Origin of the sequence: Streptococcus infantis (assembly GCF_001579645.1) — a bacterium.
Classification (GTDB): Bacteria; Bacillota; Bacilli; order Lactobacillales; family Streptococcaceae; genus Streptococcus; species Streptococcus infantis_E.
In genome coordinates this window covers 57,481-106,549 of sequence record NZ_KQ970822.1, presented here as the reverse complement: position 1 = coordinate 106,549, position 49,069 = coordinate 57,481, and the positions used below count along the sequence as shown (strand labels likewise).

Below are 49,069 nucleotides of genomic sequence, written 5' to 3'. Positions count from 1 at the left end.
CCACAAGTATCTCAGACTTTTAATAATTAGTGGTCACGATCACAAGAGATAAATTTGATTTTGTAGAAATCAGAACGTTTGTAAGTTTCGATGTATTCCAAAACTTGACCAGTTGCTTCAAGCTGAGTTGTCTTAGTTTGGAAAACAGTTGGAAATTGAGTGTCGATTCCTAAAATAGAAGCGGCATGTTTTGGAGTCGGAAATACAATTTCGTTAATTTCTTCAAAATGCTCGTCATTCATGTGAATGTGGTAGTCCAATTTGAAACGAGTATAGATAGAACTATAGTATTCAAGATTTGGATAGTTAGCATTGATGTATTGTTCAGGAATGTATGAACTGTGATAGATATAGGTAACGCCGTTTGTTTCACGAACACGTTCAATCTTATAATAGAATTGATCGCCGCGTAGGCCGAGTTTTTCTAAGTATTTAAGATCGTTCCCGCGTTCGATAGAAAGAACAGTTACCTTATCGTCTTTGGTCTCGAAGCTTTCTACATCAGAAAATTCAACGAGTTTATGCTTGCGAGCACGAGCTACGAATGTTCCTTTACCTTGTTGACGAACAATGTATCCGTCTTTAGCAAGGTCATTCAAGGCACGAACCACTGTGATTGAACTAACATCATACATGGAAATCAATTCTGCTTCAGTGTAGAATTTATCTCCACTAGCAAATTGACCAGAAATGATCTTATTTTTCAATTCATCTTTAATGTATTGATACTTTGGAATTGCCATATTTTCACCTCATTTTTTCCTTCTCCATAATAATTTTAACATAAAAGTAGAAAGATTAGTAGAAATTATTATTAAAAATAAAATAATAGGCTAAGATATTAAGTTATATCAAAGTAATTTGTAGTTTGACAAAGTAAATTTGTATGCTCAAGAAATCCCCAATTTTAAAGGTTTTGAGAAGATTTTTGGAAAATATTCAGTAAAAAAATAGAAAAAAATTGAAGAAAATTTCAAAAAGTATTGACAATATCTCCCTATTAGGTTATAGTTGATATAACAATAAATGAAAGCGCAAACTTTTGCTCTTACAGGAGGAAGAATGACAAGATTTGAAATTGAAGATCATTTCTATCTAGATGGGAAACCATTTAAGATTTTGTCAGGTGCGATTCATTATTTTAGAGTTCCTGCGGAAGATTGGTATCACTCATTGTACAATCTTAAGGCATTAGGTTTCAATACAGTTGAAACTTACGTACCTTGGAACATGCATGAACCTGCTGAAGGAGAATTTAACTTTGAAGGGGATCTTGACTTAGAAAGATTTCTTCAAACTGCACAGGACTTAGGCTTATATGCTATTGTACGCCCTTCTCCATTTATCTGTGCAGAATGGGAATTTGGTGGTTTACCTGCATGGCTCCTAACAAAGGAGATGAGAATCCGTTCTTCTGATCCAGCTTACCTTGAGATGGTTGGTCGATACTATGATCACTTGCTTCCGCGTCTTGTTCCAAGATTGTTGGAAAATGGTGGAAACATCCTCATGATGCAAGTTGAAAATGAGTATGGATCCTATGGTGAAGACAAAACCTACTTGCGTGAGATTCGACGTTTAATGGAAGAACGCGCAGTCAGCTGTCCGCTCTTTACATCTGACGGCCCATGGAGAGCAACCTTGAAGGCTGGAACCTTAATTGAGGATGACCTCTTGGTGACAGGGAACTTTGGCTCGAAAGCCGATTTCAATTTCTCGCAGATGCAAGAATTCTTTGATGAACATGGCAAAAAATGGCCACTCATGTGTATGGAATTCTGGGATGGATGGTTCAATCGTTGGAAAGAGCCAGTTATCAAACGCGATGCAGAAGAATTGGCAGAAGCCGTTCATGAGGTTTTGGAGCAAGGCTCTATCAACCTTTACATGTTCCATGGTGGAACAAACTTCGGTTTTATGAATGGTTGCTCAGCTCGAGGAACCATTGATTTACCACAAGTAACATCTTATGATTATGACGCTCTGCTAGATGAGGCGGGAAATCCTACTGCCAAATATCATGCAGTGAAGAAAATGATGGCAACCTACTATCCAGAGTATCCACAGTTGGAGCCACTCTACAAGGAAAGCATGGAAATGGAATCCATTCCACTAGTCGAAAAGGTTTCCCTATTTGCAACCTTGGATAGTCTTGCAAGTCCAACTGAAAGCCTCTATCCTAAGAAAATGGAGGAATTAGGACAAAGTTATGGTTACCTACTCTATCGTACAGAAGCTAGTTGGGATGCAGAAGAAGAAAAACTTCGCATTATTGACGGCCGTGATAGAGCTCAACTCTTTATTGATGGCAAATGGACTGCGACCCAATATCAGACTGAGATTGGTGAGGACATCTTCTATCAAGGAGAAAAGAAAGCGCTCTCTCGATTTGATGTCTTGGTAGAAAATATGGGGCGTGTCAATTACGGGCATAAGTTCCTAGCAGATACACAACGAAAAGGGATTCGTACAGGTGTCTGCAAAGACCTACACTTCATGCTGAACTGGGAACACTATCCGCTTCCACTAGATAATCCTGAAAAGATTGATTTCTCAAAAGGATGGACAGAAGGACAACCTGCCTTTTACGCCTATGACTTTGAAGTTGAGGCTCCGAAGGACACCTACTTAGAACTATCTGAGTTTGGTAAAGGGATTGCCTATGTCAATGGCCATCATCTCGGACGTTTCTGGAATGTTGGTCCAACCTTATCGCTTTATATTCCGCACAGCTATCTCAAGGAAGGTGCTAACCGCATCATTATCTTTGAAACTGAAGGGGAATATAAAGATCACATACACTTAACTCGTAAACCTACACTAAAACATATAAAGGGGGAAAATTTATGACAATTGTAGGATGCCGTATTGATGGACGTTTGATCCACGGACAAGTAGCAAACCTTTGGTCTGCTAAACTGAATGTTTCACGTATCATGGTCGTTGACAATGAAGTTGTTAACAACGATGTTGAAAAGAGCGGATTGAAACTTGCAACACCACCAGGTGTAAAACTTAGTATTTTGCCAGTTGAAAAAGCTGCAGCCAATATCCTTGCTGGAAAATATGATAGCCAACGTTTGTTTATCGTTGCTCGTAAACCAGACCGCTTCCTTGGATTAGTGGAAGCAGGGGTACCGCTTGAAGCAGTCAATGTTGGTAATATGTCTCAAACACCAGAAACACGTTCTATTACACGTTCAATCAACGTTGTAGATAAAGACGTAGAAGATTTCCACAAATTGGCGGAAAAAGGTGTTAAACTTACTGCTCAAATGGTTCCAAATGATCCAGTTTCAGACTTTTTGAGCTTATTAAAATAGGAAAAAATTTTTAGGAGGTCATTGTTATGATACAATGGTGGCAAATTTTACTTCTCACTCTGTACTCAGCTTATCAAATCTGTGATGAGTTGACGATCGTTTCTTCTGCAGGTTCCCCTGTATTCGCTGGTTTCATTACTGGTTTGATCATGGGAGATTTGACAACTGGTTTGTTTATCGGTGGTAGCTTGCAGTTGTTTGTCCTTGGGGTAGGTACCTTCGGTGGTGCTTCTCGTATCGACGCAACTTCTGGTGCGGTTCTTGCGACAGCTTTCTCAGTTTCACAAGGTATCGAAACAGATCTTGCGATCACTACAATCGCTGTACCAGTAGCGGCACTTTTGACTTACTTCGACGTACTTGGTCGTATGACTACTACATTCTTCGCACACCGTATTGATGCTGCGATCGAACGCTTTGACTACAAAGGAATCGAACGTAACTACCTTCTTGGTGCGCTTCCTTGGGCTCTTTCTCGTGCCCTTCCAGTATTCTTCGCCCTTGCTTTCGGTGGAGAATTCGTACAAGGTGTTGTAAACCTTGTTATAAAATACCAATGGGTTGCAGACGGTTTGACTCTTGCAGGTCGTATGCTTCCAGGTCTTGGATTCGCTATCTTGCTTCGTTACCTTCCAGTTAAACGTAACCTTCACTACCTTGCTATGGGATTCGGTTTGACAGCTATGTTGACTGTACTTTACTCATACGTAACAGGTCTTGGTGGAGCAGTTGCTGGTATCATTGGCACTCTTCCTGCTGACGTTGCTGAAAAAATTGGCTTTGCTAACAACTTCAAAGGATTGTCTATGATCGGTATCTCTATCGTAGGTATCTTCCTTGCAGTTGTTCACTTCAAGAACAGCCAAAAAGTTGCTGTAGCAGCACCTTCTACACCATCAGAAAGTGGGGAAATTGAAGATGACGAATTCTAATTACAAATTAACAAAAGAAGATTTTAATCAAATTAACAAACGTAGCTTGTTCACTTTCCAATTGGGATGGAACTACGAACGTATGCAAGCATCAGGTTACCTTTACATGATCTTGCCACAATTGCGTAAAATGTATGGAGATGGAACTCCTGAGTTGAAAGAAATGATGAAAGTTCATACTCAATTCTTCAACACTTCACCATTCTTCCACACAATCATCGCTGGTTTTGACCTTGCCATGGAAGAAAAAGATGGGATTGTTTCAAAAGATGCGGTTAACGGTATCAAGACAGGTTTGATGGGACCATTCGCTCCTCTTGGAGATACTATCTTTGGTTCACTTGTACCTGCTATCATGGGATCTATCGCTGCAACAATGGCTATCGCTGGTCAACCTTGGGGTATCTTCCTTTGGATCGCAGTTGCAGTAGCGTATGACATCTTCCGTTGGAAACAGTTGGAATTTGCCTACAAAGAAGGGGTTAACCTTATCAACAACATGCAAAGCACTTTGACAGCTTTGATTGAAGCTGCATCTGTACTTGGTGTGTTCATGATGGGTGCTCTTGTAGCAACAATGATCAACTTTGAAATTTCATACAAATTGCCAATCGGTGAAAAGATGATTGACTTCCAAGACATCTTGAACTCAATCTTCCCACGCTTGCTTCCAGCAATCTTCACTGCCTTTATCTTCTGGTTGCTTGGTAAGAAAGGTATGAACTCTACAAAAGCTATCGGTATCATTATCGTGCTTGCCTTGGCTCTTTCTGCCTTTGGTAAATTTGCACTTGGAATGGGCGCATAATTTATGACTAAATCATTAATTTTAGTGAGTCATGGACGTTTTTGTGAAGAACTTAAAGGTAGCACAGAAATGATTATGGGTCCACAGGAAAATATTCATGCAGTTGCTCTTCTTCCAGAAGATGGACCAGAAGATTTCACTGCGAAATTTGAAGCCGCTGTCGAAGGTTTGGATGATTTCCTAGTCTTTGCTGACCTCCTTGGTGGAACACCATGTAATGTGGTGAGCCGTCTGATTATGGAAGGTCGTGACATTGAACTTTATGCAGGAATGAATCTTCCAATGGTTATCGAATTTATCAATGCGAGTCTAACTGGCGCTGATGCAGATTATAAGAGTCGTGCTTCAGAAAGCATTGTCAAAGTTAATGATTTATTGGCTGGCTTCGACGATGACGATGACGATGAAGATGAATAAGGTGTAATAACAGAAATACTGTTAGAACATATTTCATAGAATATAAATGGGAATGGGGCTTACTCCCATTCCCATATTTTAAATAAAAAACAATATAATAATAGATTAGAGGGACTCAATGCTAGATTATACAAAAGAAGAATTGCTTGAGTTGGGGGCAGAAATCACAACTCGCGAAATTTACCAACAACCAGACGTTTGGAAAGAAGCTTTTGAAGCTTATCAAGCACGACGTGATGAAATTGCAGCCTTCTTGCAAGGAATTGCTGACAAACATGACTACATCAAGGTTATCCTGACTGGTGCTGGAACTTCTGCTTATGTAGGTGATACGCTCGTTCCTTACTTCAAGGAAGTTTATGATGAACGTAAATGGAATTTTAATGCTATTGCGACAACTGATATCGTAGCAAACCCACAAACTTATTTGAAAAAAGATGTGGCGACTGTTTTGGTATCATTCGCGCGTAGCGGGAACTCACCTGAAAGTGTGGCAACAGTTGACTTGGCTAAGGCCTTGGTTGATGAACTTTATCAAGTAACTATCACATGTGCGGCTGAAGGAAAATTGGCTCTCCAAGCTCATGGTGATGACCGCAACCTTTTGCTCTTGCAACCAGCTGCTTCTAACGATGCTGGATTTGCGATGACTTCAAGCTTCACTTCAATGATGTTGACTGCACTGTTGGTTTTTGATCCGACAGACTTTGCTGTTAAAGCTGAACGTTTCGACGTGCTATCTAGTTTAGCTCGCAAAGTTCTTGACAATGTGGCAGATGTCAAAGAGTTGGTTGACCTAGACTTTAACCGAGTGATTTATCTAGGTGCAGGTCCATTCTTTGGTCTGTCTCATGAAGCACAGCTTAAAATTTTGGAATTGACTGCAGGTCAAGTAGCGACTATGTATGAAAGTCCAGTTGGCTTCCGTCACGGTCCAAAATCTCTTATCAATGAAGATACTGTAGTTTTGGTCTTCGGTACTACAACAGACTATACTCGTAAGTACGACCTAGACTTGGTTCGTGAAGTTGCAGGTGACCAAATTGCTCGACGTGTTGTTCTCTTGAGTGATCAAGCCTTTGGACTTGAAAATGTCAAAGAAGTAGCACTTGGATGCGGTGGTGTTTTGAATGATGTTTATCGTGTCTTCCCTTACATCATTTACGCCCAATTATTTGCCCTCTTAACTTCGCTTAAAGTTGGTAATAGACCAGATACGCCATCACCTACTGGTACTGTAAACCGTGTAGTTCAAGGTGTTATCATCCATGAGTTTAAATAAAGAGGATAAAGTTATGAGTAAATTAACATTAAGCCCAAATAAACTTGCTTGCATGCAAAAACTCTCTGATGAGAATGGTATCATCTCAGCTCTTGCTTTTGACCAACGTGGTGCTTTGAAACGCCTCATGGCTCAATACCAAACAGAAGAGCCAACAGTAGCTCAAATGGAAGAACTTAAAGTCTTGGTAGCGGATGAATTGACAAAATACGCTTCATCTATGCTTCTTGACCCTGAGTATGGACTTCCAGCGACTAAAGCTCTTGATGAAAAAGCAGGTCTTCTCCTTGCTTATGAAAAAACAGGTTACGACACAACAAGTACAAAACGTTTGCCAGACTGCTTGGATGTTTGGTCTGCAAAACGTATCAAAGAACAAGGTGCAGATGCTGTTAAGTTCTTGCTTTACTATGACGTAGATAGCTCTGACGAACTTAACCAACAAAAACAAGCCTACATTGAACGTATTGGTTCTGAGTGTGTAGCTGAAGATATTCCATTCTTCCTTGAAATTCTTGCCTATGATGAAAAAATTGCTGACGCAGGTTCTGCTGAATACGCTAAAGTAAAACCACACAAGGTTATCGGCGCTATGAAAGTCTTCTCAGATCCACGTTTCAACATCGATGTCTTGAAAGTTGAAGTTCCAGTTAACGTTAAATATGTTGAAGGTTTTGGTGATGGCGAAATCGTTCATACACGTGAAGAAGCAGCTGCTTTCTTCAAAGCACAAGATGAAGCGACTAACCTTCCATACATCTACTTGAGTGCAGGTGTATCCGCTAAACTCTTCCAAGAGACACTTGTCTTTGCCCACGAATCAGGTGCAAACTTCAATGGTGTTCTTTGTGGACGTGCAACATGGGCTGGATCTGTTGAAGCTTACATCAAAGATGGAGAAGCAGCAGCTCGCGAATGGCTTCGTACAACTGGATTTGAAAACATTGATGAACTCAATAAAGTACTTCAAACAACAGCTACTTCATGGACTGAACGTGTAGAAGCATAGATCAGAAATAGAAGAAACGACTTTTGTTAATAAAATATCTATGGTTTCTTGACAAAGGTGTTTGTAAATCATACAATAAAACCATAGAGAGCGAATGCGCTTTCTATGGTTTGTTTGCTTAATTGAATTAGAAAAAGGAGAGAAGGATGAAAGCATACACAGAACGTGTATTTGGGAAAGTTGATGGCAAGGATGTCCTCGCTTACCGTTTTGAAACGGAGGCAGGATACCAACTGGAAATCATGACTTATGGAGCAACAATTTTACGCTATGTAACTCCAGATAAGGCTGGCAATTTTGCCAATGTTATCCTAGGTTTTGACGATTTTGAAAGCTATGTGGGCAATAGCCCTAAACATGGAGCAAGTGTAGGTCCAGTTGCAGGTCGTATTGCAGGAGCAACATTTGAACTCAATGGGAAGACCTATGATCTTGAAGTCAACAATGCTAGCAACTGTAACCACAGTGGCTCAACTGGTTGGGATTCTAGCTTGTTTGAGCTAGTCGAAGTGAATGATAATGGTTTGACTCTTTACACAGAAAGAGCAGACGGGACAGGAGGTTTCCCTGGAAATCTTAAGATCTGGATTAGCTACAATTTGGAAGAAAGTGGTGCCTACGAAGTTAGCTATAAGGTGACAACAGACCAGGATACCTTGGTTAATCCAACCAACCATAGCTACTTTAACTTGTCTGGTGATTTCACTCAGACGATTGACCGTCATGTCTTCCAATTGAATACAGAGGGGATTTATCCAATTGCTTCTGACGGTGTCCCAGCTAAAACTCCAGATGCTAACCGTGATGTGGTCAAACATATCTATAATGGTGCCTTGTTGAAGGATATCTTTGCAGAAGAAGATGAGCAAATCCAACTCGTATCTGGTTTGGACCATCCATTTGCTCTTCCTGCAGGACATGACAATGCTGGATTCCTCTATGACCAAGGTTCAGGTCGCTTCTTGCTCTTCAAGACAGAGGCTCCTTGCTTTGTGGTTTACACAGCAAACTTTGTGGACGAGAGTGTCATCATCGCTGGTCAGCCAATGATTCAGCACAATGGAATTGCTCTAGAAGCGCAAGCTTTACCAGATGCTATTCATAGCGATCTTAAAGATCAAGTCATTCTCAAAGCAGGTGAAACTTTCACCAGCAAAACTCGTTACGAGCTTGTCGTGAAATAACAAAAATTCTCTGAAGTCATTCGATTTCAGAGAATTTTTTCTTATTCTTCATCTGGTGTGAGAATCATCGGAATGATGATTGGTTCACGTTCAGTATTTTCGTAAAGGAATGGTCGAATGGCGTTTACGATAGCGCCATTGACAGACTGGACGCTGGCATCTTTGTTTTTCAAAGCAATACGAATAGCATTGAAAAGGATGCGTTGGCTTTGACGGATCAAGTCACCAGATTCGCGCATGTAGACAAATCCACGGCTGAGAATATCTGGTCCAGATAGGATCATCTGAGACTTGAAGTCAACGGTTGCGACAGCAAGTACAACACCATCTTCAGATAGATCGCGACGATCTTTAAGCACAGCTGCACCGATTTCGCCGATACGATTTCCATCGACGTAGATATCCTGAGCATTGAAATGGCCTGCGATACGGGCAGAGTTTGCAGTGAGGGCAAGCACATCACCATTACTCATGATAAAGATATTGTCCTTCTCTACGCCAGTATCCACCGCTAGCCCAGCGTGAACTTTCTGCATGCGGTATTCACCGTGAACAGGCATGAAGTATTTTGGCTTGATGAGGCGGAGCATGAGTTTTTGCTCTTGCTGGCCACCGTGTCCAGATGTATGGATGTTGTTAATCTTACCATGGATAACTTCAACACCAGCTTCTGAAATGATGTTAATTAATTTGTTGACGCTAGTGGTGTTTCCTGGAATTGGGCTAGATGAGAAGATAACGGTATCACCAGGTTGGAGTTGCACTTGACGGTGAGTTCCGTTAGCGATACGAGAGAGGGCTGCCATAGGTTCACCCTGGCTACCTGTACAGAGGATCAGAATCTCACCCGCAGGATAGTCTTTGATTTCATTTGGTTCGATGAAGGTTCCCTTAGGTGCCTTGATGTAGCCAAGCTCAATTCCATTGACAATGGCTTTCTCCATAGAGCGCCCAAAGACAGCGATTTTACGACCAGTCTTAACAGCAGCTTCCGTTGCTTGTTGGAGACGGAAGATATTTGAGGCAAAGGATGCAAAGATGATACGTCCTTCGATACCTTGGATAATCTTCATGATCGACTGGCCGACAACCTTTTCAGAGTTTGTAAAGGTTGGCACTTCAGCATTGGTCGAGTCAGAGAGCAAACAAAGTACTCCATCTTCACCTAGAGCTGCCATGCGGTGCAAGTCTGCAGGTTCACCAACTGGTGTAAAGTCAAACTTGAAGTCTCCCGTACAGACGATTTTCCCTTGAGGTGTGTGGATGACAATTCCCAATGGCTCTGGAATCGAGTGGGTTGTTCTAAAGAAAGTTGCTTTAAGGTTTTTAAAGATCAATTCCGTGTTGTGGTTGATTTCGTGAAGTGTAGCATTGCGCAAAAGTCCATGCTCTTCGAGTTTTCCACGGATTAAGGCAAGGGCCAGTGGACCAGCATAGATAGGGATATTTGCTTGCTTGAGCAAGAAAGGAATCCCTCCGATATGGTCCTCGTGTCCGTGTGTAATCAAGAGAGCCTTGACGCGGTCGATATTTTCTACAATATAAGAGTAATCAGGGATAACGTAGTCGATACCAAGCAGGTCATCCTCAGGGAATTTAATTCCTGCATCAACGATGATAATTTCGTCTTGATATTCGATTCCGTATGTATTTTTACCGATTTCTCCTAGACCACCAATAGCAAAAACGCCAACTTCTTCTGGTTTAAGAGTGTAGGCCATATTAGAACTCCGTAATTTCGAATGCGCCAGTTTCTTTTTCGTAGTCTAGCAATTTGTCAGACAAGAGTTCGATATACTCGATATTATATTCTGGACGATTTTCTTCGACAAGTTGGCGAGCAGCGATACGTCCTTCAAGTTCTGAACTAGCATCGATGTCTAAGTATAGTGAGCGTGTTGTTTCACGACGTGGGCTGCGGTCTTTTGTTTCTTGATAAAAAACTTTGTAAATCATATGTTTCCTTTCTGCTTTCAGGTCAGCTATATTCAAAAATGCTCAGTTTGAAGCTGGTTTGATTCCAGTTCATTTTTTGTCTTTATTGACCTTGATTCGTTACAATTATCTCAATTATAACATAAAAAGGGGAATTAGTAAAAGCAGGAAACATGAAAGTAAGGAGCTTGAAATGGGTTTCATTTTGCCCTGTATAAGCATTTGAAACCTTAAGATGCAAGTGCTATAATAAAGTTATAAGAGACGTTTCTATATCAAGGAGGTTGAAAGATGAATGACTTATTTACTTTTGCTATCGGTATTCGTTTGGTAGCTTTTATGATTTTTGTTGCCTGTGTTTATGGTGGCAATCTACTGTTTGTTCGGCTGGAACATAGAAAAACAGCTGTACACTGGAAAATTCTCTTTGTAACACTGTATTCCATTTTTCTTCTTCTTGTAACCTATGTGGTCTGGTTTGTATTTTACTTTGGTTTGAATACTTAACTTCAGTTGTTTATTTATATCTGCTGATTGAACGAATATCTGGTATAAAAAGATAGCGAATTTAGTTACAAAAAAATCCACCCCAACTATTAAGATAGGGTGGATTTTTCAACTTTTTCTCAAATTCGGAGTCCAATTTTCCCTCAAACAGAGGTTATATTTTCAGGCCCTATCCTTATTTTTACAGTTATGATTGTTTTGTTCAAAAAAAGAGTTGAAGCATAAAAATAAAACAATACAAACAGATAAATCAATTGGCAATGGTATAGTCGTAATGCTTAAATCGTTGAGAATACTGATCAAACTGTAAGAGATGAAGAAAATAAAATTCATCCTTCTAAAAATGTGTCTTTTATCTAGCATGACTTATCCAAACTTTTTACGGAGATCTTTTCCAATGGTGTAAGCTGCCATAAATAAAGCTATACCCACACCTACACCAAAACCACCCTTGATTTCTTGCAATTCTTTATTAGAAATTTCATGATATTTGTCTAAATCTTTAATCATACTAACCTCCTAAAAAATAACCAGCTGCCAAGCCAGAGCCTACAAGTGCTGTTCCGCCAGCAACAGCTTTCCAAGAAACTGCTACACCAAAGATAACCAAGGGAGCGAGACCACCATCAATATCTGATAATTCATTTTCAGATAGCGATACAAATTGATTGTCAATATTTTCGAAATTTGTCATTGAACTTTCCTCCTTTTTTCTTGTTCACTTTTATATTCGGAAACGAAAAGGAAAAGTTGCGATTTTTTTGAAGATTTCTTTTCACTGTGATTTTTGTTTCAAGACAAAGAAAATTCCCATGTGCCTTCTTTTGTAGTATAATAGTAAGCAGACAAAAAGATAGGAATGTGTTATGAAAGTATTAGCTTTTGATACGTCCAGCAAGGCTCTTTCTCTAGCTATTTTAGAGGACAAGCAGCTTCTTGCCAAGACGACAATCAATATCAAGAAAAATCACAGTATTACCCTTATGCCTGCCATCGATTTTTTGATGGCAAGTTTGGATTTGACACCCAAGGATTTGGATCGAATCGTCGTGGCAGAAGGGCCAGGTAGTTACACAGGTTTGCGAATCGCAGTAGCAACTGCCAAGACCTTGGCTCATACCCTAAACATTGAGTTAGTTGGTATGTCTAGCCTCTTGGCACTGGTGCCATATCAGCAAGAAGAATTCTTCGTTTCCTTGATGGATGCGCGTCGTAACAATGTTTATGCAGGATTTTATGAAAATGCCCAGCCAGTCTTTCCAGAAGCGCACCTATCTTTTGAAGAGGTGTTAGAAAAAGTCAATGATGCTGAGCAGGTAACCTTTGTCGGTGAAGTTGGAGCCTTTGTGGATCAAATCCAAGAACAACTGCCACAGGCTAACTACCAAGAAACCTTGCCAAATGCAGCTAATCTTGCTCTTTGGGCTTGGGACAAGGAAGCAGACTCCTTGCACGACTTTGTGCCGAATTACCTTAAACGTGTCGAAGCTGAGGAAAATTGGCTCAAGAATCACACCGAGTCTGGCGAGTCCTACATTAAACGCCTATGATAGAGATTAAACGAATCCAACAGCAACCTGACTTGGCTCAATCCATCTATGCTATCATGGTAGCTGTTTATCCAGTCAGTCCTTGGACGCTGGAACAAATCCAAGCAGACCTGTCCCAAGACCAAACCTGGTATGCTTTAGCCTACGATGGGGCAGAAGTGATTGGTTTTTTAGCTGTTCAGGAAAATATCTTTGAAGCAGAAGTCCTGCAAATCGCCGTTAAGCAAGCTTATCAAGGTCAGGAGATAGCTTCAGCTTTGTTTGCTCAATTGCCAGCAGACAAGGAGATTTTTCTCGAAGTCAGGAAGTCTAATCAACGAGCGCAAGCATTTTACAAGAAAGAAAAGATGGCAGTCATCGCTGAGAGAAAGGCCTACTACCATAATCCAGTCGAGGACGCCATTATCATGAAGAGAGAAATAGATGAAGGATAGATATATTTTAGCATTCGAGACATCCTGTGATGAGACCAGTGTCGCTGTCTTAAAAAACGATGATGAGCTCTTGTCCAATGTCGTTGCTAGTCAAATTGAGAGTCACAAACGCTTTGGGGGCGTAGTACCAGAAGTAGCCAGTCGTCACCATGTCGAGGTCATTACAGCCTGTATCGAGGAGGCATTGGCAGAAGCAGGTATTACCGAAGAGGATGTGACAGCTGTTGCTGTTACTTACGGACCGGGCTTGGTCGGAGCCTTGCTAGTTGGTTTGTCAGCTGCCAAGGCTTTTGCCTGGGCACATGGACTACCTCTAATTCCCGTTAACCACATGGCTGGCCACCTTATGGCAGCTCAAAGTGTCGAGCCCTTGGAGTTCCCCTTGTTAGCCCTTTTAGTCAGTGGTGGACACACAGAGTTGGTCTATGTGTCTGAGGCTGGTGATTACAAGATCGTTGGGGAAACACGTGATGATGCAGTTGGTGAGGCCTATGATAAGGTCGGCCGTGTCATGGGCTTGACCTATCCAGCAGGTCGTGAGATTGATGAGTTGGCTCATCAAGGTCAGGATGTGTATGATTTTCCACGTGCCATGATCAAGGAGGACAATCTGGAGTTTTCATTCTCTGGATTGAAGTCTGCCTTTATCAATCTTCACCACAATGCCGAGCAAAAGGGAGAAAACTTGTCCACAGAGGACTTGTGTGCTTCCTTCCAAGCAGCAGTTATGGATATTCTCATGGCAAAAACCAAGAAGGCCTTGGAGAAATATCCTGTTAAAACTTTAGTTGTGGCTGGTGGTGTGGCAGCTAATAGAGGATTAAGAGAACGCTTGGCAGCTGAAATCACTGATGTTAAGGTCATCATTCCACCTCTGCGCCTCTGTGGAGACAATGCGGGTATGATTGCCTATGCCAGCGTTAGTGAGTGGAACAAAGAAAACTTTGCAGACTTGGAGCTAAACGCCAAACCAAGTCTCGCTTTTGAAACTATGGAATAAAAAGTCAGCTTGAAGCTGGCTTTTTTGCTAAAATATTTTATAATATGTTAAAAAAGTAAAAGTTTTTACGAATAGAATAGTAAAGGGAGTATTTAAAAGGGAGTTTGTCCATGATTGAAAAACAGGAATTAGGAGAATTTTACAAGGAATTGCGCCTGGCGAGAAAGCTCAAGCAGTCAGATGTGGCTTGTGCTGGACTAACAGCCTCTCAGCTATCCAAATTTGAACTAGGGCAGTCTATGCTATCTGCGGATAAGTTGATCCTAGCGATCCAAGGGATCAATGTGACCTTTGATGAGTTTGGTCACAAGCTCAACAACTACCAAGAATCTCCACATATGCGATTTGGTAGAAGGATTGTGGATCGCTTTGCCCATCAGGATATAGCTGGTTTAGAGCAACTGTTGGAGGAAGTCGAACAAGAACAGATGGCGCAGACCTATCGTCGTTTGAACTCTATTGTGATTAAAGATGCTATCCATTCACTAGATAAAAGCTATCCGCTAGCAGAGGAGGATAGCGAGTTTTTGACCGCCTATCTCTATGCTATCGAGTCTTGGACCTGGTTTGAACTCTATATCTTTTGCAATACCATGCCTTTTTTGAGCAATCAAGACTTGATATTTTTATCAACCTCCTTACTCGAAAAATCAAAGGAATTTAAAGAATTGGCACACAATAGACTATATATGAAAAGTGGCTTTCTAAATATCATCTCAGAGCTTATGGAGCGTAAACTTTTCTCTTACATCCCAATCTTTGAGTCCGAGTTGGAGAGTATGCTCCGTCCGTATGATGTTTTTGAGAAAGTATCATGGCAATTTTTAAAGAAATTGAGTGTTTTCATTCAAACCAAGGGAAGCAATCAAAAAGAGATTGAACACTTTATCCAATCTCTGCAAATATTAGAAAACCCACAATTATCAGCACTTTTTGAATTACGTTTCCAGCAGTATAAAATACTTATCGATGGGCTAGAAATGGAATGATAATAACCCACTCTGAAATGAGTAGAAGCATTAGTTGAATTTTTCTTTTCTTCATATCGTTTCCCTCCTTGTTAATAGCATCTTTATTATATCAGTGAAAAAGTCAAATCCATAAAAATCGCAAATGTGAAATTTCCATAAGAAAAAATATCAAATATGCGATTTTTTAAAATAGACTGATTTCCGTGCTATACTATTCTTGTAAAGTATTTGAAGCAAATCCTAGGTCGCAGAAGTGGTTTACAAATAAAATAATTGAAGGAGTGTAAATGATGTTGAATTTACAATTTGCAGAAACAATGGAATTGACAGAGGCAGAATTGCAAGAGGTTAGCGGAGGAGATCTTGTGTACAATGCCAATATCCCAGGTGGTGGAAATTGGGGAGGTATAGGATCGTTTTGGAGAAATTCTAACTTTGCTGATCACTTTTTTTACTTTATAAAAGGTTCTGATCCTGACCGCCGTCGTTATTATTAATATATAATGCCCTTGCCTTTTCTAGGCTACGGGCTTTCTTTATTTCATAGTATAGGAGAAAAAAGAATGAAAAAGATCATCTCACACTACTACTTTTTTGTAGCCATTCTACTTGTCATTGTTTACCAGGAGTTCAGTAGTCTAATTTTATACAGTGACTTTGCTGCTAGTCTATCTGGGTTTGCATTTTATCTGTCGGATATGATGCTGCATTTTCTTGTGGTTTTATTTGCTCTTCTTGCTATGATTTGGTCAGGAAGATGGCAACAAATCAACAGTAGAAAATTTAAAGGGTCCTATCTTTTCTATTCTTTTTTAGCTTTTCTTGCTTTATTTATTTGGAATTTCATTAAATTTTTCCTATTCCCACCTACTCAAAATGGACTTGCTTACCAACTCGCTGCTCCGACTTTTACAGGCGCTACGGCATTTTTGATGTATTTTTTCTATCCTGTGATTGCAGGTCCCATTTTTGAAGAGATGATTTATCGTGGATTGGTGATGACGGCCTTGGAAAAAGGGAAAAAATGGGGACTAGATGTACTTGGTTCGGCTGCATTATTTTCAATCTTACATATCAGTAATTATGGTTGGGTCTTGACAGACTTTTTCGTATATATGGGCGGCGGTATTATATTTGCGGTCTTGTTTAGAGTGACAAAGTCTATTTATTGGCCTATTGGACTGCATATAGTCTATAACGGTATTGGGCATCTACTTCCTTTGTTGTTTTAGAGGATTTTGAAGCATTGTAAATAACAAAAGAGAATACTAGTTGTGAAATTAAAAATTCCTGAGTCAGTTCTAATATAGTAAGTTTGTAGCATTGAGAGCTTGGAGCTTTATTTGTTTGTTATTGAACAAGTTCTGGGTTGCAGAAGTGATTTACAAATAAAATAATTGAAGGAGTGTAAATATGTTGAGTTTACAATTTGCAGAAACAATGAAGTTAACAGAGGAAGAATTACAAGTAGTTAGTGGAGGAGATCTTGTGTATACTGGCAATACACCAGGGAGCAGCATAGGAAAATCTTGGCCAATTACTAATTTCTGGAGACCGATTTTTGTCTATGATTCTCCGACTGTTAATCGCCGTTATTGATATTCAAAGCTCTTGCCTTTGTCTGGGCCGGGGCTTTCTTCATTCCATAGTATAGGAGAAAAAAGAATGAAAAAGATAATCTCACACTACTACTTTTTTATAGCCATGCTACTTGTTATTGTTTACCAGTACTTCAGTGGTCTGGTTTTAAACAATGATTTTACTGCTGGTCTATCTAAATTCGGCTATTATTTTTCGGATATGATGTTGAACTTTCTTGTGGTTCTGCTTGTTTTTATTTTTATGGTAGGGGCAGGAAAATGGCAACAAATCAACAGTAGAGAATTTAAATGGTCCTATCTTTTCTATTCTTTTTTAGCTTTTCTTGCTTTATTTATTTGGAATTTTGTTACATTTTTCCTATTCCCACCTACCCAAAATGGACTTGCTTACCAACTCGCTGTTCCGACTTTTACAGGCGCTACAGCATTTTTGATGTATTTTTTCTATCCTGTGATTGCAGGTCCCATTTTTGAAGAGATGATTTATCGTGGATTGGTGATGACCGCTTTGGAAAAAGGGAAAAAATGGGGACTGGATGTGCTTGGTTCGGCTACTTTATTTGGAATTCTGCATATTAGTGATTATGGTTGGGTCTTGACAGACTTTTTCGTATATATGGGTGGCGGTATCATATTTGCGGTCTTGTTTAGAGTAACAAAGTCTATTTATTGGCCTATTGGACTACATATAGTCTATAACGGTATCGGGCATATACTTCCTTTGTTATTTTAGAGGATTTTGAGAATCATAAATCAAGTGAAGAGTCCTCGTCGTGGTGCTTTTGCTTAGGCTGGAGAAATAGTAGGTGGATTGTTTAGCTGTCGTAGAAGATAGGATACTATAGGAGTTGATTCAATGAAGAAAATGAAAGAAATGAAATTTCACCTAGCAACTGGCTTGTTGCTTTTGACCTATTACCTCATTTTTAATGTTATACCAGACTTAGATTTTACTGTAGCTTTGTCTGATGAGATCTACTATGTGTTCCAGGTTTTATTAGTACTTATCCTGGGAACTGTAGCTACAATTATTTTTTTCAAAAGTGAACATTGGAAAGAGTATGGTCGTTTCCAGTTTCGTTGGTCTTACCTAGGTGTTTTCTTTCTTTCTTTTTTCTTATTATTTGTGTGGGCAAATCTAGCAACTCGTATCTTTCCTCGTACGCAAAATGGAAGTACGGTAGTGGAAGTAGCCACCAGTTTGACAGGAATTAGCTATTTTATTACGCGTGTACTTTACGGTAGCCTTATCGCACCTGTAGCAGAAGAAATCGTGTGTCGTGGTTTTTTGATGACAAGCTTGTCTAAATTTAAAAACTACTATATTGATGTTCTTGTTTCTGCTGCCATATTTGGCGCTATGCATGTTTTACAGCATGGTTGGATAACGACAGATTTCATACTCTACTTTGTAATGGGCTTGATATTTTGCATGATGTTTCGCTGTACACGCTCTATTTATTGGACCATAGCTTTACATGCTTCATGGAATACCTTCTTGCTTATTGTTAGTTTATTGGTGTTTGGATTTTAGAAGGGTGATATATGAAAAAGATAATCTCACGTTACTACTTGTTTGTAGCTATTCTACTTATCATTGCGGACCAGTTCTTCATCCGTCTGGTTTTACACAGCGACTTGACTGCTGGTCTATCTGATTTTGGCTATTATTTTTCGGATATGATGTTGAATTTTCTTGTGGTTTTGCTTGCTCTTGTTGCCATGATTTGGTCAGGAAAATGGCAACAAATCAATAGCAGAAAATTTAAAGTGTCCTATCTTTTCTATTCCTTTTTAGCTCTTCTAGCTTTTTTTGTTTGGAATTTCGTTACATTTTTTATTTTCCCGTCCACCCAAAATGAAATTTCTTATCAACTGGATGTTCCTACTTTTACAGGTCCTACTGCATTTTTGATGTATTTTTTCTATCCAGTGATTGCAGGTCCCATTTTTGAAGAGATGATCTATCGTGGATTGGTGATGACCGCTTTGGAAAAAGGGAAAAAATGGGGACTGGATGTGCTCGGTTCGGCTACTTTATTTGGAATTCTGCATATCAGTAGTCATGGTTGGGTCTTGACAGACTTTTTCGTATATATGGGTGGTGGTCTAATAATGGCAGTCTTTTTTAGAGTGACAAAGTCTATTTATTGGTCTATTGGACTGCATATAGTTGATAATGCCATTGGTCAAATTCTGCCCTTGTTATTTTAGTGGATTTTGAGAATTGTAAATAAAGGGATGAGTCCTAATCGTGGTGTTTCTGATTGGATAAAAGGGATTTGGGTAAGTTTAGCTGGAAGATGGTGTAACTAAAACTTAAAAGGATCAACGATGAAAAAGAAAGATAAGAAATTCTACTTGTCAACTGTTTTGATAATAGTCACCTATTACTTGATTTTTAATTTTGTAGCAAGGTTAGAATTTGTTAACCAATTATCAGATTTTGGATTTTATGGCTTACAAATTTTATTGATAGCTCTTGAGGGGATTGCTGCTACAGTGGTTCTTGTAAAGAGTCAAGGTTGGAAAGAATGCGGTCGCTTCCAGTTCCGTTGGGCTTATCTGGGTGTCTTCTTTCTTTTCTTTATACTGATGTTTGTGTGGGTAAATATAACGACTCTGATTTTTCCTAGCACGCAAAATGGGAGCGAAATGATGAAAGAAGCTGCTAATTTGACAGGAATTAGTTACTTTATTATGCGCATTCTCTATGGCAGTCTCATTGCTCCTATCGTTGAAGAGTTAGTTTTTCGTGGGCTTCTGATGACGGCATTGTCCAAATTTAAAAAGTATTATGTTGATGTCGTCGTTTCCTCCACACTCTTTAGTCTTATCCATGTTTTACAATATGGATGGATGTTAACAGACTTCATCGTTTATGCAGGAGCAGGTCTCTTGTTTTGTATGCTATTTCGTTATACTCGTTCAGTTTATTGGCCAATGGCCCTTCATATCTTGTGGAATACATTTTTAATCGTTGTTAGTTTATTGGTATTTGGGTATTAAATCTAAAATAGTTTATAAGTTGTATCATGAGACTGGCCTCCCAGTCTTTTTCTGTTCTTGTCAATCAGCAGACTTTTTTCTATTTTACGAATATGTTATAATAATGTTTGCTGTGACTGTTTGAAAAGCAGTCGCTGAAGGAATGATTAGTGAGGAAGTCAATGAAAGAAAAAGGATTTTGGGAGGGTGTGCAGGCTGCGGTGCCGACGGCTCTGGGCTATGTTAGCATCGGCCTTGCCTGTGGCATTATCGGTTCGCCCTATGTGACACCAGTAGAAATGGGTCTGATGAGTCTCTTTGTTTATGCTGGGAGCGCTCAGTTTGCCATGATAGCTTTGATTGCAGTTCAAGCTCCAGTAGCTGCTATTGCGATGACGGTCTTTTTGATTAATCTGCGTCTCTTCTTGCTCAGTTTGCATGCATCGACCTATTTTCGTCATACCAGTCTTTGGCACAATATCGGCATGTCCAGCCTCTTGACCGATGAGACCTATGGCGTTTTGATGGGCGAGTTGGTGCATACGGATAAGGTCAATCCTATGTGGATGCACGGGAACAACCTTAACAGCTATGTAGCTTGGTTTTTCGGAACTGTTGTCGGAACTGCTCTAGGTGGACTTCTACCAAATCCAGAAATTTTTGGCTTAGATTTTGCCCTAGTGGGGATGTTTATTGGGATTTTTACTTCCCAGTTTCAGATTATGCAAAAACGGATTCCTTTGCGCAATCTCTTCATCATTCTGGGAGTTGTTGCTGTTTCCTTTTTTGTACTCTTGACAGTAGTGTCTCAGTCGCTAGCTGTTCTGTTTGCGACCTTGCTAGGTTGTACCATGGGGGTGGTCTTGGATGGTCAGTAAGTATATTTTATTAGCAATTGTCTTTTCTGGCTTGGTGACTTGGATTCCAAGAATGATTCCTTTTATTCTAGCCAAGTACAAGGGTTTGCCGCCTATCGTAGAGCGCTTTTTGAAATTTTTACCAGTTTCTATTATCTTTTCCTTGATTCTTTCAAGTGTGGTGACAGGAAAAGTTGGAAGTCTCCCGCAGATAAAGTGGTTAGACTTTTTAGCAGTCTTTCCAACGGCCTTTGTAGCCTTTCGTTACCGTAATCTGGTTGGGACTGTTCTCTTTGGAGTAGTCTTGATAGCAGTCCTACGTTTGGTCTTTTAATCAGCCATAAAGAAAACCTATCACAAATATAGAAATCATATAATAGCATAATTCCTTTTTTTCTGTTAAGATAAGATTGTATTCTATTTTGGAGGAAATATCATGAAAAAAATCGTTAAATATTCATCACTTGCTGCCCTAGGGCTTGTAGCCGCAGGTGTATTGGCAGCTTGCTCAGGTGGTGAAAAGAAAGATGCTGCATCTGGTGAAGCAACATCTGGTAAAAAAGAAATCGTTGTAGCAACTAACGCGTCACCAAAACCATTTAACTATGAAGAAAACGGTGAGTTGACTGGTTTTGAGATTGAGGTTGTTCGTGCGATCTTTAAAGACTCTGACAAATACGATGTCAAGTTTGAAAAGACAGAATGGTCAGGAATCTTTGCAGGCCTTGACGCAGATCGTTACCAAATGGCGGTTAACAACATCAGCTATACAAAAGAACGTGCAGAAAAATATCTTTATGCAGCACCAACTGCTAAGAACCCTAACGTTCTCGTAGTTAAGAAAGATGACAACAGCATCAAATCTCTTGATGATATCGGTGGAAAATCTACTGAAGTCGTTCAAGGAACAACGTCAGCTAAACAATTGGAAGAATACAACAAACAACACGCAGATAACCCAACTGTCCTTAACTATACAAAAGCTGACTTCCAACAAATCATGGGACGTTTGAGCGATGGACAATTTGACTACAAGATTTTTGATAAAATCGGTGTAGAAACAGTTATCAAAAACCAAGGTTTGGATAACTTGAAAGTTATCGAACTTCCAAGTGACCAACAACCTTACGTTTACCCACTTCTTGCAAAAGGTCAAGATGAATTGAAATCATTTGTTGACAAACGCATCCAAGAACTCTACAAAGACGGAACTCTTGAAAAATTATCTCAACAGTTCTTTGGTGGTTCTTACCTCCCAGCAGAAGCTGACATCAAATAAGTTTGTAAATCATCCATTCTCTCGTAGGTGGATGATTTTGTAACTTTTAGGCATATAGTTTCAAACTATATGTCTGCCTATCTAATAACAATTTGCGAAATCAAATAAAGTGTGAGATACTATTACAGTATTATTTTTAAAGGAGAACGAATCATGAAAATTAAAAAATGGTTAGGCGTAGCAGCTATCGCTACAGTAGCAGGCCTTGCACTTGCAGCTTGCGGAAATTCAGACAAGAAAGCAGACAATGCAACTACAGTTAAAATCGCGACTGTTAACCGTAGCGGTTCAGAAGAAGCACGCTGGGACAAAGTTCAAGAATTGGTTGAAAAAGACGGAATTAAATTGGAATTCACAGAGTTTACAGACTACTCACAACCAAATAAAGCAACTGCTGATGGTGAAGTAGATTTGAACGCTTTCCAACACTACAACTTCTTGAACAACTGGAACAAAGAAAACGGTAAAGACCTTGTAGCGATTGCAGATACTTATATCTCACCAATCCGCCTTTACTCAGGTAAAAACGGTGAAGAAAACAAGTACACTAAAGTGGAAGAAATCCCAAACAACGGTGAAATTGCTATTCCAAACGATGCTACTAATGAAAGCCGTGCCCTTTACCTTCTTCAATCAGCAGGTTTGATTAAATTGGATGTTTCAGGAACTGAACTTGCTACAATCGCAAACATCAAAGAAAATCCAAAGAACTTGAAAATCACTGAGTTGGACGCTAGCCAAACAGCTCGTTCATTGACTTCAGTTGATGCAGCAGTTGTAAACAACACTTTTGTTACAGAAGCAAAATTGGACTACAAGAAAGCACTCTTTAAAGAGCAAGCTGACGAAAACTCAAAACAATGGTACAACATCATCGTTGCGAAAAAAGATTGGGAATCATCACCTAAAGCTGATGCAATCAAGAAAATTATCGCAGCTTACCATACTGATGAAGTGAAAAAAGTCATCGAAGAAACTTCAGACGGCTTGGATCAACCAGTTTGGTAATAAACACAGGGAGGTGGGAGAGATTTTTTCCACCTCTTGCTTTTATATAGAGACTAAAGAAAAGGAACATCCACTTGTATTGATTCCAAAGGTACAAGTCCTAGTAGAAAGGTAGAGAGAAAATGGTTTTCCCTAGCCAAGAAGAACAAATTGAAAAGTTTGAAAAGGATCATGTAGCGCAACATTACTTTGAAGTTTTGCGGACCTTGATTTCTAAAAAATCAGTCTTTGCCCAACAAGTCGGCCTTAAAGAGGTGGCTCGTTATCTAGGCGAGATCTTCAAGCGTGTAGGTGCAGAGGTCGAGATTGATGAGAGTTATACGGCACCCTTTGTCATGGCGCATTTTAAAAGTTCACGCCCAAATGCCAAGACTATCATTTTCTACAACCACTATGACACAGTACCTGCGGATAGCGACCAAGTCTGGATAGAGGATCCATTTACGCTTTCTGTGCGTGATGGCATCATGTATGGACGCGGGGTTGATGATGACAAGGGACATATCACTGCCCGCTTGAGTGCTCTTAGAAAATACATGCAGCATCATGATGATCTACCAGTCAATATCAGTTTCATCATGGAAGGAGCTGAAGAGTCTGCCTCTATGGACTTGGATAAATATCTAGAAAAACATGCGGACAAGCTTCGTGGTGCAGATTTATTGGTCTGGGAACAAGGAACCAAAAATGCCTTGGAACAGCTAGAAATCTCTGGTGGGAACAAAGGAATTGTAACCTTTGATGCCAAGGTCAAGAGTGCCGATGTGGATATCCACTCTAGCTATGGCGGTATTGTAGAGTCAGCGCCTTGGTATCTGATTCAAGCCTTGACCAGTTTGCGAGCTGCAGATGGGCGTATTTTAGTTGAGGGCTTGTACGATGAGGTTCAAGAGCCTAACGAACGAGAGTTAGCCTTGGTTGAAACCTATGCCCAACGCAATCCAGAGGAAATCAGCCAGATTTATGGCTTGGAATTGCCACTTTTACAAGAGGAACGTACAGCCTTTCTAAAGCGTTTCTTCTTTGAACCAGCACTCAATATCGAAGGAATTCAGTCTGGTTATCAGGGGCAAGGAGTTAAAACGATTCTACCAGCAGAGGCTAGTGCCAAGCTAGAAGTTCGTTTGGTTCCTGGCTTGGACCCACATGATGTTTTGGATAAAATCCGGAAACAACTAGACAAAAACGGCTTTGATAAGGTAGAATTATACTATACCTTGGGTGAGATGAGTTATCGAAGCGATATGAGTGCACCATCTATTCTCAATGTTATTGAGTTGGCCAAGAAATTCTATCCACAGGGCGTTTCAGTCTTACCAACAACTGCTGGGACAGGACCTATGCATACGGTCTTTGATGCCTTAGAAGTACCTATGGTTGCCTTTGGTCTAGGAAATGCTAATAGCCGAGACCATGGTGGAGACGAGAATGTACGAATCGCCGATTATTACACCCATATTGAATTAGTAGAGGAGCTGATTAGAAGCTATGAGTAGAGATATTATCAAGTTAGATCAGATCGATGTGACTTTTCACCAAAAGAAAAGAACCATCACAGCGGTCAAGGATGTGACTATTCACATCCAAGAAGGGGATATCTACGGAATCGTTGGATATTCTGGAGCAGGGAAATCAACCCTAGTTCGTGTGATTAACCTCTTGCAAAAACCATCTGCAGGTCGAATTACTGTAGATAATGATGTAATTTTTGATGGCAAGGTTACCTTAACTGCTGAGCAATTACGACATAAACGTCAAGATATCGGGATGATTTTCCAACACTTTAACCTGATGAGCCAGAAAACAGCAGAGGAAAATGTAGCCTTTGCCCTTAAACACTCTGGACTCAGCAAGGAAGAAAAGAAGGCTAAAGTAGCTAAGTTGTTGGACTTGGTGGGCTTGGCTGACCGTGCCGAAAACTATCCTTCACAACTATCTGGAGGTCAAAAACAACGTGTGGCTATTGCGCGTGCCTTGGCTAATGATCCAAAAATCCTGATTTCAGACGAGTCAACTTCAGCTCTTGATCCAAAGACAACGAAACAAATCTTGTCACTCTTGCAAGAATTGAACCGTAAACTAGGTTTGACCATTGTCTTGATTACACACGAGATGCAGATTGTCAAAGATATTGCTAACCGTGTAGCAGTGATGCAGGATGGTCGCTTGATTGAAGAAGGTAGCGTTCTTGAAATCTTCTCAGATCCTAAGCAACCATTAACTCAGGACTTTATCTCAACTGCGACAGGTATCGATGAAGCTATGGTCAAGATTGAGAAACAAGAAATCGTAGAGCACTTATCTGAAAACAGCATTTTGGTACAACTCAAGTATGCAGGCGCTTCTACAGATGAACCACTTCTGAATGAATTGTACAAGCACTACCAAGTAACAGCCAATATTCTCTATGGAAACATTGAAATTTTGGATGGTACTCCTGTAGGTGAACTTGTGGTTGTCTTGTCAGGAGAAAAAGAAGCCTTGATAAGCGCTCAAGATGCCATTCGTCAGGCTGGTGTGCAACTAAAAGTATTGAAGGGAGGACAGTAAGATGGCAGAATTGATTAAAGCATACTTACCAAACGTCTATAAGATGGGTTGGTCTGGTCAGGCTGGCTGGGGAACAGCAATTTACTTGACCCTTTATATGACGGTTCTTTCCTTCATCATCGGAGGTTTCCTAGGGCTGGTTGCAGGGCTTTTCCTTGTCTTGACAGCTCCAGGTGGTGTCTTGGAAAATAAAGTTGTTTTCTGGATTTTGGACAAGATTACCTCTATCTTCCGTGCGGTGCCATTCATCATTCTCTTGGCTGTCTTGTCACCCTTCTCTCATCTAATCGTAGGGACAAGTATCGGACCAAATGCGGCTATTGTACCCCTATCTTTTGCAGTCTTTGCCTTCTTTGCTCGTCAGGTGCAAGTAGTCTTGGCAGAGCTTGACGGAGGGGTTATCGAGGCAGCTCAAGCTAGCGGAGCTACTTTCTGGGACATCGTAGGTGTTTACCTTTCAGAAGGTCTACCAGACTTGATCCGTGTGACAACTGTGACCTTGATTTCACTAGTTGGTGAAACAGCTATGGCGGGAGCGGTCGGAGCAGGTGGTATCGGTAACGTAGCTATCGCCTATGGATTTAATCGTTTCAATCATGATGTGACAGTCCTTGCGACTCTCATCATTATCCTGATTATCTTTACAATTCAGTTCTTGGGAGACTTTTTGACCAAGAAATTAAGTCATAAATAAAAAAAGAGCCAGCTGGCTCTCAGATTGAAGAAAAAGTCCGTTGTGGACAATTTTCTTCAATCTTTTTCTTTTATTAGAGAAAATAAAAAAACTCTTAAAAATAGCATGTTTCAGCATTTCTAAGAGTTTTCAAGATGTAGTAACTAAGCTCCTTTAATTACCGAAAGGGTTTGTCAATCTACTGAGAGCTGTGTGGCTCTTTTTCTATCACATTTTGTCTGCAAACTTCTTACTAAGTTTTTGTCCGATCAAGGCACCGAGTAGAGCACCGATAAGGACGCTTGCTACAAAGAGAAGAATGGTAATGAGATTTGGCGCAACCATGATGCGATCAATATAGTTCTGAGATTTTCCACGAGCAACTAGGGTTGCTATGTAAGCTTGAGGTGTCAACCACATGAGTAGGATGGGACCAGTAGTACCAAAAGCAAAAACTAGGAAGGAAAGAAGGTTCTTGACCTTATCTTTGTAGTGTCCAAGATGAGCAATGCCATCTGCTGCAAGACCGCAGATGATTCCTGGAAGAAAGGCACCAGCACCATGCTTGCTTCCGAGGAAAAAGAGAGAGATAACGAGCCCAATCGTAGTAATAGCTCCAAAACGAGGAACCTTTGCTAAAAGTATCATATAGACGCTACCACCCACAAGAGCAGAAAAGGCAGGGGCGTAAAACATATTTCCAGTGTGGTCGACAAGGTTTCCTAGTAGAACTCCTACTCCGATGCAGAGAAAGTAGACAAGGGCAGCTACAAGGGTCGTCAAGATATTCTTTTTCATAAATTCTCCTTCGTATATCTGATGTTTTTCATTGTACCATGCTTGGCTCAGATTGTAAATGCTGGTTTGGAACTAGTATTTATTAGGAAATGTGGTAAAATAGGAAAAAATAAAAGACGAGTGGTAAGAGGATGAAGAATTTAGGAAAAGTTTTTAAAGAGTTACGAGAATCAAGAAAAATTTCCTTGAGAAAAGCAACAGGTGGACGCTTTTCAGCATCCTTATTGTCGCGTTTTGAAAATGGTCAGAGTGAAATATCTGCTCCAAAGTTAATCACAGCTTTGGAGAATATTCATGCGAGTATGGAAGAATTGTTATTTTTGGCGAGAGGTTTTCATCAGGATGCCTATTCTGAATTTAGAAACAGAATAGTTGAGGCTATTGACCCTCAAGATTTGACATCCTTGCGCACTCTCTACCAGAGAGAGTATCAACAACTTCCTTTTTCAAAAGATAGACAGCAACACATTCTCAATGCGATTTTAATAAAATCTTATATGAAAGCCATTGATGAGACGGTTACATTGACCGCTGAGGAAGAAAGAGTCCTACATGATTATCTATTTTCTGTCGAAATTTGGGGACACTATGAATTGTTGTTCTTTTCTTCCTGCTCTCCTCTTTTATCGGTCCAGCTTTTTACAAAGTACACTCGAGAAATGTTGCGGAAGTCAGATTTCTTGCAAGGAGTTGGGAAAAATCGAAATATGATGCACACCTTGCTCCTCAATGGTTTTATGGCCTGTATTGAAGTTGATGATTTTACCAATGCCCTCTATTTCAAAAAACAAATTGAAAAGAACTTCTTTGAAGAAAATGAAACCTATTTTCGAATAGTCTACCTATGGGCAGAAGGTTTGCTTGATAGTAAGCAAGGAAGAGCGGAGGAAGGACAGAGAAAAATGGAGGACGCTGTTCGTATTTTTGAGATGATTGGTTGTAGCAGATCTGCTGACTATTATAGAAGCGCCATGAAGTGTTGAATATCTGCAACTAGATAAAATAACTTGAAACGATAGGACTGTGAAGATACTTATTAGCATTAGACAAATTCTATCGTTTTCGTTATCAGTTTAGTCTGTTGCATATATTCAAAAACGTCTTCTTGTAAGATTCTTGATGCTATACTAGAGCTACCATAAAAGTAGTATGTGAGAAAGAGAGGAATTTATATGAAACTATTACTAAGAAATCAAGCTTACAGAGTTTTGAGTTTATCACGATTTTTCAATGCTTTTGGAGCTTCCATTTTTAATTTAGTGTTTGTGGTCTATGCCTCGACTTTGCCAGAGGCTTCTGTTGCCGTTGCAATGGCGAATGTTGTGATGATGCTTCCAACTCTTTTTACAGTTTTTGTGGGAATTCGGGCAGATTATACCAAGGACAAGGTCAAATGGATGACCTATGTCGGTTTATTTCAGGCGGTTTTATTTTTTCTAGCAGCCCTAGTTGTTCAGCAAGCTAGTTTCTTTGCCTTTTCGACCCTTTGTCTCATCAATGTCATTAGTGATGTAGCTAGTGATTTTGCGGGTGGCTTGCGAATGCCTCTCGTTAAAGAAAAGGTAGCAGAGCAAGATTTGATGGAGGCTTACTCATTTTCCCAGTTTATTACCTATATTTCTGCTATTGGCGGCCAAGCTTTTGGAGTTTGGCTATTAGGGGTGTCAACACAGAACTTTTCGCTCGTAGCGGGAATCAATGCCATATTTTTCCTAGTATCAGCTCTCATTCTCTTTTTAGGAAGGGCTGAATTAAGCTTATCAACTCCACTTGTTGATAGTAAATCACTGAAAAATGAGAAACTTTCTATCAAAGATCAATTTTTAACGATTTATCGAAACTTACGTCTCGTTTTTCTTAAAAGTGGACAGAAAAACTTTGGTTTTATGCTCTTTGCTATCTTGCTTATCAATGCTTTGGGTGGTGCCTTAGGTGGTATCTATAACATCTTCCTTTTAAATCATTCCTTACTGAATTTTTCCTACAAGGATGCATTGTTTATCTTACAATTGATTACCTTATTAGCAGTTATCATCAGTAGTCTTACGGGAAATGATTATTTTGGGAAGCAATCTTTGCCTAAATTGATGATGTGGGTCACATTAGGAGCCAGTCTAGTTGGTCTATCTAATTTGTTAAACCAAGTCTTGCTCGGGATGCTTTTCGTCTTTTTTACCATGTATATCTCTGGTAAAATTTCCCCTAAAATTAGTTCCATGCTGCTGAAAAATCTTGCTCCAGAGGTTCTCTCTCGCACTAGTAATTTTTTAGGTTTGTTGTTTACTCTATCCATACCAGTGGGGACGGCCTGTTTTTCACTGGTGGCGGTATGGGATATACAGTTGACTTGGATACTTTTCGTAGGTCTTTCTCTGATAGCTATTCTTCTGACAAGTCTCAATCTCAAAAATGAAATTTAGGTGTTCGTCTTCTTTTCAGACTGTCCCAATCCCTTCATTTATGGTAAAATAGGACTATTAAGTTATAAAGAGGATTCCCTATGAAATTACAAAAGCCAAAAGGAACGCAGGATATTTTACCTGCTGAGTCTGCCAAATGGCAGTACGTTGAAGGATTTGCGCGTGAAATCTTCAAACGCTACAACTATGCAGAAGTACGCACGCCTATTTTTGAGCACTACGAAGTCATCAGTCGTTCGGTTGGAGACACAACTGATATCGTAACCAAGGAAATGTATGACTTTTACGACAAGGGTGACCGCCATATCACTCTCCGTCCAGAGGGAACAGCACCAGTTGTTCGTTCTTATGTGGAAAATAAACTCTTCGCACCAGAAGTTCAAAAACCAAGCAAGTTCTACTACATGGGGCCAATGTTCCGCTATGAGCGTCCACAAGCAGGTCGCTTGCGCCAGTTCCACCAGATTGGTGTGGAGTGCTTTGGATCAAGTAATCCAGCCACAGATGTGGAAACGATCGCTATGGCAGCCCACTTTTTGAAAGCAATCGGTGTTCAAGGTGTCAAACTCCACCTCAACACTCTTGGAAATCCCGAAAGTCGTGCGGCCTACCGTCAAGCCTTGATTGACTATTTGACACCACTTAAGGAGACCTTGTCTAAGGATAGCCAACGTCGCTTGGAGGAAAATCCTCTCCGTGTTTTGGACTCTAAGGAAAAAGAAGACAAGGTGGCAGTAGAGAATGCGCCGTCTATCTTGGATTACCTTGATGAAGAAAGCCAAGCCCACTTTGCTGCTGTCCGTCAGATGCTGGAAAATCTTGGAGTAGATTACATCATCGATACCAATATGGTTCGTGGTTTGGACTACTACAACCACACGATTTTTGAATTCATCACTGAGATTGAGGGCAATGCCTTGACAGTCTGTGCAGGTGGTCGCTACGATGGCTTGGTTGCCTATTTTGGTGGTCCTGAGACTGCTGGATTTGGTTTTGGACTTGGTGTAGAGCGTCTGCTTCTCATCCTTGAAAAGCAAGGTGTGTCTCTCCCTATCGAAAACGCCCTAGATGTCTATATCGCCGTTCTCGGTGAAGGAGCAAATCTTAAAGCCTTGGAGTTGGTACAAGCTCTTCGCCTACAAGGTTTCAAAGCAGAGCGTGATTACCTCAACCGTAAACTCAAAGCGCAATTCAAGTCAGCCGATGTTTTTGCTGCTAAGACTCTTATCACTCTTGGAGAGAGCGAAGTCGAAAGCGGACAAGTGACAGTCAAGAACAACCAAACTCGAGAAGAAGTTCAAGTTTCACTTGAAACAATCAGCCAAAACTTCTCAGAAATCTTTGCAAAATTAGGATTTTAATAACAGATAAACTGGTCAGGATCTTACTCCTGACCTTTTTCTTTTGCAAAATGACAAAAATCCTAAACTTTTTGACAAAGATACTTGTCAAAAATAAAAAGATGTGTTACAATGAAATCAAGTTAAAGAAAAGTACAGCAGAAAGGAACGATTATGTGGGCATTGGGATTTGTACCTCTTGTGATTATGTTTTGTATCTACCATTCTCAAAAGGTCAAGAAACTAGGGAATAAAATCAAAAAGTTTGAGCGAAAAGAGAAAGGAAATACAGAAATGTCAAGATTATTAAAAGAAATGATTGGGAGAACGCCGGTCATCGTTGGACAATTATTTGGAACAGATAACTGGGAAGTTGTGGATGTTGATGAGGAATGGATCAAGCTACGACGTGTAGATAAAAAGGGAAAAGAAAAATTCAAACTACAACGTATTGAGGATATTCAAACGATTCAATTTGACGGAGAGTAGGTGTGTAACATGCAACTAAAAAATCGTCTAAAAGAGCTTCGGGCTCGCGATGGCCTGAATCAAACTGAACTGGCCAAGCTAGCAGGCGTATCCAGGCAAACCATCAGTCTATTGGAGCGGGATGAGTACACGCCCTCCATCGTCATTGCTCTGAAGATTGCTCAGATCTTTAATGAGCCAGTCGAGTCAGTTTTTCGCTTAGAGGAGGATGAGTGATGAACAAGTATAAAGTGATTTATTATCTATGTATCGTTGTGTTTATCGTGAATCTTTTGGCTATGATTGGAACCCTATTTGGTTGGTTTACGATCGTTGAAAGTAAATATCTCTTCTGGATAAATTTAGTGCTACTATTAGTCTTTAGATGGGTAGAGAGAAAGATAAAATTCAAAGAGCTCGTAAAAGGAGAGAAATGATGTTGAGATATAAACTGCTCTATTATGTAGCACTTGTAGCTTTATTGGTGAGCGTGTTTCTAATTATTGGGACAGACTTAGGCTGGTTTAATCTGTATCAAAGTGAGCAATTCTTTTGGATTTACTTTGGCCTCATCCCGGTAGTTGAATGGATTGAAAAGAAATCAAAAGGTTTAGAAGTTGTAAGAGGAGAAGAATTATGAAAGAATTTTTAGCAGGTTTTCAAGTAGATACTGGAGACAAAGTACTTGCAGGGGTCTGTGCAGGTTTAGGAAACTATTTTAACATCCAAACCAACATCGTTCGTTTGGTGACGCTCTTCTTGTTTCTCTCTTCGACGGAGATTGGGATTATAACAGTGGCTCTCTATGCTTATCTAGCAGGTTGGCTAGGTAAAGAGCCATTAGGAGATGGAGCGAAAAAAGCAAGAAACCAAGCTATTCTCTTATTTGTTGTTTGTTTGCTTTTGGTGTCGCTTGGAGCAGAAGGTTTGACAGCTATTTTTGAATCAGGTAAAGCCTTTGGTCAGTGGTTGGCTGGCTTGGTTTAGAGGGGGATGAAAATGAAAAAGAAACGAGTGCTATATTTCTTATTATTGTTTATATCAGCATTTATTACAGGTATGTTTATGGGACGTGCTTTGGCAATGGGAGTCAGTTTCAATCTAACAGATTTGATTCCTTGGTTTTCTGGCTCTAGTTTATTATTGGCATTGATTAGTATCCTTTTGGCTTTCAATTTCCTAAAGAAAAGTAGGGAATTTCACTCCTTGTATCAAGAGGAAATGGATGATAATCTGAATGAAACCTATTATGTGCAAATGTATCGAAATCTTGAGTTTGGAACAATTGCTTCTAACATAGTTTCAGTTACGACTTTGTTAGCATTTTTTATATCGGCGACTGAAGTGCTTATACTTGGTAATAGTTATCTAACTTTAGCACTCTCTTTTCTAGGGTTGATGTTGCTATTTGTTGTTCAAAAACATCTTTTGAAGACAATTTCTATTGTTCGTCAGTTTGATTTGGCATTTTTCTCCATGCCAAAGGATGTGTTAGATTATGTCAATTCTTACGATGAAGGAGAGCGACAAGCTAATTTGGAACAGAGTTTTCGGATTTTATTCCAATTAAACCAATATATTTTACAAGGTTTGTATATTTTTATTACTATCGTTTCTGTGCTTACAAGAGAAATTCAGTTATTAGCTCTTTTGGCCGTAGCGGTAGTCCATATTTATATCAATGTAATGCAAATACCTATGGTAAAACGTTATTTCAAATAGGAAAGATCACTGAAACTACTAAAGGTTATTGGCTAGTTTAGATAGAGGTCAGAAAATGAATAATAATCGTAGATGGTTGAGAGTAGTAATGTGTATGTTAAGTGCTTTTGTAGGAGTCTTTGCTTACACTCTTAGAGGTATAGTTGAACAGATTCAAATGTCACAAGTCTTACCTACTATTTATGGACTTGCTCTCGTTATTGGAGGACTTTCCTTCATCTTAGCCATGTATTATCTTGGTAAGAGTCGAGAAGTTTATACTCTTTATCAAAGGGGGACAGAGGAAGAAGATAGTGATCAGACTTATGTAAGAGCCTATCGTTACTTGGATTATGGTTCGGTTTCTTCCAATGTTTTGATGATAGCAATGATGACCAGTGGGATTATACTGATTTCTCCGATATTTAAGAATACCTTGCTAATTCTTCCAGCTCTTATTCTATTATGCTTATACATTATTGTTGCCAATTACTTGTTGCGAACTATTTTTATCGTTCGACACTATAAACTGTCTGCTTATTACACTCCAAAAGATATTTTAGATTATCTTAACAGTTATGATGAGGGAGAAAAGCAGGCAGAGATGGAGAGTGCCTTTTTAACTCTGTTTAGGCTGGATCAAATTTTACTGCCATCACTCTATTTTTTATTGATAGTATTATCAGTTGTTTTACGAGAAATACAAGTGGTTGCCTTAGTTCTTTTAGTTGTCATCCATATCTATATCAATGTTGCACATTTACGAAAAACAAAACGTTATTTTAAATAGGAGAATCTTATGAAAACACTTAAAAATATTGGCTGGTATAGTCTTACTTTCTTATCATTTATTATGGTCTATAGTTTTATTCAGGGCGTAGGCTTAGAAGCCATGAAAATGGGTGCGCCTGAATATGTTGCTGTCCCAATTTATGTCTTATTAGCAGGAATTTTCACCTTCGTTACCTACAAGTGGTATAAGACAGGAACCGTTACGATTGAAAAAACAGCCCTCAACAAATACATCTGGTTGCCTGCCTTGGTGTGGGCCCTTGTCATTGTTGCTCAATTCTTTTTGCCAAATGATCCATCAGTCAATCAACAGACGGCAGAACAATTGACTCATAATCAACCTCTCTTCGCTTTCTTCATGATAGTTGTCTTTGCGCCCCTGACAGAAGAGTTAACCTTTAGAGGTATGCTAGCTCGTTATGTCTTCCCTCAACAGGATAACATCAAGCAGACAGCTCTCTTTCTACTAGTAACAAGCATCATCTTTGCCCTCGTTCATTTCCCTGGAACTCCACAACAATTCCTAGTGTATGGTTCCCTCGGTTTGAGCTTGGGGTTGGCTTATATCAGCAAGGGTGGACTGGCTTACAGCATTGCTTTACATGCTTTAAATAATTTAATCGGATTTTTAATGATTCTCATGCTATAATAGACTCAGGAGGAAGTCATGAAACGAGTGATATTATTAGCAGTGATTCAGGCAGTTGTTCTCTTCTTTATCATTGGAGCGCTTGCCTATGCTTTTAAAGGGGATTTCTTTTATAACAATCTAGCAGTTATCTTTGCACCAATTGCAGGTATTATGCGATTTGCGACAGCCTATGCAACGGAGATTGTTCTCCCTAAAAAGGCTGCAGAGATTGCTGAAAAGCGTAAAAAATAAAGAAATACCAAGTAAAATAAGATCCAGCGAATGACTTTGCTGGATTTTTTCATTTATAGCAGGATTCTTCTCAACTTTTCTGATGATTTTCATGAAGAGCCTGCGCTTTTATGGTAAAATAGTAACAGAATAAAAGAGGAGAGAAAACATGAAACGTAGTATGTATGCTGGTCGTGTTCGTGAGGAGCACATCGGACAAGAAATTACCTTGAAAGGCTGGGTTGCCCGTCGTCGTGACCTTGGTGGGTTAATCTTTATCGACCTTCGTGATCGTGAAGGAATCATGCAGTTGGTTATCAACCCAGAAAAAGTATCTGCAGAGGTGATGGCAACAGCTGAAAGCCTTCGTAGTGAATTTGTCATCGAGGTGACTGGACAAGTTGCTGCACGTGAGCAGGCCAATGACAAGTTGGCGACTGGCTCAGTTGAATTGGATGTAACAGCTCTTACTGTACTTAACACAGCTAAAACAACACCATTTGAAATCAAGGATGGCATTGAAGCGAACGATGATACACGTCTACGTTACCGTTACCTTGACCTTCGTCGTCCAGAAATGTTAGAAAACCTTAAACTTCGTGCCAAGGTAACACATTCTATCCGTAACTACTTGGATGAGTTGGAATTTATCGACGTGGAAACACCGTTCCTTTCTAAATCAACGCCAGAAGGGGCGCGTGACTATTTGGTGCCATCTCGTGTTAATAAAGGGCATTTTTACGCTCTTCCTCAAAGTCCGCAGATTACAAAACAGTTGTTGATGAATGCTGGGTTTGATCGTTACTACCAAATCGTCAAATGTTTCCGTGACGAAGACTTGCGTGGTGACCGTCAGCCTGAGTTCACACAGGTCGACTTGGAAACTTCATTCTTGACTGAGCAAGAAATTCAAGACATTACAGAAGGCTTGATTGCGCGCGTGATGAAGGAAACAAAAGGCATCGAAGTGACACTGCCATTCCCTCGTATGAAGTATGATGATGCCATGGCTCTTTATGGTTCTGACAAGCCTGATACTCGTTTTGAGATGTTGCTTCAAGACTTGACAGATCTTGTCAAGGGTGTAGATTTCAAAGTCTTCTCAGAAGCTCCTGCGGTTAAAGCCATTGTTGTCAAAGGAGTAGCAGACAACTACTCACGTAAAGACATCGACAAGATGACTGAAGTAGCCAAGCAGTATGGGGCTAAAGGTCTTGCTTGGGTCAAGGTAGTTGATGGAGAATTAAATGGACCAGTTGCGAAATTCTTGACTGGTATCCAGTCTGATTTGACAGCAGCACTTGATCTTGAAGATAAGGACTTGGTTCTCTTTGTTGCTGATACGCTTGAAGTAGCCAATGCAACACTTGGTGCCCTTCGTGGACGTATTGCGAAAGAACTAGGCTTGATTGATAACGACAAATTCAACTTCCTTTGGGTTGTTGACTGGCCAATGTTTGAATGGTCTGAAGAAGAAGGCCGTTATATGAGTGCCCACCATCCATTTACCCTTCCTCAAGCAGAAACTGCTCATGAGCTTGAAGGTGATTTGGCCAAGGTTCGTGCCATTGCCTATGATATCGTATTGAATGGTTATGAACTTGGTGGTGGTAGTCTTCGTATCAACCAAAAAGAACTTCAAGAACGTATGTTCAAAGCTCTTGGCTTCTCAGCTGAAGAAGCAAATGACCAGTTTGGTTTCCTTTTGGAAGCTATGGACTATGGTTTCCCACCACACGGTGGTTTGGCTATCGGTCTTGACCGTTTTGTCATGTTGCTTGCTGGAGAAGAAAATATTCGCGAAGTCATCGCCTTTCCTAAGAACAATAAGGCAACTGACCCAATGACGCAAGCACCATCAACAGTAGCTCTTAAACAACTAGAGGAACTTAATCTACAAGTAGAACAAGATGAAACAAACGAAACTAACTAAAAAGTGGTACCATTATCTTCGCCGCTTTGCTTATCGAGTAAAGATTTTGCGTGTTTTACAAAGTATCTCTCGAGAAAAATACGATGAAAAAATCTCAGCTTCTCTGGTATATGGTTTTCTATCAGCAGTAGCCGTCAATTTCTTTTTCCAACCAGGGCACGTTTATTCAAGTGGTGCGACAGGTTTGGCCCAGATTATATCTGCCCTTAGTAACCACTGGTTTGGTTTTCATTTCCCGATATCGGTAGCCTTTTATGCCATCAATATTCCTCTCATGATTTTGGCTTGGTACCAAATTGGACATAAGTTCACGATTTTTACCTTTATCACGGTATCCATGAGCTCGCTCTTTATCCAGTTTGTGCCAGTGGTCGTCTTGACAGAGGACCCAATCATCAATGCCCTTTTTGGGGGTGTCGTTATGGGACTGGGGATCGGCTTTGCTTTACGTCATAACATCTCCAGTGGTGGAACAGACATTGTCAGCTTAACCATTCGTAAGAAGACTGGTCGTAACGTCGGAAGCATCTCTTTCTTGGTGAACGGTACAATTATGCTGATTGCTGGAGTGACCTTTGGTTGGAAATATGCCCTTTATTCCATGATTACCATCTTTGTCTCAAGTCGTGTGACAGATGCAGTTTTCACCAAGCAAAAACGCATGCAGGCTATGATTGTCACTAGTAATCCAGATGCCGTCATTGAGAAGATCCATAATAAATTGCATCGTGGAGCAACCATGATCCATGATGCTGAAGGAACTTATAACCACGAACGTAAGGCTGTTTTGATTACGGTTATCACTCGTGCAGAGTTCAATGATTTTAAACTGATCATGAAGCAAGTTGATCCAACAGCCTTTGTTTCTGTTTCAGAAAACGTTCATATCCTAGGCCGATTTGTTGAAGTCGAAAACTAGTCATAAAAAAACGCCAATAGAGAATAGCACCCCATAAGTTAGATTTTTGTTCAACTTATGGGGTGCTATTCATATTTTAAAATTCATCTCTAGACAATTAATAGATTTTTGAGTTCGTCTAATTTCGAATCATTATCATAAATAAAAATGGGAATATTTTTTAAACGAGAGAATTCCAAAGCTTGATTTTCCTCACTGTCTTGAAAAGACTCAATTAATTCTTGTTTCCAGTACTGATTATCCCTTTGCTCTAATCTCTCTCGAATAACGACAGGATGCTCTTTCTTCAATATAATTTTACGGATTTCCAAACCATCAAAAGTAGAAAAAGGTAATTTGACGATTTCCTTCGAATGATTTAAAAGTGTAAAATGTCCATCCAATATTACAACATCATTATCCTTAAATGGATAGGTCGCTAATTCTTGTTTCCACAGTTCTTGATTGTTAGTAATATTTTTTGTAAATTTATCGGATGACTGTATTTTATTTCCTGCTTGACGAATTAGGTCGCTGATTGATAAGGCAACAAATTGCATATCTTTTTTTAGATTTTCTAACAAAGTTGTTTTACCAACACCATGGACACCTACTAATAAAATATATTCCAAACTAGTACCTCCTTATATAACAAAAAGATTGAGGTGGCGCTTTTATCGTAGAATCAAATTCTGATAGTTCGAGATGTTTATTATATTCTTTAAATTTTTTAATCTGAATAGCAAAACCACTATCTCTATCTTTAAAATACTCATAGAAAAATTCTTCTGAAATACCAGATAGGTGCTTAGTATCACTCCATAATTTATCAATATTTTCTTCTAAAATAGTTTCAATTTCGAATTCTCCAACTACTTTACCATATGGCTTCGTTGCGTAAACGACAATAGAGGAAATGTCCGAACGCTTAAAAACTTTCTTTCGATATTCAAATTTTTTCCTCCCCTCTATAATTTCTTCTACGAACTCTGGTTTAATTGATAATAAAGCTTTCATTTATCTCACCCATTTCTAAGATATCTCTAAATTGATTATCCGATAACTCTACACAAGTCCATCGTTGAGCATTAATCCCAACAATATCTCTTAAGTCTCTCCGAATAATTCTTTTGTTCAAAGAGACATTATAGAGCATTTTTATAATATATTTAGGATACTGATTATGCCAAAATTTTTGCAATTCTTCTTGACTGAAAATTGTCCCCCTACCACAATATTCTCGGAAATTATCAAAATTTTCAAAATCTGTTATCTGCTTAACCTCGCTAACAGTACAGATTGTTGAAGCAACTGAGCTAAATTCTGCAGGTATGCCTTCTTCTGCAGTTCTGTATATAACAATATGGTCTCCAGGTCGCATTTCAGGCACCTGTCTAGCAGCACTAATATAAATCTTTTCACTAGAATTTGTTACGGACAAATCCTCGACATAGTGATGTATCTCAGTACGTAATTGAGATTCCGGGAACATCTTTGTATGATACCGAGGAAAAATAGAAAGTAAATATTTTTTCGTAGGGTATTGAAGTGATAAACGAGGGAAATCTCTGTAGATGTCATTAAAGACTTCCAAATTTTTATAATAAACTAATTCTCCATTATTCTTTGTCCCCCATTTCCGAAAACCAAATTTCTCAAAAAGATTAATTAAAGCTGTCTGTTTAGGAAATAAAGTAACATAAGTAAAATCGTGCTTATCATTCAACATTCTTCTTAAGATAATACTTAAGAAACGTTGTCCAAGAACAGTGCCATGAGGATTAATTTTAAAGGTTCCAATTTTCAAACGGCGTTGCATATCAAAAGAAGGAGTAATACTATCATCAGCCTCCTCTTCATCTTTAAGATACAAAAATCCCAATAATTGATTGTTATCTACTAAAACATAGGCGTCTTCTTCGCCTTTTCTACTAAGCCATGAATTGAATCCGGGATAGTCAGCCCTTAAAGAATTAAAAAAAGGATTATCAACATCAAGACTATCAATTCGAACCTTTTGAATCACATCGTTTGTCATAATTTACCTCTCAAAAATTGATATAATTAATTATAGCATAATTTTAAAATGCCCGTTAAAAATAATGTTCACAATTAGAGGGTTGATATCAATTATTACCTTGGGGAATAATTTTTAGCGGTAAAATTTTGTATATGTCTTTCAATATTCATACTAGACTAAAATCAAAAAAACATCTTATAATAGTTAGTTATGAAACTTACAAACGAAGAAATACAAAAAATTGAACAACTCCTAAGAGATTCATCGTACGCCAAATATCACAAACTTATCCAGATGACTATAATTTACTTGTCATGGTTAATGCTATATGGCATAAATCAAGTACCTTAGAGATTCCAAGTAATATTGAATTGGCATCCTACCTTATAGACCAAAAATGACTCCTATTGAACAAGTCTGGAAAGAAATTCTAAAAAGATGTTTTAAAAATAAAGCTTCTCAAACATTGGAAGCCGTCGTTGATAAGCTTCAAGAAGTTATTCAAGGACTGGAAAAAAGCGTTTTAAAGTCCACTGTCAGCAGACAATGGATGAGGCTTCTTTTTGAAAATAATTGAGTATTAAATATCACCCTATAAGTTAGAATTTCTTCACCTAACTTATAGGATGACATTTAAATATTCAGAGTTGGTTTTTATTTTTCAACGATTTCGTGTGCAATCACTTGACGATAGCAGATTTGACGATTTTCTTTGACATCATTGATGATTTGAAGAATCGTCTCAAACGAAGTGCGACCAAGAGCAAGACTATTAATATTGACATAGGCCGCTAGGTTTAATCTTGGATTAACAGAGTCAAAGCTGAGAACAGGGACATTAAGCTGATGTTCGTTGAGGTAGTTACAAACACCTTCAGCTAAGAGGCTATCTGTTGTGATAACAGCATCGGTTTTTGGATCGTATTCAAAAAGTTGTTTGCTAAAATTATATCCCTTTTCTTCAAGGAATTCATCAGCGAAAAAGGTACGATGGCTATCAAGATCTAGTTTGTGTTCTTGAAGGGCTTGCTCGTAACCTCTTAGACGATCCTGGGTAACGTAGAGTTTCTTGGTACCACCGATGAAAGCAATGTGGCCGCATCCTTTTTTGATGAAGTATTCGGCTGCATCAAATCCGGCTTGGATGTTATCGTTATCAACAAGTGGAATAAAAGGTGATAGTGATTTCCCAAGGATGAGGAAGGGAAATTGTTCTTCAGTAACGAGTTTAACCAAGGGGTCATTTTCTTGAGCATACAAGAAGATAAGACCGTCTACACGCTTTCCATAGACCATCTGTGAAATTGCATTTAAACGCTCTTTTTCGTCTTTTCCAGTTGCAATCTGGATGGCATAGTGATTTTCTGAAGCAACTTGTGCAATTCCTCTAAGGACAGAAGGAAAGAAAGGATTTTGATAGAAAACGTCTGAATCATCTGGAAGAACCAAGCCGATAACTTGCGTATAACTGCTAACCAGGCTTCGGGCATTAAGGTTAGGATGGTAGTTGAGTTCCTTCATTGCCTTTCGAACTCGTTTTTTTGTTTCATCGCTAATGGTTGATTTGTTTTGAATAACACGGGTTACGGTTGAGGGTGAGACCCCTGCAGCCTTGGCCACGTCTTTAATCGTAACAGGCATAATAATCTCCTACTTATGGTAGTCTGGATCACGGAAATGCGTTTTGTAAAAGATAGTGACCAGGTATAGAACAAATAAAATGTTTTGAACAGTAATCAAAGTTGCCATATTTTGGCCTAGGAGACCTAGAATCATGGCAAGTAAGGTTGGTAATCCTAAACAGTTCAAAATGAAATGATAGCACTCTTTATAGGTTTTAAATGAAAAGAGACGTGATTTTTTCGTAAAGTAGAGCAAGAGGCTAGAACCTAGAGCGACAATGAAAAAATTAAGCCCAAAGAGGAAGCTAGAACCTAACACAAGAAAGAGGCTAACATAGATACGATTCTGTTGATACCAGTCTTTAGAAATGGCTTGTGTTAAGCTTTCCTTGCTTTGGAAGCTCTCAGTCGTTATCGCGTGATAGCGAATGCTGGTCAATTCTTTTCCTTGCTTGCTGATGATGAGTTTCTCAGGTTCAAAGTTCAGAAGTAATTCCTCAGGGAAGTTTGAACTAGAAGGTTCTCCGATTTGGATAGAAGCTTGATGAGGAGATGAACCTGTATAGCTCAACTTACCATCTACAATCTTTGCATTGGCAGCCAAATCCTGAACCACACTATCCGTCAAAGGAGTGTAGACATCATCGATGAAAGTTTCTAAAGGATAAGTTTCCTGAGAACTGTTCTGGATGGCAATAGGGACCATAGATAAACTAATCAGGAAAATACTGGTAAAAATCAGTTGAAACCAGTTGAGACCAAAACGTTGAGATAGGGGCTTACGAAATCCCCAAATACTATTAAAATAAGAAAATGGATATGGTAACATAAATCTCTTTCTATAGGCATTTTTCTATATGAGTATTATATAGAGAAATGTGTTTAATTTCAAGTGGGGCAGCTACAATGCTGGTTGAAAGTAGGCTTTTAATAAAAATTATCAACTAGCCATGAGGGGATTTTCAATAAATTCTTGTTTTTCATCAGACTATATCAGCATAAGTTCAAAAAAGAAAAAGGGTGGCGGGGGTATATTACCCCTTGTCGCCACCGCTTGTAAGTCCTGAAACGAAGTTCTTTTGTAGGAAGAAGAAGAGAATACAGATTGGAAGGGCGATGAGGATAGCACCTGCTGAGAAGTAGGCGATCTTCATGTTTTTCACATTGCTAACGAAGGTTTGGAGACCTACGGCAACGGTAAAGTATTCTTTCTCACGAAGCAAGAAACTAGAGAGGATGTAGTCTCCGAAAGGTCCCATGAAGGCCCAGAGTGCTTGAACCGCAACCATTGGGCGAACGAGAGGGAGAACGATTTGCCAGAAGCGGCGGAAGTGTCCTGCACCATCCAGTTTTGCAGATTCATCGAGAGACATTGGCACGGTGTCAAAGTAACCTTTCATCAACCAAGCGTTCATAGGGATACCACCACCGACATATAGGAAGATGAGGAACCAGCTATGGTTAAGGGCATTTAACATGAGGGCCATAACGAAGAAGGCAGTCAAAGCGGCCATTGTTGGCACCATTTGGATAATCAAGAAGAAGACCAAACTTTGTTTACGAGCCAAGAAGTTGTAACGGCTGTAAGCATAACCAGCAAGCACGATAATACTTGTCTGAACGACCATTGTGATTAAAGCAATGATCAAAGTATTAAGGTACCATGTACCGTATAAGGTTTCTGTAAAGAGTCCTTTGAAGTTATCAAGACTAAAGTTGACATTGCTGTCGAGTTTAAAGGCCACAACGTTACCAGCCTTGAAGGCAGACATAATCGTGATTAAAAGAGGATAGATAATGACGATTGAAAGTCCGATCAAGTAGAGGTAAGTGAGGGTTTGAGTCAGTCTACGTTTTAGTTTGATTGAGTTATTCATCTTAGACGTCCTCCATATCAAATGCGTGTAGTTTCTTGAAGGCAATCATAGAAATAGAGATGACAATGATTGAAATAATCAAGGTAACGGCAGCTGCCATAGAGTATTGAGGAGCTGTACCGGTTGTCAAACGGTAGATCCATGAGATCAAGATATCGGTTGAACCAGCTCCACCACCGACACTACCAGGACCACCACCATTGAAGAGGTACATGATAGAGAAGTTGTTGAAGTTGAAGGTGTATTGGCTAATCAAAGTAGGTGCCGCAACTGCCAAAATCATTGGGAAAGTGATGCTGCGGAATTTTTGCCAAGCGTTTGCACCATCGATATAAGCTGCTTCATACAAGTCGTTTGGAATAGACTGTAGGATACCGAGAGTAAGGACATAGATATAAGGGAATCCAAGCCAACCTTGCATCATAATCAAGGCAATTTTAGTCCAAGTTGGATTTGTCTTCCAAGGGATGAGAACGCCATCTAAGAAAGGAAGAACCTTAGCAAAAAGTGGCAAAACTTGAGTGTTGATAGCTCCGACACTATCGTTGAACATGTTTGAGAATGTCAAGATAGTGATGAAGGCTGGGACAGCCCAAGGTAGAAGGAAGATAACACCAAAGATACGTTTTCCTTTGATGAATGGTTGGTTAGCAATAATAGCTGTAAAGATACCGAGTACAATTTGCAAAGTAGATGCAGACAAAGCCCAGATAATAGTCCAAGAAAGAACAGAACCGAAGGCTGAACGGAAGGTACTCAAGCTCCAGATATTTGTGAAGTTAGTCAATCCAACCCAGTCCAACAATTTATTAGGTGGTAAATGTTGGAAATCATAGTTAGTAAAGGCGATCATCAAGGTTACAATAACTGGGAAGATGATGGCAAATGTCATGGCAACGTAAGATGGGATAATGAGCAAGTATGGGAATCCATTTTCATAGATACCTTTAATCATATCCTTAAGTGTCAATGGGACAGGGATGCCATTATTGATACGTTTTGCAATCGTATGAGCGTCTTTAATATTGAAAAGATAGAATGCTAGATAAACAATTACAAAGATAGAGTGAAATGCACCACGAATCAACATGAAGAGAGAGTTATCACGACCAGGTTTTTCACCAAGAGTGATCAAGTTGCTCAATTCAGGTGCTGCAAGTGCAATAAAATAGAGGACAAAAACTACTGTTAAAGCAAGGAAGATAAAACCTTTAGCTTTTTGTTTGTTATAGATTTGCCCCAACCCAGGAATCAATGAAAGCAAGGCTGCTTTTTTTGGTTGTTGTTCCATGAGTGCTCCTTTCCTAAGATACGAGCGTTGAGCTCGATGCTAATCAGCAAAGTTACTGAAAACATTGTCAGTATATCTAAAAATCAAGGGAGATGTTTAAATTATCTCCCTTGAAGCAATCAATTAGTTACCAAATTTTTGTTGGATTGTTTCTTTGATCAATGTTACAGCATCATTAGCAGCTGTTTTAGCATCTTTCTTACCGCTTACGGCGTCAAAGAGCATTGTTTTAGCTGGGTCCCAAACTGTTGACATTTGAGAGATGTTTGGCATTGGTTGTGCGTTCTTGAACTGCTCGATAACAGCTGTAGTCAACTCATCTTTTTTACCTTCAGCGTAAGCACGAGCTTCAGTGTTAGCTGGGATTTCGTTAGTTGCATCGTAGAATGCTTTTTGTTGGTCAGTTGAAACAAGGAAGTCTACAAATTTTTGAGCGCCTTCAAGGTTCTTAGTGCTTGATGGGATGATCCAAGCTTTACCACCACCAAAGGCTGCGTAGTTTTTGCCGTTTGGAAGAGTTGGGATAGTTGCAACACCGTAGTTTACTTTAGCATCTTTGAATGCTTGAGCTTTCCAAGGACCATCGATGATAGCAGCTGTTTTACCCTCTTGGAATTGAGTTTGGATCAAGTTTCCAGCACCTTCAGTATCTTGCATACCTTTAGGCCATTTTTCGTACCAAGTTTTAGCGTATTCGATTCCTGCGATAGCACCATCGTTAGCAAGACCGATATCTTTAGGATCTTTACCATTTTGACCGAATACATAACCACCGTTACCAGCAAGGAGTCCGTATGCGTAGTAGAAGTTAGTCCAGTCAGCTAGGAAAGCAGTTGTTTTTCCGTCTTCACCAGCGAAGGCATATTTGCTATCTTTAGCAAGTTCTTCTAGGTCAGCAAATGTCTTAGGAGCTTCTTTCACTAAGTCTTTGTTGTAGTACATAACAAGTGACTCGATAACAGCTGGAGCGCCGTAAACTTTACCGTCAGCAGCTGTTACAAGAGATTTAGTAGTATCATCTGTTTTAGCACCGTCGCTTAGTTTAACTTCTGAAAGTTGTCCATCAGTACCAAGGCTACCTACACGGTCGTATGGTGCCATCATAACGTCAGCAGCTTGACCTGATTGGTTGTCAAGTGAAAGTTTGTCAAGTCCGCCAAGTTGGTCACCAGATTTGATGTTAACTTTTGTACCTGATTCTTTTTCATAAGCTGCAGCAACTTTTTCAGCGTAGGCTTTATACTGGTCTTCAACATAGAAAGTGATTTCTTGGCTTCCTGATGCAGAAGAATCAGCAGCTTTATCAGAAGTTTTGCTTCCGCAAGCTACCAAAAGCAAGCTAGCAAGAGTAGCAGTACCAAGTACAGCAGCGCTCTTCATGAATTTAGTTGACATAGTGTATTCCTCCTAAAGAATAACAAATTTTATAATCTAGGGAACGCAAACGTTTTCCCTTGTGAGACTAGTATAGCACAAACAGAAAACGGTTGCAAGTCTTTTTTTAAAAAAAATTAAAGAAAACTTAAAAATTACCAACAAGTTGCAATTGCTATATATAGTAGAAAGTTCACGATTTATAAACTTTATTCTAAAAAGCAAAGAATAGACAAACGATTGCATCAAAATAAGCCGAATGAAAATCATTTTAAAAATTAAAATATAGGGAATTTCAAAATTTAATCAGAAAAAAGTTGGAAAAAGTTTTTTTACAAACGCTTGCAATTATTTTAGAAATGGGTTATACTTGAGTTGACGCAAACGTTTGCGCATATAAATATGAAACTCTTAACTACAAAACACGCGAGGTGCTATTATGAAAAAACGTCAAAGTGGTGTGTTGATGCACATCTCATCTCTTCCTGGAGCATACGGGATTGGATCGTTTGGTAAAAGTGCGTACGACTTTGTTGATTTCTTAGTTCGTACCAAACAACGTTACTGGCAAATCCTTCCATTAGGAACAACTAGTTACGGTGATTCTCCTTACCAATCATTCTCAGCTTTTGCAGGGAATACTCACTTTATCGATCTTGATATCTTGGTTGAGCAAGGTTTACTAGATGCTAGTGATCTTGAAGGGATTGACTTTGGTAGCAACCCAGAAGAAGTAGACTACGCGAAGATTTATTATGCGCGTCGTCCTCTTCTTGAAAAAGCAGTTAAACGTTTCTTTGAAATCGGAGATGTCAAAGACTTCGAAAAATTTGCTCAAGAAAATCAATCATGGCTTGAACTATTTGCAGAGTATATGGCAATCAAGGAGCATTTTGATAATCTTGCTTGGACAGAATGGCCAGATGCAGATGCTCGTGCTCGTAAAGCTTCAACTCTTGAAAGCTACCGTGAGAGATTAGCTGACAAGCTTGTTTACCACCGCGTAACCCAATACCTTTTCTTCCAACAATGGTTGAAGTTGAAAGCATACGCTAACGAAAACCACATCGAGATTGTGGGTGATATGCCTATCTATGTAGCGGAAGATTCAAGCGACATGTGGGCAAATCCACATCTCTTCAAGACAGATGTCAACGGTAAGGCGACTTGCATCGCAGGATGCCCACCAGATGAATTTTCTGCAACTGGTCAGCTTTGGGGTAACCCAATCTATGACTGGGAAGCAATGGACAAAGACGGCTACAAATGGTGGATTGAACGCTTGCGTGAAAGCTTCAAAATCTACGACATCGTTCGTATCGACCACTTCCGTGGATTTGAGTCTTACTGGGAAATTCCTGCTGGTTCTGAAACAGCAGCACCTGGTAAATGGGTGAAAGGACCTGACTACAAACTCTTTGCAGCGGTTAAAGAGGAACTTGGTGACTTGAACATCATCGCAGAAGACCTTGGATTCATGACTGACGAAGTTATTGAACTACGTGAACGCACTGGATTCCCAGGAATGAAAGTCCTTCAATTTGCCTTCAACCCAGAGCACGAAAGTATCGACAGCCCACACTTGGCACCAGCCAACTCAGTTATGTATACAGGAACACACGATAACAACACTGTTCTTGGTTGGTATCGCAATGAAATTGACGACCCAACTCGTGAGTACATGGCACGCTATACAAACCGCAAGGAATACGAAACAGTTGTACATGCAATGCTTCGTACAGCCTTCTCATCAGTAAGCTTTATGGCTATCGCTACCATGCAAGACCTGCTAGAGTTGGATGGTTCAGCTCGTATGAACTTCCCATCTACTCTTGGTGGAAACTGGTCATGGCGTATGACAGAGGATCAATTGACTCCTGCTGTCGAAGAAACTTTGCTTGACTTGACTACAATTTATCGCCGAATCAATGAAAATTTGGTAGAATTAAAGAAATAAGACATTATCAGGAGACACAAAAAATGTTACCATTAAAAGAATTTGTACAAAACCGTTACAATAAATCTATCGCAGAATGTAGCAACGAAGAGCTTTATCTTGCTCTTCTTAACTACAGCAAACTTGCTAGCAGCCAAAAACCAGTCAACACTGGTAAGAAAAAAGTTTACTACATCTCAGCTGAGTTCTTGATTGGTAAACTCTTGTCAAATAACTTGATTAACCTTGGTCTTTATGACGAAGTTAAAAAAGAACTTGCTGATGCAGGTAAAGAGTTGATCGAAATTGAAGAAGTAGAATTGGAACCATCACTTGGTAATGGTGGTTTGGGACGTTTGGCAGCCTGCTTTATCGACTCAATCGCTACACTTGGTTTGAATGGTGACGGTGTTGGTTTGAACTACCACTTCGGTCTTTTCCAACAAGTTCTTAAAAACAACCAACAAGAAACTATTCCTAACGCTTGGTTGACTGACCAAAACTGGTTGGTACGCTCAAGCCGTAGCTACCAAGTGCCATTTGCACACTTTACATTGACATCTACTCTTTACGATATCGATGTACCTGGTTACAAAACAGCTACTAAAAACCGTTTGCGTTTGTTCGACTTGGATTCAGTTGATTCTTCAATCATCAAAGATGGTATCAACTTTGACAAGACAGACATCGCTCGCAACTTGACTCTTTTCCTTTACCCAGACGATAGCGATAAACAAGGTGAATTGCTCCGTATCTTCCAACAATACTTCATGGTTTCAAACGGTGCGCAATTGATCATCGATGAAGCAATCGAAAAAGGAAGCAACTTGCACGACCTTGCTGACTACGCAGTTGTACAAATCAACGATACTCACCCATCAATGGTTATCCCTGAATTGATCCGTCTTTTGACTGAACGTGGTATCGAACTTGATGAAGCAATCTCTATCGTTCGTAGCATGACTGCTTACACAAACCACACAATCCTTGCGGAAGCCCTTGAAAAATGGCCTCTTGAATTCTTGGAAGAAGTGGTTCCTCACTTGGTACCAATCATCAAAGAATTGGACCGTCGTGTTAAAGCAGAATACAAAGACCCAGCTGTTCAAATCATCGATGAGAGCGGACGTGTTCACATGGCTCACATGGATATCCACTACGGATACAGTGTAAACGGGGTTGCGGCTCTTCACACTGAAATCTTGAAAAACTCAGAGTTGAAAGCTTTCTACGATATCTACCCAGAAAAATTCAACAACAAAACAAACGGTATCACATTCCGTCGTTGGCTCATGCATGCTAACCCAAGCTTGTCTCACTACTTGGATGAGATTCTTGGACGCGAGTGGCACCACGAAGCTTCTAAATTGGAAGACCTTCTTTCATACGAAGACAAGGCTGCTGTCAAAGAAAAATTGGAAAGCATCAA

Annotated in this window: 56 protein-coding genes and 2 pseudogenes (1 of these 58 cut by a window edge); 44 read left to right on the top strand and 14 right to left on the bottom strand. The window is 39.6% G+C overall.

What is annotated here, in order from left to right; all coding sequences use genetic code 11:
- Window positions 1–26 precede the first annotated feature (26 nt).
- Window positions 27–743, bottom strand: a complete 717-nt coding sequence (locus tag SINDD18_RS07830) for a GntR family transcriptional regulator (protein WP_061863728.1) — start codon at window positions 741–743, stop codon at window positions 27–29.
- Window positions 744–1,062: 319 nt separating this feature from the next.
- Between SINDD18_RS07830 and SINDD18_RS07825 the strand changes: the two genes are divergently transcribed.
- From SINDD18_RS07825 to SINDD18_RS07790, 8 genes are all read left to right on the top strand, one after another.
- Window positions 1,063–2,850, top strand: coding sequence for a glycoside hydrolase family 35 protein (locus SINDD18_RS07825; protein WP_061863727.1), 1,788 nt, complete (start codon window positions 1,063–1,065; stop codon window positions 2,848–2,850).
- Window positions 2,847–3,323, top strand: a complete 477-nt coding sequence (locus tag SINDD18_RS07820) for a PTS system mannose/fructose/N-acetylgalactosamine-transporter subunit IIB (RefSeq protein ID WP_000156977.1) — start codon at window positions 2,847–2,849, stop codon at window positions 3,321–3,323. The genes SINDD18_RS07825 and SINDD18_RS07820 overlap by 4 nt, the downstream gene beginning before the upstream one ends.
- A gap of 26 nt (window positions 3,324–3,349) precedes the next feature.
- On the top strand, window positions 3,350–4,255 hold the full coding sequence (locus tag SINDD18_RS07815; protein ID WP_061863726.1) for a PTS mannose/fructose/sorbose/N-acetylgalactosamine transporter subunit IIC: 906 nt from the start codon (window positions 3,350–3,352) through the stop codon (window positions 4,253–4,255).
- A complete protein-coding gene (locus SINDD18_RS07810) occupies window positions 4,242–5,063 on the top strand; it encodes a PTS system mannose/fructose/sorbose family transporter subunit IID (RefSeq protein WP_061863725.1) in 822 nt (273 codons plus the stop codon). The genes SINDD18_RS07815 and SINDD18_RS07810 overlap by 14 nt, the downstream gene beginning before the upstream one ends.
- Window positions 5,064–5,066: 3 nt before the next feature.
- Window positions 5,067–5,480: a PTS sugar transporter subunit IIA gene (locus tag SINDD18_RS07805; RefSeq protein ID WP_081108288.1), complete on the top strand. Its 414-nt coding sequence runs from the start codon at window positions 5,067–5,069 to the stop codon at window positions 5,478–5,480.
- Window positions 5,481–5,598: 118 nt separating this feature from the next.
- Window positions 5,599–6,762, top strand: coding sequence for an SIS domain-containing protein (locus SINDD18_RS07800; protein WP_061863724.1), 1,164 nt, complete (start codon window positions 5,599–5,601; stop codon window positions 6,760–6,762).
- Window positions 6,763–6,775: 13 nt separating this feature from the next.
- The gene (gene lacD / locus SINDD18_RS07795) at window positions 6,776–7,771 is read left to right on the top strand and encodes a tagatose-bisphosphate aldolase (protein ID WP_049531144.1); all 996 of its coding nucleotides are present in this window, start codon (window positions 6,776–6,778) and stop codon (window positions 7,769–7,771) included.
- 146 nt (window positions 7,772–7,917) lie between these two features.
- Window positions 7,918–8,955 carry an aldose epimerase family protein gene (locus SINDD18_RS07790; RefSeq protein ID WP_061863723.1) on the top strand — a complete coding sequence of 346 codons (1,038 nt, stop codon included), beginning with the start codon at window positions 7,918–7,920 and terminating at the stop codon, window positions 8,953–8,955.
- A gap of 41 nt (window positions 8,956–8,996) precedes the next feature.
- Here SINDD18_RS07790 and rnjA read toward each other — a convergent pair whose 3' ends face one another.
- Window positions 8,997–10,676, bottom strand: coding sequence for a ribonuclease J1 (rnjA, locus tag SINDD18_RS07785; RefSeq protein WP_061863722.1), 1,680 nt, complete (start codon window positions 10,674–10,676; stop codon window positions 8,997–8,999).
- Window position 10,677: 1 nt separating this feature from the next.
- Window positions 10,678–10,911 carry a DNA-dependent RNA polymerase subunit epsilon gene (locus SINDD18_RS07780; RefSeq protein ID WP_000639568.1) on the bottom strand — a complete coding sequence of 78 codons (234 nt, stop codon included), beginning with the start codon at window positions 10,909–10,911 and terminating at the stop codon, window positions 10,678–10,680.
- A 270-nt stretch (window positions 10,912–11,181) separates the two neighbouring features.
- On the opposite strand from SINDD18_RS07780, the gene SINDD18_RS07775 reads away from it, so the two are divergent.
- Window positions 11,182–11,397 (top strand): hypothetical protein, encoded by a 216-nt coding sequence (locus SINDD18_RS07775; RefSeq protein ID WP_061863721.1) that lies wholly within the window; start codon window positions 11,182–11,184, stop codon window positions 11,395–11,397.
- A gap of 366 nt (window positions 11,398–11,763) precedes the next feature.
- Here the strand turns inward: SINDD18_RS07775 and SINDD18_RS07770 are convergent, their stop codons facing one another.
- Both SINDD18_RS07770 and cibA read right to left on the bottom strand, forming a co-directional pair.
- On the bottom strand, window positions 11,764–11,907 hold the full coding sequence (locus SINDD18_RS07770) for a bacteriocin (protein ID WP_000588573.1): 144 nt from the start codon (window positions 11,905–11,907) through the stop codon (window positions 11,764–11,766).
- A gap of 1 nt (window position 11,908) precedes the next feature.
- The gene (gene cibA / locus SINDD18_RS07765) at window positions 11,909–12,091 is read right to left on the bottom strand and encodes a fratricide two-peptide bacteriocin subunit CibA (protein WP_049502797.1); all 183 of its coding nucleotides are present in this window, start codon (window positions 12,089–12,091) and stop codon (window positions 11,909–11,911) included.
- 172 nt (window positions 12,092–12,263) lie between these two features.
- Here cibA and tsaB point away from each other — a divergent pair, with 172 nt between their 5' ends.
- From tsaB to SINDD18_RS07675, 18 genes are all read left to right on the top strand, one after another.
- Window positions 12,264–12,947: a tRNA (adenosine(37)-N6)-threonylcarbamoyltransferase complex dimerization subunit type 1 TsaB gene (gene tsaB, locus SINDD18_RS07760; protein WP_061863720.1), complete on the top strand. Its 684-nt coding sequence runs from the start codon at window positions 12,264–12,266 to the stop codon at window positions 12,945–12,947.
- A complete protein-coding gene (gene rimI, locus SINDD18_RS07755) occupies window positions 12,944–13,381 on the top strand; it encodes a ribosomal protein S18-alanine N-acetyltransferase (RefSeq protein ID WP_061863719.1) in 438 nt (145 codons plus the stop codon). The genes tsaB and rimI overlap by 4 nt, the downstream gene beginning before the upstream one ends.
- On the top strand, window positions 13,371–14,381 hold the full coding sequence (gene tsaD / locus SINDD18_RS07750; RefSeq protein ID WP_061863718.1) for a tRNA (adenosine(37)-N6)-threonylcarbamoyltransferase complex transferase subunit TsaD: 1,011 nt from the start codon (window positions 13,371–13,373) through the stop codon (window positions 14,379–14,381). The genes rimI and tsaD overlap by 11 nt, the downstream gene beginning before the upstream one ends.
- Before the next feature lie 110 nt (window positions 14,382–14,491).
- On the top strand, window positions 14,492–15,370 hold the full coding sequence (locus tag SINDD18_RS07745; protein WP_061863717.1) for an XRE/MutR family transcriptional regulator: 879 nt from the start codon (window positions 14,492–14,494) through the stop codon (window positions 15,368–15,370).
- Window positions 15,371–15,642: 272 nt separating this feature from the next.
- Window positions 15,643–15,849, top strand: coding sequence for a peptide pheromone VP1 (locus SINDD18_RS07740; RefSeq protein WP_061863716.1), 207 nt, complete (start codon window positions 15,643–15,645; stop codon window positions 15,847–15,849).
- A gap of 66 nt (window positions 15,850–15,915) precedes the next feature.
- The gene (locus SINDD18_RS07735) at window positions 15,916–16,584 is read left to right on the top strand and encodes a CPBP family intramembrane glutamic endopeptidase (RefSeq protein ID WP_061863715.1); all 669 of its coding nucleotides are present in this window, start codon (window positions 15,916–15,918) and stop codon (window positions 16,582–16,584) included.
- 181 nt (window positions 16,585–16,765) lie between these two features.
- Complete coding sequence (locus SINDD18_RS07730) at window positions 16,766–16,951, top strand: peptide pheromone VP1 (RefSeq protein ID WP_061863714.1); 186 nt, start codon at window positions 16,766–16,768, stop codon at window positions 16,949–16,951.
- A gap of 66 nt (window positions 16,952–17,017) precedes the next feature.
- On the top strand, window positions 17,018–17,686 hold the full coding sequence (locus SINDD18_RS07725) for a CPBP family intramembrane glutamic endopeptidase (protein WP_061863713.1): 669 nt from the start codon (window positions 17,018–17,020) through the stop codon (window positions 17,684–17,686).
- 123 nt (window positions 17,687–17,809) lie between these two features.
- On the top strand, window positions 17,810–18,487 hold the full coding sequence (locus SINDD18_RS07720) for a CPBP family intramembrane glutamic endopeptidase (protein ID WP_061863712.1): 678 nt from the start codon (window positions 17,810–17,812) through the stop codon (window positions 18,485–18,487).
- 11 nt (window positions 18,488–18,498) lie between these two features.
- Entirely contained in the window at window positions 18,499–19,167 is a 669-nt protein-coding gene (locus SINDD18_RS07715) for a CPBP family intramembrane glutamic endopeptidase (RefSeq protein ID WP_061863711.1), read from the top strand.
- Window positions 19,168–19,287: 120 nt separating this feature from the next.
- Window positions 19,288–19,962 carry a CPBP family intramembrane glutamic endopeptidase gene (locus tag SINDD18_RS07710; protein WP_061863710.1) on the top strand — a complete coding sequence of 225 codons (675 nt, stop codon included), beginning with the start codon at window positions 19,288–19,290 and terminating at the stop codon, window positions 19,960–19,962.
- A gap of 161 nt (window positions 19,963–20,123) precedes the next feature.
- Window positions 20,124–20,819 (top strand): AzlC family ABC transporter permease, encoded by a 696-nt coding sequence (locus tag SINDD18_RS07705; protein ID WP_061863709.1) that lies wholly within the window; start codon window positions 20,124–20,126, stop codon window positions 20,817–20,819.
- Entirely contained in the window at window positions 20,809–21,132 is a 324-nt protein-coding gene (locus SINDD18_RS07700) for an AzlD domain-containing protein (protein WP_061863708.1), read from the top strand. The genes SINDD18_RS07705 and SINDD18_RS07700 overlap by 11 nt, the downstream gene beginning before the upstream one ends.
- Window positions 21,133–21,234: 102 nt before the next feature.
- A complete protein-coding gene (locus SINDD18_RS07695; protein WP_045762539.1) occupies window positions 21,235–22,077 on the top strand; it encodes an amino acid ABC transporter substrate-binding protein in 843 nt (280 codons plus the stop codon).
- Between the two features lie 153 nt (window positions 22,078–22,230).
- Window positions 22,231–23,085 carry a MetQ/NlpA family ABC transporter substrate-binding protein gene (locus SINDD18_RS07690; protein WP_061863707.1) on the top strand — a complete coding sequence of 285 codons (855 nt, stop codon included), beginning with the start codon at window positions 22,231–22,233 and terminating at the stop codon, window positions 23,083–23,085.
- Window positions 23,086–23,207: 122 nt separating this feature from the next.
- Entirely contained in the window at window positions 23,208–24,581 is a 1,374-nt protein-coding gene (locus tag SINDD18_RS07685; RefSeq protein ID WP_061863706.1) for a M20 family metallopeptidase, read from the top strand.
- Window positions 24,574–25,635 (top strand): methionine ABC transporter ATP-binding protein, encoded by a 1,062-nt coding sequence (locus SINDD18_RS07680; RefSeq protein WP_061863705.1) that lies wholly within the window; start codon window positions 24,574–24,576, stop codon window positions 25,633–25,635. The genes SINDD18_RS07685 and SINDD18_RS07680 overlap by 8 nt, the downstream gene beginning before the upstream one ends.
- Before the next feature lies 1 nt (window position 25,636).
- Complete coding sequence (locus SINDD18_RS07675) at window positions 25,637–26,329, top strand: methionine ABC transporter permease (protein WP_004250431.1); 693 nt, start codon at window positions 25,637–25,639, stop codon at window positions 26,327–26,329.
- 207 nt (window positions 26,330–26,536) lie between these two features.
- Here SINDD18_RS07675 and SINDD18_RS07670 read toward each other — a convergent pair whose 3' ends face one another.
- Window positions 26,537–27,106, bottom strand: coding sequence for an MptD family putative ECF transporter S component (locus tag SINDD18_RS07670; RefSeq protein WP_061863704.1), 570 nt, complete (start codon window positions 27,104–27,106; stop codon window positions 26,537–26,539).
- Window positions 27,107–27,237: 131 nt separating this feature from the next.
- Between SINDD18_RS07670 and SINDD18_RS07665 the strand changes: the two genes are divergently transcribed.
- The 14 genes and pseudogenes from SINDD18_RS07665 to SINDD18_RS07600 all read left to right on the top strand — a co-directional run bounded on the left by SINDD18_RS07665 (window position 27,238) and on the right by SINDD18_RS07600 (window position 37,541).
- Window positions 27,238–28,089: an Rgg/GadR/MutR family transcriptional regulator gene (locus tag SINDD18_RS07665; RefSeq protein WP_049526404.1), complete on the top strand. Its 852-nt coding sequence runs from the start codon at window positions 27,238–27,240 to the stop codon at window positions 28,087–28,089.
- 189 nt (window positions 28,090–28,278) lie between these two features.
- Entirely contained in the window at window positions 28,279–29,526 is a 1,248-nt protein-coding gene (locus tag SINDD18_RS07660; protein ID WP_061863703.1) for a hypothetical protein, read from the top strand.
- Window positions 29,527–29,606: 80 nt separating this feature from the next.
- A complete protein-coding gene (hisS, locus tag SINDD18_RS07655) occupies window positions 29,607–30,887 on the top strand; it encodes a histidine--tRNA ligase (RefSeq protein WP_049526407.1) in 1,281 nt (426 codons plus the stop codon).
- Window positions 30,887–31,355 (top strand): annotated as a pseudogene (locus tag SINDD18_RS11610) (hypothetical protein). Before hisS ends, SINDD18_RS11610 begins: the two are co-directional and overlap by 1 nt.
- 9 nt (window positions 31,356–31,364) lie before the next feature.
- Window positions 31,365–31,571 carry a helix-turn-helix transcriptional regulator gene (locus tag SINDD18_RS07645; protein WP_001176235.1) on the top strand — a complete coding sequence of 69 codons (207 nt, stop codon included), beginning with the start codon at window positions 31,365–31,367 and terminating at the stop codon, window positions 31,569–31,571.
- Window positions 31,571–31,771, top strand: a complete 201-nt coding sequence (locus tag SINDD18_RS07640) for a hypothetical protein (protein ID WP_061863702.1) — start codon at window positions 31,571–31,573, stop codon at window positions 31,769–31,771. Before SINDD18_RS07645 ends, SINDD18_RS07640 begins: the two co-directional genes overlap by 1 nt.
- Entirely contained in the window at window positions 31,771–31,974 is a 204-nt protein-coding gene (locus SINDD18_RS07635; protein ID WP_049526412.1) for a hypothetical protein, read from the top strand. Before SINDD18_RS07640 ends, SINDD18_RS07635 begins: the two co-directional genes overlap by 1 nt.
- Window positions 31,971–32,321, top strand: coding sequence for a PspC domain-containing protein (locus tag SINDD18_RS07630; RefSeq protein WP_061863701.1), 351 nt, complete (start codon window positions 31,971–31,973; stop codon window positions 32,319–32,321). The genes SINDD18_RS07635 and SINDD18_RS07630 overlap by 4 nt, the downstream gene beginning before the upstream one ends.
- A 6-nt stretch (window positions 32,322–32,327) precedes the next feature.
- Entirely contained in the window at window positions 32,328–33,056 is a 729-nt protein-coding gene (locus SINDD18_RS07625) for a DUF3169 family protein (protein ID WP_431305826.1), read from the top strand.
- 55 nt (window positions 33,057–33,111) lie between these two features.
- Complete coding sequence (locus tag SINDD18_RS07620; RefSeq protein WP_241497358.1) at window positions 33,112–33,825, top strand: DUF3169 family protein; 714 nt, start codon at window positions 33,112–33,114, stop codon at window positions 33,823–33,825.
- A 9-nt stretch (window positions 33,826–33,834) separates the two neighbouring features.
- Complete coding sequence (locus tag SINDD18_RS07615) at window positions 33,835–34,476, top strand: CPBP family intramembrane glutamic endopeptidase (protein ID WP_060955101.1); 642 nt, start codon at window positions 33,835–33,837, stop codon at window positions 34,474–34,476.
- Between the two features lie 18 nt (window positions 34,477–34,494).
- Entirely contained in the window at window positions 34,495–34,710 is a 216-nt protein-coding gene (locus SINDD18_RS07610) for a hypothetical protein (RefSeq protein WP_000832173.1), read from the top strand.
- Window positions 34,711–34,858: 148 nt separating this feature from the next.
- Complete coding sequence (gene aspS, locus SINDD18_RS07605) at window positions 34,859–36,622, top strand: aspartate--tRNA ligase (protein WP_061863699.1); 1,764 nt, start codon at window positions 34,859–34,861, stop codon at window positions 36,620–36,622.
- Window positions 36,600–37,541, top strand: coding sequence for a YitT family protein (locus SINDD18_RS07600; protein WP_000814911.1), 942 nt, complete (start codon window positions 36,600–36,602; stop codon window positions 37,539–37,541). Before aspS ends, SINDD18_RS07600 begins: the two co-directional genes overlap by 23 nt.
- Before the next feature lie 89 nt (window positions 37,542–37,630).
- On the opposite strand, the gene SINDD18_RS07595 is transcribed toward SINDD18_RS07600, so the two are convergent.
- The 3 genes from SINDD18_RS07595 to SINDD18_RS07585 are packed head-to-tail and all read right to left on the bottom strand — an operon-like array spanning window position 37,631 to window position 39,558.
- On the bottom strand, window positions 37,631–38,152 hold the full coding sequence (locus tag SINDD18_RS07595; protein ID WP_061863698.1) for an ATP-binding protein: 522 nt from the start codon (window positions 38,150–38,152) through the stop codon (window positions 37,631–37,633).
- A 1-nt stretch (window position 38,153) separates the two neighbouring features.
- Window positions 38,154–38,537 carry an ASCH domain-containing protein gene (locus tag SINDD18_RS07590; protein WP_061863697.1) on the bottom strand — a complete coding sequence of 128 codons (384 nt, stop codon included), beginning with the start codon at window positions 38,535–38,537 and terminating at the stop codon, window positions 38,154–38,156.
- Window positions 38,515–39,558, bottom strand: a complete 1,044-nt coding sequence (locus SINDD18_RS07585; RefSeq protein WP_061863696.1) for a hypothetical protein — start codon at window positions 39,556–39,558, stop codon at window positions 38,515–38,517. Before SINDD18_RS07585 ends, SINDD18_RS07590 begins: the two co-directional genes overlap by 23 nt.
- 260 nt (window positions 39,559–39,818) lie before the next feature.
- Between SINDD18_RS07585 and SINDD18_RS11410 the strand changes: the two are divergent.
- Window positions 39,819–40,117 (top strand): annotated as a pseudogene (locus SINDD18_RS11410) (IS630 family transposase); the annotation flags it as partial.
- Window positions 40,118–40,194: 77 nt separating this feature from the next.
- On the opposite strand, the gene SINDD18_RS07575 reads toward SINDD18_RS11410, so the two are convergent.
- The 5 genes from SINDD18_RS07575 to SINDD18_RS07555 form a co-directional block, all read right to left on the bottom strand.
- On the bottom strand, window positions 40,195–41,181 hold the full coding sequence (locus SINDD18_RS07575) for a LacI family DNA-binding transcriptional regulator (RefSeq protein WP_061863694.1): 987 nt from the start codon (window positions 41,179–41,181) through the stop codon (window positions 40,195–40,197).
- Between the two features lie 9 nt (window positions 41,182–41,190).
- Window positions 41,191–41,991 carry a DUF1189 domain-containing protein gene (locus tag SINDD18_RS07570; protein WP_061863693.1) on the bottom strand — a complete coding sequence of 267 codons (801 nt, stop codon included), beginning with the start codon at window positions 41,989–41,991 and terminating at the stop codon, window positions 41,191–41,193.
- A gap of 205 nt (window positions 41,992–42,196) precedes the next feature.
- On the bottom strand, window positions 42,197–43,039 hold the full coding sequence (locus tag SINDD18_RS07565; protein WP_061863692.1) for a sugar ABC transporter permease: 843 nt from the start codon (window positions 43,037–43,039) through the stop codon (window positions 42,197–42,199).
- 1 nt (window position 43,040) lies between these two features.
- On the bottom strand, window positions 43,041–44,330 hold the full coding sequence (locus SINDD18_RS07560) for a carbohydrate ABC transporter permease (protein ID WP_061863691.1): 1,290 nt from the start codon (window positions 44,328–44,330) through the stop codon (window positions 43,041–43,043).
- Window positions 44,331–44,453: 123 nt separating this feature from the next.
- Window positions 44,454–45,725, bottom strand: a complete 1,272-nt coding sequence (locus SINDD18_RS07555) for an extracellular solute-binding protein (RefSeq protein WP_061863690.1) — start codon at window positions 45,723–45,725, stop codon at window positions 44,454–44,456.
- Window positions 45,726–46,143: 418 nt separating this feature from the next.
- Between SINDD18_RS07555 and malQ the strand changes: the two genes are divergently transcribed.
- Window positions 46,144–47,661: a 4-alpha-glucanotransferase gene (malQ, locus tag SINDD18_RS07550; protein ID WP_061863689.1), complete on the top strand. Its 1,518-nt coding sequence runs from the start codon at window positions 46,144–46,146 to the stop codon at window positions 47,659–47,661.
- 23 nt (window positions 47,662–47,684) lie between these two features.
- Window positions 47,685–49,069: the 5' portion of a glycogen/starch/alpha-glucan family phosphorylase gene (gene glgP, locus SINDD18_RS07545; protein ID WP_061863688.1), read on the top strand. The gene runs 874 nt beyond the window's last position; the window shows 1,385 of its 2,259 coding nt (coding positions 1–1,385); its start codon is at window positions 47,685–47,687; its stop codon lies off the right edge, out of view.

Coding starts and splice junctions, on each gene's coding strand:
- SINDD18_RS07830 (WP_061863728.1), bottom strand. CDS start 743: ATGGCAATTCCAAAGTATCAATACATTAAAGATGAATTGAAAAATAAG.
- SINDD18_RS07825 (WP_061863727.1), top strand. CDS start 1,063: ATGACAAGATTTGAAATTGAAGATCATTTCTATCTAGATGGGAAACCA.
- SINDD18_RS07820 (WP_000156977.1), top strand. CDS start 2,847: ATGACAATTGTAGGATGCCGTATTGATGGACGTTTGATCCACGGACAA.
- SINDD18_RS07815 (WP_061863726.1), top strand. CDS start 3,350: ATGATACAATGGTGGCAAATTTTACTTCTCACTCTGTACTCAGCTTAT.
- SINDD18_RS07810 (WP_061863725.1), top strand. CDS start 4,242: ATGACGAATTCTAATTACAAATTAACAAAAGAAGATTTTAATCAAATT.
- SINDD18_RS07805 (WP_081108288.1), top strand. CDS start 5,067: ATGACTAAATCATTAATTTTAGTGAGTCATGGACGTTTTTGTGAAGAA.
- SINDD18_RS07800 (WP_061863724.1), top strand. CDS start 5,599: ATGCTAGATTATACAAAAGAAGAATTGCTTGAGTTGGGGGCAGAAATC.
- lacD (WP_049531144.1), top strand. CDS start 6,776: ATGAGTAAATTAACATTAAGCCCAAATAAACTTGCTTGCATGCAAAAA.
- SINDD18_RS07790 (WP_061863723.1), top strand. CDS start 7,918: ATGAAAGCATACACAGAACGTGTATTTGGGAAAGTTGATGGCAAGGAT.
- rnjA (WP_061863722.1), bottom strand. CDS start 10,676: ATGGCCTACACTCTTAAACCAGAAGAAGTTGGCGTTTTTGCTATTGGT.
- SINDD18_RS07780 (WP_000639568.1), bottom strand. CDS start 10,911: ATGATTTACAAAGTTTTTTATCAAGAAACAAAAGACCGCAGCCCACGT.
- SINDD18_RS07775 (WP_061863721.1), top strand. CDS start 11,182: ATGAATGACTTATTTACTTTTGCTATCGGTATTCGTTTGGTAGCTTTT.
- SINDD18_RS07770 (WP_000588573.1), bottom strand. CDS start 11,907: ATGATTAAAGATTTAGACAAATATCATGAAATTTCTAATAAAGAATTG.
- cibA (WP_049502797.1), bottom strand. CDS start 12,091: ATGACAAATTTCGAAAATATTGACAATCAATTTGTATCGCTATCTGAA.
- tsaB (WP_061863720.1), top strand. CDS start 12,264: ATGAAAGTATTAGCTTTTGATACGTCCAGCAAGGCTCTTTCTCTAGCT.
- rimI (WP_061863719.1), top strand. CDS start 12,944: ATGATAGAGATTAAACGAATCCAACAGCAACCTGACTTGGCTCAATCC.
- tsaD (WP_061863718.1), top strand. CDS start 13,371: ATGAAGGATAGATATATTTTAGCATTCGAGACATCCTGTGATGAGACC.
- SINDD18_RS07745 (WP_061863717.1), top strand. CDS start 14,492: ATGATTGAAAAACAGGAATTAGGAGAATTTTACAAGGAATTGCGCCTG.
- SINDD18_RS07740 (WP_061863716.1), top strand. CDS start 15,643: ATGTTGAATTTACAATTTGCAGAAACAATGGAATTGACAGAGGCAGAA.
- SINDD18_RS07735 (WP_061863715.1), top strand. CDS start 15,916: ATGAAAAAGATCATCTCACACTACTACTTTTTTGTAGCCATTCTACTT.
- SINDD18_RS07730 (WP_061863714.1), top strand. CDS start 16,766: ATGTTGAGTTTACAATTTGCAGAAACAATGAAGTTAACAGAGGAAGAA.
- SINDD18_RS07725 (WP_061863713.1), top strand. CDS start 17,018: ATGAAAAAGATAATCTCACACTACTACTTTTTTATAGCCATGCTACTT.
- SINDD18_RS07720 (WP_061863712.1), top strand. CDS start 17,810: ATGAAGAAAATGAAAGAAATGAAATTTCACCTAGCAACTGGCTTGTTG.
- SINDD18_RS07715 (WP_061863711.1), top strand. CDS start 18,499: ATGAAAAAGATAATCTCACGTTACTACTTGTTTGTAGCTATTCTACTT.
- SINDD18_RS07710 (WP_061863710.1), top strand. CDS start 19,288: ATGAAAAAGAAAGATAAGAAATTCTACTTGTCAACTGTTTTGATAATA.
- SINDD18_RS07705 (WP_061863709.1), top strand. CDS start 20,124: ATGAAAGAAAAAGGATTTTGGGAGGGTGTGCAGGCTGCGGTGCCGACG.
- SINDD18_RS07700 (WP_061863708.1), top strand. CDS start 20,809: ATGGTCAGTAAGTATATTTTATTAGCAATTGTCTTTTCTGGCTTGGTG.
- SINDD18_RS07695 (WP_045762539.1), top strand. CDS start 21,235: ATGAAAAAAATCGTTAAATATTCATCACTTGCTGCCCTAGGGCTTGTA.
- SINDD18_RS07690 (WP_061863707.1), top strand. CDS start 22,231: ATGAAAATTAAAAAATGGTTAGGCGTAGCAGCTATCGCTACAGTAGCA.
- SINDD18_RS07685 (WP_061863706.1), top strand. CDS start 23,208: ATGGTTTTCCCTAGCCAAGAAGAACAAATTGAAAAGTTTGAAAAGGAT.
- SINDD18_RS07680 (WP_061863705.1), top strand. CDS start 24,574: ATGAGTAGAGATATTATCAAGTTAGATCAGATCGATGTGACTTTTCAC.
- SINDD18_RS07675 (WP_004250431.1), top strand. CDS start 25,637: ATGGCAGAATTGATTAAAGCATACTTACCAAACGTCTATAAGATGGGT.
- SINDD18_RS07670 (WP_061863704.1), bottom strand. CDS start 27,106: ATGAAAAAGAATATCTTGACGACCCTTGTAGCTGCCCTTGTCTACTTT.
- SINDD18_RS07665 (WP_049526404.1), top strand. CDS start 27,238: ATGAAGAATTTAGGAAAAGTTTTTAAAGAGTTACGAGAATCAAGAAAA.
- SINDD18_RS07660 (WP_061863703.1), top strand. CDS start 28,279: ATGAAACTATTACTAAGAAATCAAGCTTACAGAGTTTTGAGTTTATCA.
- hisS (WP_049526407.1), top strand. CDS start 29,607: ATGAAATTACAAAAGCCAAAAGGAACGCAGGATATTTTACCTGCTGAG.
- SINDD18_RS07645 (WP_001176235.1), top strand. CDS start 31,365: ATGCAACTAAAAAATCGTCTAAAAGAGCTTCGGGCTCGCGATGGCCTG.
- SINDD18_RS07640 (WP_061863702.1), top strand. CDS start 31,571: ATGAACAAGTATAAAGTGATTTATTATCTATGTATCGTTGTGTTTATC.
- SINDD18_RS07635 (WP_049526412.1), top strand. CDS start 31,771: ATGTTGAGATATAAACTGCTCTATTATGTAGCACTTGTAGCTTTATTG.
- SINDD18_RS07630 (WP_061863701.1), top strand. CDS start 31,971: ATGAAAGAATTTTTAGCAGGTTTTCAAGTAGATACTGGAGACAAAGTA.
- SINDD18_RS07625 (WP_431305826.1), top strand. CDS start 32,328: ATGAAAATGAAAAAGAAACGAGTGCTATATTTCTTATTATTGTTTATA.
- SINDD18_RS07620 (WP_241497358.1), top strand. CDS start 33,112: ATGAATAATAATCGTAGATGGTTGAGAGTAGTAATGTGTATGTTAAGT.
- SINDD18_RS07615 (WP_060955101.1), top strand. CDS start 33,835: ATGAAAACACTTAAAAATATTGGCTGGTATAGTCTTACTTTCTTATCA.
- SINDD18_RS07610 (WP_000832173.1), top strand. CDS start 34,495: ATGAAACGAGTGATATTATTAGCAGTGATTCAGGCAGTTGTTCTCTTC.
- aspS (WP_061863699.1), top strand. CDS start 34,859: ATGAAACGTAGTATGTATGCTGGTCGTGTTCGTGAGGAGCACATCGGA.
- SINDD18_RS07600 (WP_000814911.1), top strand. CDS start 36,600: ATGAAACAAACGAAACTAACTAAAAAGTGGTACCATTATCTTCGCCGC.
- SINDD18_RS07590 (WP_061863697.1), bottom strand. CDS start 38,537: ATGAAAGCTTTATTATCAATTAAACCAGAGTTCGTAGAAGAAATTATA.
- SINDD18_RS07585 (WP_061863696.1), bottom strand. CDS start 39,558: ATGACAAACGATGTGATTCAAAAGGTTCGAATTGATAGTCTTGATGTT.
- SINDD18_RS07575 (WP_061863694.1), bottom strand. CDS start 41,181: ATGCCTGTTACGATTAAAGACGTGGCCAAGGCTGCAGGGGTCTCACCC.
- SINDD18_RS07570 (WP_061863693.1), bottom strand. CDS start 41,991: ATGTTACCATATCCATTTTCTTATTTTAATAGTATTTGGGGATTTCGT.
- SINDD18_RS07565 (WP_061863692.1), bottom strand. CDS start 43,039: ATGAATAACTCAATCAAACTAAAACGTAGACTGACTCAAACCCTCACT.
- SINDD18_RS07560 (WP_061863691.1), bottom strand. CDS start 44,330: ATGGAACAACAACCAAAAAAAGCAGCCTTGCTTTCATTGATTCCTGGG.
- SINDD18_RS07555 (WP_061863690.1), bottom strand. CDS start 45,725: ATGTCAACTAAATTCATGAAGAGCGCTGCTGTACTTGGTACTGCTACT.
- malQ (WP_061863689.1), top strand. CDS start 46,144: ATGAAAAAACGTCAAAGTGGTGTGTTGATGCACATCTCATCTCTTCCT.